General features: G+C 71.6%; 53 protein-coding genes (2 of these 53 only partly in view). 28 read left to right on the top strand and 25 right to left on the bottom strand.

Going from position 1 to position 55,207, the window contains the following annotated elements; translation table 11 throughout:
- The 5 genes from atpA to ACH4D3_RS20440 all read left to right on the top strand — a co-directional run.
- Positions 1-382 carry the 3' portion of a F0F1 ATP synthase subunit alpha gene (gene atpA, locus ACH4D3_RS20460; protein WP_398323851.1) on the top strand. The gene continues 1,208 nt to the left of window position 1, outside the view, so only the last 382 of its 1,590 coding nucleotides appear in the window; the start codon falls outside the window, past its left edge; its stop codon occupies positions 380-382.
- A gap of 21 nt (positions 383-403) precedes the next feature.
- On the top strand, positions 404-1,321 hold the full coding sequence (locus ACH4D3_RS20455; protein ID WP_398323849.1) for a F0F1 ATP synthase subunit gamma: 918 nt from the start codon (positions 404-406) through the stop codon (positions 1,319-1,321).
- Positions 1,321-2,757 (top strand): F0F1 ATP synthase subunit beta, encoded by a 1,437-nt coding sequence (atpD, locus tag ACH4D3_RS20450; protein ID WP_109033448.1) that lies wholly within the window; start codon positions 1,321-1,323, stop codon positions 2,755-2,757. The genes ACH4D3_RS20455 and atpD overlap by 1 nt, the downstream gene beginning before the upstream one ends.
- Positions 2,758-2,888: 131 nt before the next feature.
- The gene (locus tag ACH4D3_RS20445) at positions 2,889-3,263 is read left to right on the top strand and encodes a F0F1 ATP synthase subunit epsilon (RefSeq protein ID WP_115744235.1); all 375 of its coding nucleotides are present in this window, start codon (positions 2,889-2,891) and stop codon (positions 3,261-3,263) included.
- A 142-nt stretch (positions 3,264-3,405) separates the two neighbouring features.
- Complete coding sequence (locus ACH4D3_RS20440; protein ID WP_109033450.1) at positions 3,406-3,852, top strand: DUF2550 domain-containing protein; 447 nt, start codon at positions 3,406-3,408, stop codon at positions 3,850-3,852.
- 18 nt (positions 3,853-3,870) lie between these two features.
- On the opposite strand, the gene ACH4D3_RS20435 is transcribed toward ACH4D3_RS20440, so the two are convergent.
- The 3 genes from ACH4D3_RS20435 to ACH4D3_RS20425 form a co-directional block, all read right to left on the bottom strand.
- Positions 3,871-5,703: a glycosyl hydrolase family 18 protein gene (locus tag ACH4D3_RS20435; RefSeq protein ID WP_398323847.1), complete on the bottom strand. Its 1,833-nt coding sequence runs from the start codon at positions 5,701-5,703 to the stop codon at positions 3,871-3,873.
- 147 nt (positions 5,704-5,850) lie between these two features.
- Positions 5,851-6,492: a response regulator gene (locus ACH4D3_RS20430; protein ID WP_398323845.1), complete on the bottom strand. Its 642-nt coding sequence runs from the start codon at positions 6,490-6,492 to the stop codon at positions 5,851-5,853.
- The gene (locus tag ACH4D3_RS20425) at positions 6,489-7,685 is read right to left on the bottom strand and encodes a sensor histidine kinase (RefSeq protein ID WP_398323843.1); all 1,197 of its coding nucleotides are present in this window, start codon (positions 7,683-7,685) and stop codon (positions 6,489-6,491) included. The genes ACH4D3_RS20430 and ACH4D3_RS20425 overlap by 4 nt, the downstream gene beginning before the upstream one ends.
- A 152-nt stretch (positions 7,686-7,837) precedes the next feature.
- Between ACH4D3_RS20425 and ACH4D3_RS20420 the strand changes: the two genes are divergently transcribed.
- Positions 7,838-8,425, top strand: coding sequence for a hypothetical protein (locus ACH4D3_RS20420; protein WP_398323841.1), 588 nt, complete (start codon positions 7,838-7,840; stop codon positions 8,423-8,425).
- Positions 8,426-8,518: 93 nt separating this feature from the next.
- Here ACH4D3_RS20420 and ACH4D3_RS20415 read toward each other — a convergent pair whose 3' ends face one another.
- The 3 genes from ACH4D3_RS20415 to ACH4D3_RS20405 are packed head-to-tail and all read right to left on the bottom strand — an operon-like array spanning position 8,519 to position 10,654.
- Positions 8,519-9,091 carry a cob(I)yrinic acid a,c-diamide adenosyltransferase gene (locus ACH4D3_RS20415; protein WP_398323839.1) on the bottom strand — a complete coding sequence of 191 codons (573 nt, stop codon included), beginning with the start codon at positions 9,089-9,091 and terminating at the stop codon, positions 8,519-8,521.
- Positions 9,092-9,104: 13 nt separating this feature from the next.
- Positions 9,105-9,854, bottom strand: a complete 750-nt coding sequence (locus ACH4D3_RS20410) for an ABC transporter permease (protein WP_398323837.1) — start codon at positions 9,852-9,854, stop codon at positions 9,105-9,107.
- A gap of 17 nt (positions 9,855-9,871) precedes the next feature.
- Complete coding sequence (locus ACH4D3_RS20405) at positions 9,872-10,654, bottom strand: ABC transporter ATP-binding protein (protein ID WP_398323835.1); 783 nt, start codon at positions 10,652-10,654, stop codon at positions 9,872-9,874.
- Between the two features lie 93 nt (positions 10,655-10,747).
- Here ACH4D3_RS20405 and ACH4D3_RS20400 point away from each other — a divergent pair, with 93 nt between their 5' ends.
- From ACH4D3_RS20400 to ACH4D3_RS20385, 4 genes are all read left to right on the top strand, one after another.
- Entirely contained in the window at positions 10,748-11,389 is a 642-nt protein-coding gene (locus ACH4D3_RS20400; RefSeq protein WP_398323833.1) for a TetR/AcrR family transcriptional regulator, read from the top strand.
- 136 nt (positions 11,390-11,525) lie between these two features.
- Positions 11,526-12,374 (top strand): 3-hydroxyacyl-CoA dehydrogenase family protein, encoded by an 849-nt coding sequence (locus ACH4D3_RS20395; protein WP_361004530.1) that lies wholly within the window; start codon positions 11,526-11,528, stop codon positions 12,372-12,374.
- A 202-nt stretch (positions 12,375-12,576) separates the two neighbouring features.
- Positions 12,577-12,900 carry an STAS domain-containing protein gene (locus tag ACH4D3_RS20390; protein WP_003973611.1) on the top strand — a complete coding sequence of 108 codons (324 nt, stop codon included), beginning with the start codon at positions 12,577-12,579 and terminating at the stop codon, positions 12,898-12,900.
- A 233-nt stretch (positions 12,901-13,133) separates the two neighbouring features.
- The gene (locus ACH4D3_RS20385) at positions 13,134-15,743 is read left to right on the top strand and encodes an ATP-binding protein (protein ID WP_398323830.1); all 2,610 of its coding nucleotides are present in this window, start codon (positions 13,134-13,136) and stop codon (positions 15,741-15,743) included.
- 100 nt (positions 15,744-15,843) lie between these two features.
- Here ACH4D3_RS20385 and nucS read toward each other — a convergent pair whose 3' ends face one another.
- Positions 15,844-16,515, bottom strand: coding sequence for an endonuclease NucS (nucS, locus tag ACH4D3_RS20380; RefSeq protein WP_356862871.1), 672 nt, complete (start codon positions 16,513-16,515; stop codon positions 15,844-15,846).
- 279 nt (positions 16,516-16,794) lie between these two features.
- Between nucS and ACH4D3_RS20375 the strand changes: the two genes are divergently transcribed.
- The gene (locus tag ACH4D3_RS20375) at positions 16,795-17,187 is read left to right on the top strand and encodes an SCO5389 family protein (protein ID WP_003973607.1); all 393 of its coding nucleotides are present in this window, start codon (positions 16,795-16,797) and stop codon (positions 17,185-17,187) included.
- An 81-nt stretch (positions 17,188-17,268) separates the two neighbouring features.
- On the opposite strand, the gene ACH4D3_RS20370 is transcribed toward ACH4D3_RS20375, so the two are convergent.
- Positions 17,269-18,297, bottom strand: coding sequence for an LLM class flavin-dependent oxidoreductase (locus ACH4D3_RS20370; RefSeq protein ID WP_398323828.1), 1,029 nt, complete (start codon positions 18,295-18,297; stop codon positions 17,269-17,271).
- Positions 18,298-18,553: 256 nt separating this feature from the next.
- Here ACH4D3_RS20370 and ACH4D3_RS20365 point away from each other — a divergent pair, with 256 nt between their 5' ends.
- Positions 18,554-18,886: an ATP/GTP-binding protein gene (locus ACH4D3_RS20365; RefSeq protein WP_398323827.1), complete on the top strand. Its 333-nt coding sequence runs from the start codon at positions 18,554-18,556 to the stop codon at positions 18,884-18,886.
- A gap of 21 nt (positions 18,887-18,907) precedes the next feature.
- On the opposite strand, the gene ACH4D3_RS20360 is transcribed toward ACH4D3_RS20365, so the two are convergent.
- The 7 genes from ACH4D3_RS20360 to mce form a co-directional block, all read right to left on the bottom strand.
- Entirely contained in the window at positions 18,908-19,777 is an 870-nt protein-coding gene (locus ACH4D3_RS20360; RefSeq protein WP_398323825.1) for an ABC transporter permease subunit, read from the bottom strand.
- Complete coding sequence (locus ACH4D3_RS20355; protein WP_398323823.1) at positions 19,774-21,045, bottom strand: ABC transporter ATP-binding protein; 1,272 nt, start codon at positions 21,043-21,045, stop codon at positions 19,774-19,776. Before ACH4D3_RS20355 ends, ACH4D3_RS20360 begins: the two co-directional genes overlap by 4 nt.
- Before the next feature lie 134 nt (positions 21,046-21,179).
- Positions 21,180-21,956, bottom strand: coding sequence for an ABC transporter permease (locus ACH4D3_RS20350; protein WP_398323821.1), 777 nt, complete (start codon positions 21,954-21,956; stop codon positions 21,180-21,182).
- Positions 21,953-22,951: an ABC transporter ATP-binding protein gene (locus ACH4D3_RS20345; RefSeq protein WP_398323819.1), complete on the bottom strand. Its 999-nt coding sequence runs from the start codon at positions 22,949-22,951 to the stop codon at positions 21,953-21,955. The genes ACH4D3_RS20350 and ACH4D3_RS20345 overlap by 4 nt, the downstream gene beginning before the upstream one ends.
- Before the next feature lie 123 nt (positions 22,952-23,074).
- A complete protein-coding gene (locus tag ACH4D3_RS20340; RefSeq protein ID WP_003973600.1) occupies positions 23,075-24,007 on the bottom strand; it encodes a cellulose-binding protein in 933 nt (310 codons plus the stop codon).
- A gap of 207 nt (positions 24,008-24,214) precedes the next feature.
- Entirely contained in the window at positions 24,215-28,129 is a 3,915-nt protein-coding gene (gene scy, locus ACH4D3_RS20335; protein WP_398323817.1) for a polarized growth protein Scy, read from the bottom strand.
- Positions 28,130-28,362: 233 nt separating this feature from the next.
- Positions 28,363-28,803, bottom strand: coding sequence for a methylmalonyl-CoA epimerase (gene mce / locus ACH4D3_RS20330; RefSeq protein WP_121702462.1), 441 nt, complete (start codon positions 28,801-28,803; stop codon positions 28,363-28,365).
- A gap of 149 nt (positions 28,804-28,952) precedes the next feature.
- Here mce and ACH4D3_RS20325 point away from each other — a divergent pair, with 149 nt between their 5' ends.
- From ACH4D3_RS20325 to ACH4D3_RS20315, 3 genes are all read left to right on the top strand, one after another.
- Positions 28,953-30,185 (top strand): acetyl-CoA C-acetyltransferase, encoded by a 1,233-nt coding sequence (locus ACH4D3_RS20325; RefSeq protein ID WP_398323815.1) that lies wholly within the window; start codon positions 28,953-28,955, stop codon positions 30,183-30,185.
- Positions 30,186-30,223: 38 nt separating this feature from the next.
- Positions 30,224-31,180, top strand: coding sequence for a methylmalonyl Co-A mutase-associated GTPase MeaB (gene meaB / locus ACH4D3_RS20320; protein ID WP_398323813.1), 957 nt, complete (start codon positions 30,224-30,226; stop codon positions 31,178-31,180).
- Between the two features lie 259 nt (positions 31,181-31,439).
- Positions 31,440-32,741 (top strand): MFS transporter, encoded by a 1,302-nt coding sequence (locus ACH4D3_RS20315; protein ID WP_398323811.1) that lies wholly within the window; start codon positions 31,440-31,442, stop codon positions 32,739-32,741.
- Here the strand turns inward: ACH4D3_RS20315 and ACH4D3_RS20310 are convergent.
- Positions 32,675-33,436, bottom strand: coding sequence for a PepSY domain-containing protein (locus ACH4D3_RS20310; RefSeq protein ID WP_398323809.1), 762 nt, complete (start codon positions 33,434-33,436; stop codon positions 32,675-32,677). The genes ACH4D3_RS20315 and ACH4D3_RS20310 overlap by 67 nt on opposite strands.
- 124 nt (positions 33,437-33,560) lie before the next feature.
- On the opposite strand from ACH4D3_RS20310, the gene ACH4D3_RS20305 reads away from it, so the two are divergent.
- Positions 33,561-34,229, top strand: coding sequence for a response regulator transcription factor (locus ACH4D3_RS20305; protein ID WP_102932268.1), 669 nt, complete (start codon positions 33,561-33,563; stop codon positions 34,227-34,229).
- Positions 34,226-35,668, top strand: a complete 1,443-nt coding sequence (locus tag ACH4D3_RS20300; RefSeq protein ID WP_398323807.1) for a sensor histidine kinase — start codon at positions 34,226-34,228, stop codon at positions 35,666-35,668. Before ACH4D3_RS20305 ends, ACH4D3_RS20300 begins: the two co-directional genes overlap by 4 nt.
- A gap of 8 nt (positions 35,669-35,676) precedes the next feature.
- On the opposite strand, the gene ACH4D3_RS20295 is transcribed toward ACH4D3_RS20300, so the two are convergent.
- From ACH4D3_RS20295 to ACH4D3_RS20280, 4 genes are all read right to left on the bottom strand, one after another.
- Positions 35,677-36,153: a MarR family winged helix-turn-helix transcriptional regulator gene (locus ACH4D3_RS20295; RefSeq protein WP_398323805.1), complete on the bottom strand. Its 477-nt coding sequence runs from the start codon at positions 36,151-36,153 to the stop codon at positions 35,677-35,679.
- A gap of 101 nt (positions 36,154-36,254) precedes the next feature.
- Positions 36,255-37,031, bottom strand: a complete 777-nt coding sequence (locus ACH4D3_RS20290) for an AIM24 family protein (protein ID WP_398323803.1) — start codon at positions 37,029-37,031, stop codon at positions 36,255-36,257.
- The gene (locus ACH4D3_RS20285; RefSeq protein WP_016327290.1) at positions 37,028-37,678 is read right to left on the bottom strand and encodes an AIM24 family protein; all 651 of its coding nucleotides are present in this window, start codon (positions 37,676-37,678) and stop codon (positions 37,028-37,030) included. Before ACH4D3_RS20285 ends, ACH4D3_RS20290 begins: the two co-directional genes overlap by 4 nt.
- Position 37,679: 1 nt before the next feature.
- Positions 37,680-38,312, bottom strand: coding sequence for an AIM24 family protein (locus tag ACH4D3_RS20280; protein ID WP_385964183.1), 633 nt, complete (start codon positions 38,310-38,312; stop codon positions 37,680-37,682).
- A gap of 184 nt (positions 38,313-38,496) precedes the next feature.
- Here ACH4D3_RS20280 and ACH4D3_RS20275 point away from each other — a divergent pair, with 184 nt between their 5' ends.
- From ACH4D3_RS20275 to ACH4D3_RS20255, 5 genes are all read left to right on the top strand, one after another.
- The gene (locus tag ACH4D3_RS20275) at positions 38,497-38,841 is read left to right on the top strand and encodes a DUF3817 domain-containing protein (RefSeq protein ID WP_003973588.1); all 345 of its coding nucleotides are present in this window, start codon (positions 38,497-38,499) and stop codon (positions 38,839-38,841) included.
- Positions 38,838-39,131: an MTH1187 family thiamine-binding protein gene (locus ACH4D3_RS20270; RefSeq protein WP_133025253.1), complete on the top strand. Its 294-nt coding sequence runs from the start codon at positions 38,838-38,840 to the stop codon at positions 39,129-39,131. Before ACH4D3_RS20275 ends, ACH4D3_RS20270 begins: the two co-directional genes overlap by 4 nt.
- A 77-nt stretch (positions 39,132-39,208) precedes the next feature.
- Positions 39,209-39,718 (top strand): MarR family winged helix-turn-helix transcriptional regulator, encoded by a 510-nt coding sequence (locus ACH4D3_RS20265; protein ID WP_003973586.1) that lies wholly within the window; start codon positions 39,209-39,211, stop codon positions 39,716-39,718.
- A gap of 78 nt (positions 39,719-39,796) precedes the next feature.
- On the top strand, positions 39,797-40,138 hold the full coding sequence (locus tag ACH4D3_RS20260; RefSeq protein WP_398323800.1) for a DUF3817 domain-containing protein: 342 nt from the start codon (positions 39,797-39,799) through the stop codon (positions 40,136-40,138).
- 93 nt (positions 40,139-40,231) lie between these two features.
- Positions 40,232-41,932 carry a methylmalonyl-CoA mutase gene (locus tag ACH4D3_RS20255; protein WP_398323798.1) on the top strand — a complete coding sequence of 567 codons (1,701 nt, stop codon included), beginning with the start codon at positions 40,232-40,234 and terminating at the stop codon, positions 41,930-41,932.
- Between the two features lie 33 nt (positions 41,933-41,965).
- Here ACH4D3_RS20255 and ACH4D3_RS20250 read toward each other — a convergent pair whose 3' ends face one another.
- The gene (locus ACH4D3_RS20250; protein WP_398323796.1) at positions 41,966-42,979 is read right to left on the bottom strand and encodes a GlxA family transcriptional regulator; all 1,014 of its coding nucleotides are present in this window, start codon (positions 42,977-42,979) and stop codon (positions 41,966-41,968) included.
- 69 nt (positions 42,980-43,048) lie between these two features.
- On the opposite strand from ACH4D3_RS20250, the gene ACH4D3_RS20245 reads away from it, so the two are divergent.
- Positions 43,049-44,032, top strand: coding sequence for an NADP-dependent oxidoreductase (locus ACH4D3_RS20245; RefSeq protein WP_398323794.1), 984 nt, complete (start codon positions 43,049-43,051; stop codon positions 44,030-44,032).
- A gap of 23 nt (positions 44,033-44,055) precedes the next feature.
- Here the strand turns inward: ACH4D3_RS20245 and ACH4D3_RS20240 are convergent, their stop codons facing one another.
- Positions 44,056-44,751 carry a TetR/AcrR family transcriptional regulator gene (locus tag ACH4D3_RS20240; protein WP_398323792.1) on the bottom strand — a complete coding sequence of 232 codons (696 nt, stop codon included), beginning with the start codon at positions 44,749-44,751 and terminating at the stop codon, positions 44,056-44,058.
- A gap of 282 nt (positions 44,752-45,033) precedes the next feature.
- Here ACH4D3_RS20240 and ACH4D3_RS20235 point away from each other — a divergent pair, with 282 nt between their 5' ends.
- The 4 genes from ACH4D3_RS20235 (at position 45,034) to ACH4D3_RS20220 (ending at position 49,435) form a co-directional block, all read left to right on the top strand.
- The gene (locus ACH4D3_RS20235) at positions 45,034-46,011 is read left to right on the top strand and encodes a tetratricopeptide repeat protein (RefSeq protein ID WP_398323790.1); all 978 of its coding nucleotides are present in this window, start codon (positions 45,034-45,036) and stop codon (positions 46,009-46,011) included.
- Between the two features lie 651 nt (positions 46,012-46,662).
- Entirely contained in the window at positions 46,663-47,295 is a 633-nt protein-coding gene (locus tag ACH4D3_RS20230; protein ID WP_398323788.1) for a DUF6230 family protein, read from the top strand.
- Between the two features lie 117 nt (positions 47,296-47,412).
- Positions 47,413-48,060 (top strand): DUF6114 domain-containing protein, encoded by a 648-nt coding sequence (locus ACH4D3_RS20225; RefSeq protein ID WP_398323786.1) that lies wholly within the window; start codon positions 47,413-47,415, stop codon positions 48,058-48,060.
- Positions 48,050-49,435: a hypothetical protein gene (locus tag ACH4D3_RS20220; protein ID WP_398323784.1), complete on the top strand. Its 1,386-nt coding sequence runs from the start codon at positions 48,050-48,052 to the stop codon at positions 49,433-49,435. Before ACH4D3_RS20225 ends, ACH4D3_RS20220 begins: the two co-directional genes overlap by 11 nt.
- Positions 49,436-49,510: 75 nt before the next feature.
- Here the strand turns inward: ACH4D3_RS20220 and pyk are convergent, their stop codons facing one another.
- The 3 genes from pyk to pta all read right to left on the bottom strand — a co-directional run bounded on the left by pyk (position 49,511) and on the right by pta (position 54,329).
- Positions 49,511-50,941 (bottom strand): pyruvate kinase, encoded by a 1,431-nt coding sequence (pyk, locus tag ACH4D3_RS20215; protein ID WP_398323782.1) that lies wholly within the window; start codon positions 50,939-50,941, stop codon positions 49,511-49,513.
- A 74-nt stretch (positions 50,942-51,015) separates the two neighbouring features.
- A complete protein-coding gene (locus tag ACH4D3_RS20210; protein WP_398323780.1) occupies positions 51,016-52,239 on the bottom strand; it encodes an acetate kinase in 1,224 nt (407 codons plus the stop codon).
- Positions 52,236-54,329: a phosphate acetyltransferase gene (gene pta / locus ACH4D3_RS20205; RefSeq protein WP_398323778.1), complete on the bottom strand. Its 2,094-nt coding sequence runs from the start codon at positions 54,327-54,329 to the stop codon at positions 52,236-52,238. The genes ACH4D3_RS20210 and pta overlap by 4 nt, the downstream gene beginning before the upstream one ends.
- A 150-nt stretch (positions 54,330-54,479) precedes the next feature.
- Here pta and ACH4D3_RS20200 point away from each other — a divergent pair, with 150 nt between their 5' ends.
- On the top strand, positions 54,480-55,207 hold the 5' portion of the coding sequence (locus tag ACH4D3_RS20200) for an ATP-dependent 6-phosphofructokinase (protein WP_398323776.1). Its footprint extends 298 nt past the window's final position; 728 of the gene's 1,026 nt are visible here — the first part of the coding sequence; it begins with the start codon at positions 54,480-54,482; its stop codon lies off the right edge, out of view.

The following is a 55,207-nucleotide window of genomic DNA, read 5'->3' as shown; positions in this document are numbered from 1 at the left end:
GCTGGAGGCGTTCGCCGCCTTCGGTTCCGACCTGGACGCCGCGTCGAAGGCGCAGCTGGAGCGCGGTCAGCGCATGGTCGAGCTGCTGAAGCAGAACCAGTACCAGCCGATGGCCACCGAGGACCAGGTCGTCTCCGTCTGGGCCGGTACCAACGGCAAGATGGACGAGGTGCCGGTCGCCGACATCCGCCGCTTCGAGAAGGAGCTGCTCGAGTACCTGCACCGCCAGGAGCAGGGCCTGATGACCTCCATCAAGGAGGGCGCCAAGATGTCGAACGACACCATCCAGGCCATCGACGACGCCGTCGCCGCGTTCAAGAAGCAGTTCGAGACCTCGGACGGCAAGCTGCTCGGCGAGGACGCCCCGTCCGCCGCCAAGTGACGTAAGGAAGGGACCTGACTCATGGGAGCCCAGCTCCGGGTCTACAAGCGTCGCATCCGATCCGTCACCGCGACCAAGAAGATCACCAAGGCGATGGAGATGATCGCCGCCTCGCGCGTCGTCAAGGCGCAGCGCAAGGTGGCGGCCTCCACGCCGTACGCGCGGGAGCTCACCCGCGCGGTCACGGCGGTCGGTACCGGGTCGAACACGAAGCACCCGCTCACCACGGAGGCGGACAGCCCGAGCCGTGCCGCGGTCCTGCTCCTCACGAGCGACCGCGGTCTGGCCGGCGCCTTCAACTCCAACGCCATCAAGGCGGCGGAGCAGCTGACCGAGCGCCTCGAGCGTGAGGGCCGCCAGGTCGACACGTACATCGTCGGCCGGCGCGGTCTGGCTCACTACAACTTCCGCGAGCGCAAGGTCGCGGAGTCGTTCGCGGGCTTCACCGACGAGCCGGCGTACGCGGACGCCAAGCAGGTCGCGGCGCCGCTGATCGAGGCCATCGAGAAGGACACGGCCGAGGGCGGCGTGGACGAGCTCCACATCGTCTACACCGAGTTCGTCTCGATGATGACGCAGACGGCGATCGACTCCCGGCTGCTGCCGCTGAGCCTCGACGAGGTGGCCGCGGAGTCGGGCGCGAAGGACGAGATCCTTCCGCTGTACGACTTCGAGCCGTCGGCGGAGGACGTCCTCGACGCCCTGCTGCCGCGCTACGTCGAAAGCCGCATCTACAACGCGCTGCTGCAGTCGGCTGCCTCCAAGCACGCCGCCACCCGGCGCGCGATGAAGTCGGCCACCGACAACGCGGGCGAGCTGATCAACACGCTCTCCCGTCTTGCCAACGCGGCCCGCCAGGCCGAAATCACCCAGGAAATCAGCGAGATCGTCGGTGGCGCCAGTGCCCTGGCCGACGCGAACGCGGGGAGTGACAACTAATGACCACCACTGTTGAGACCGCGACGGCCACGGGCCGCGTCGCCCGGGTCATCGGCCCGGTCGTCGACGTGGAGTTCCCCGTCGACGCGATGCCGGACATCTACAACGCGCTGCACGTAGAGGTCGCCGACCCGGCCAAGGAGGGCGAGCTCAAGACGCTGACCCTCGAGGTCGCCCAGCACCTCGGTGACGGCCTGGTCCGCACCATCTCCATGCAGCCCACCGACGGTCTGATCCGGCAGGCCCCGGTGACCGACACGGGCGCGGCCATCTCCGTCCCCGTCGGCGACTTCACCAAGGGCAAGGTGTTCAACACCCTCGGTGAGGTGCTGAACGTCGACGAGCAGTACGACGGCGAGCGCTGGCCGATCCACCGCAAGGCCCCGAACTTCGACGAGCTCGAGTCCAAGACCGAGATGTTCGAGACCGGCGTCAAGGTCATCGACCTGCTGACCCCGTACGTCAAGGGCGGCAAGATCGGTCTGTTCGGCGGTGCCGGCGTCGGCAAGACGGTGCTCATCCAGGAGATGATCTACCGCGTCGCCAACAACCACGACGGTGTGTCCGTGTTCGCCGGTGTCGGTGAGCGCACCCGTGAGGGCAACGACCTCATCGACGAGATGAGCGAGTCCGGCGTCATCGACAAGACCGCGCTTGTCTTCGGTCAGATGGACGAGCCGCCGGGCACCCGTCTGCGCGTCGCGCTGGCCGGCCTGACCATGGCCGAGTACTTCCGCGACGTCCAGAAGCAGGACGTGCTGTTCTTCATCGACAACATCTTCCGCTTCACCCAGGCGGGCTCCGAGGTGTCGACCCTGCTCGGCCGCATGCCCTCCGCGGTGGGCTACCAGCCGAACCTGGCCGACGAGATGGGTCTCCTCCAGGAGCGCATCACCTCGACCCGTGGTCACTCGATCACCTCGATGCAGGCGATCTACGTCCCCGCGGACGACCTGACCGACCCGGCCCCGGCCACCACCTTCGCCCACCTCGACGCGACGACGGTGCTCTCCCGTCCGATCTCCGAGAAGGGCATCTACCCGGCCGTGGACCCGCTGGACTCGACGTCCCGCATCCTCGACCCGCGGTACATCGCGGCGGACCACTACCAGGCCGCGATGCGCGTGAAGAACATCCTGCAGAAGTACAAGGACCTGCAGGACATCATCGCGATCCTCGGTATCGACGAGCTGGGCGAAGAGGACAAGCTCGTCGTCCACCGCGCCCGTCGCGTGGAGCGCTTCCTGTCCCAGAACACCCACGTCGCCAAGCAGTTCACCGGCGTCGACGGGTCGGACGTCCCGCTGGACGAGTCGATCGCGGCCTTCAACGCGATCTGCGACGGCGAGTACGACCACTTCCCGGAGCAGGCGTTCTTCATGTGCGGTGGCATCGAGGACCTGAAGAACAACGCCAAGGAGCTGGGCGTCTCCTGAGCCTCGGCTCGCGGTGAGCCGTACGGCTGACCATCCGGAGGGGGCGGGCGCGTCCCGTCCCCTCCGGCACGCCCCTTAGACTTGTAACCAACACCCGGCTCTCCCGCCGGGTGGTGACCCGAGGAGCCACCTTGGCTGCTGAGCTGCACGTCGCGCTGGTCGCGGCCGACCGAGAGGTCTGGTCCGGCGAGGCCACCCTGGTCGTCGCGCGCACCACGTCCGGCGACATCGGCGTCATGCCCGGTCACCAGCCGCTGCTCGGTGTGCTGGAGTCGGGCCCGGTGACCATTCGTACGAGTGACGGCGGGACGGTCGTCGCCGCGGTGCACGGCGGTTTCATCTCGTTCGCCGACAACAAGCTGTCGCTGCTGGCCGAGGTCGCCGAGCTGTCGGACGAGATCGACGTCCACCGCGCCGAGCGCAAGCTCGAGCGCGCGAAGGCGGAGGGCGACGCCCACGCCGAGCGTCGCGCGGACGTCCGACTGCGCGCGGCGGCGGGACGCTGATCCACAGCACAGTGCGATAGCGTCGTGCCATGACGTCACTCAGCCGCGGCTGGGACCGGAGCCATCCGGACCCGGCCGCGGCTGAGGCAGATCCGGGTGTTTTTTCCGTTCCGTTACCTAGGAGACGAGGAGGTCGGTGTCGATGGCCCTCGCTCTGACTGTGTGCGGAATCGTGGTGGCCGTGGTGGTGATCGGCCTCTTCGTCTTCGGTCTGCGCCGCCGGCTGATCCAGCGCTCGGGCGGCACCTTCGACTGCTCCCTGCGCTGGGACGCCCCCAAGGAGGGCGACACCGGCGGCAAGGGCTGGGCGTACGGGGTGGCCCGCTACAACGGCGACCGGGTCGAGTGGTACCGCGTCTTCTCGTACTCCCCGCGCCCGCGCCGCGTGCTCGAACGCTCCGCGATCGAGGTGGCCGGCCGCCGGCTGCCGGACGGCGAGGAGGAGCTGGCGTTGCTGTCCGACGCCGTGATCCTGGCCTGTCTCCACCGGGGCACCCGGCTGGAACTGGCGATGAGCGAAGACGCGCTGACCGGATTCCTCGCGTGGCTTGAGGCAGCCCCGCCCGGTCAGCGCGTCAATGTCGCTTAACTGTCCTTACGGCTGTTCTTACTTCAGGCCGCTGTCGATGGCGCTCACCAGTTCGCCGTTCGTGGTGTCGCCGCTGAACTCCCAGAAGAAGGCGCCGCCGAGGCCCTGCTGCTCGGCCCAGTCCATCTTGGACTTGATGGTGGCCGGGGTGTCGTAGGACCACCAGTTGGTGCCGCAGTGGGCGTACGCGGTGCCGGCGACGGTGCCGGTGGCCGGGCAGCTGTTCTTGAGGACCTTGTAGTCCTCGATGCCCGCCTCGTAGGTGCCGGTCGCCGGGCCGGTGGCGGTGCCGCCGGGCGCGGACTGCGTGACGCCGGTCCAGCCGCGGCCGTAGAAGCCGATGCCGATCAGCAGCTTGTCGGCCGGGACGCCCTGGGCCTTGAACTTCGCCATCGCGTCGGCGGTGTTGAAGCCCTGCTGCGGGATGCCGTCGTACGCGGTCAGCGGCGAGTGCGGGGCGGTCGGACCCTGCTTCGCCCAGGCGCCGAAGAAGTCGTACGTCATCACGTTGTACCAGTCGATGTACTTCGAGGCCTCGCCGTAGTCGGCGGCTTCGATCTTGCCGCCGTCCGAGCCGTCGGCGGTGACGGCCGCGGTGATCAGGTAGTCCTGGCCGAACTCGGCGCGCATGGCCTTCATCATGCTGCTGAAGGCGTTCGGGGCGCTGGTCTCGTCACAGCTGAGACCGCAGGCGTTCGGGTACTCCCAGTCCAGGTCGATGCCGTCGAAGACGTCGGCCCAGCGCGGGTCCTCGACCAGGTCGTGGCAGGACTTCGCGAACGCGGCCGGGTTCTTCACGGCGTCGGGGAAGCCGCCGGACCAGGTCCAGCCGCCGAAGGAGTAGAGGATCTTGATGTTCGGGTACTTCGCCTTCAGCTTGCGCAGCTGGTTGAAGTTGCCGCGCAGCGGCTGGTCCCAGGTGTCGGCGACGCCGTCGACGGACTGGTCGGCGGTGTAGGCCTTGTCGTAGTCGGCGTAGGAGTCGCCGATGGTGCACTTGCCGCCCTGGACGTTGCCGAAGGCGTAGTTGATGTGCGTGATCTTGTCGGCGGAGCCGGAGGTGACCAGGTTCTTCACGTGGTAGTTGCGCCCGTAGACGCCCCAGTTGGTGAAGTAGCCCATCTTGACCTCGGCACCCGGGTTCGGGTTCGGTTCGCCGCCGCCGTCGCCGGTGGTCGTGACCTTCACGGAACCGCTGGCCGGACCGGTCTGGTCGGCGGTGTCACGGGCCTTGACGCTGTACGAGTAGGCGGTGCCCTTGCTGAGGCCGCTGTCCGTGTAGGTGGTGCCGGTGACGGTGGCGACCTTCGCGCCGTCCCGCAGGACGTCGTAGTTCTTGACGCCCTTGTCGTCGGTCGCCGCCGACCAGGACAGCTTCACCGAGGTGTCGGTGATGTTGGAGGCGGTGGGCGTGCCCGGCGCGGAGGGGGCCTCGTCGCCGGGGACCGAGGTGCCGTCGCAGCTGCCGCCGTTGAGCTTGCAGTTGGACGGGGAGCCGGGGCCGCTGCCGTTGAAACCGAAGGAGACCGAGGCGCCGGGGGCGAGCGTCCCGTTCCAGCCGACGTTCTTGGCGGTCCAGTGGTCGGCGGAGTTGGTGACGGTGGCGTCCCAGGCGGAGGTGACCTTGGTGCCGGAGGGGAAGTCCCACTCGACGGTCCAGGAGCTGAGGGAGGTGGTGCCGGTGTTCTTCACCGTCCACTTGCCGCCGAAGCCCGTGCCCCAGTCCGAGGTCTTCTCGAAGGTGGCCGTCGCGCTCGCGGCGGCCTGGGCCGGGCTCGCGAGGCCGACCAGGCCGGCGAGGGGAAGCGCCAGGGTCGCTGCGAGTGCCGCGGCTTTGTGTCTGAAGCGCATGTGCGCCTCCTTTTATGGGGATGTTGTCGAGGGCATGACTGAGCCTCATGCCCGCAGTGCGGCGAGAATAGAAAGGTCTGGACCACAGGTCAATAGGTCTGGACCAATGTGGCGGCCAGTGGTTGAACCTGTGATTGACAGGGAAAACTAGATCCCCAACTCCTGCGCCAGCACCGCCGCTTGCACCCGGCTGCGCAGCCCCAGCTTCCCCAGCAACCGGCTGACGTGCGTCTTCACCGTGGCCTCCGCCATGTCGAGACGCTCGGCGACCGCCGCGTTGGACAGCCCCTCGCCGAGGCAGGAGAGCACCTCGCGCTCACGCCGGGTCAGCTCCCGCAGCACGGCCGGATCCGCGGCCGGCTCGCGCACCGGGTTCGCGGCGAACTCGGCGATCAGCCGCCGGGTGACGGCCGGGGCCACGATGCCCTCGCCGCCCGCCACCGTGCGCACGGCCGCGATCAGGTCCCTGGCGTCGGTGTTCTTCAGCAGGAACCCGGCGGCTCCCGCCCGCAGCGCCCCGAAGACGTACTCGTCCAGGTCGAAGGTGGTCAGCACCAGCACGTCGGCGAGCTGCTCCCCGACCACGATCCGGGTCGCCGACACCCCGTCCAGGCGCGGCATCTGCACGTCCATCAGCACCAGGTCGGGACGCAGCTCCCGGGCCAGCGCCACCGCCCGCTCGCCGTCCGCGGCCTCGCCCACCACCTCGATGTCCGGTGCGCTGCCCAGGATCAGCACCAGCCCCGCGCGGACGGCGGACTGGTCCTCGGCGACGAGGACGCGGATCATGCGAGGTCTCCTTCGGTCAGGGGCAGGGTGGCCCGTACGGCCCAGATCTTGCCGCCCGCCGGGCCGGGGTCCGGCACCGCCCCGGCCTCGAACGTGCCGTGCAGCAGTGCGGCCCGCTCCCGCATCCCGACCAGACCGGCGCCGGAACCGGGGGCGCGCGGGGTGTCCCGGTCGCCGTACGGGCTGGTCACCCGGACCCGCAGGGCGCCCTCGTGCCGGTCCAGCCGGACCAGGACGGTGCCCTTGGCGGCGTGCTTGAGGGCGTTGGTGAGCGACTCCTGCACGATCCGGTACGCGGCCAGCTCGACCGGCGCGGGCAGGTTCTCGCCGGGTGCCGCGTCCAGGGTGACGTCGAGGCCGTTGGCGCGGGCGCCGTCGACCAGCGCGCCGAGCCCGTCGAGGGTGGGGGCGGCGGCCGGCTCGGTGTCCCCGTCCTGGTCCCGCAGGATGCCGATGAGGCGTCGCATCTCGGCCAGTCCCGCCACGCTGTTCTCGCGGATCACGCCGAGCGCCTGCCGGGTGGTCGCCGCGTCGTCCAGGGAGAGCGCGGCCGTGGAGTGGATGGCGATCGCGGACAGGTGGTTGGCGACCATGTCGTGCAGCTCGCGGGCCATCCGGGAGCGCTCCGCCGTCACCGCCTGGACCCGGTCCATCTCGGCGAGCAGCGCGGTCTGCTCGGCCCGCAGCAGGGCGGCGTCGGCGGCCTCGCGGTGGTTGCGGACGATGAGCCCCGTGGAGGCGGGCGCGAAGGACACGACGCCGACGGCGACACCGATGAGCAGCGCCTCGGGCACCCGCCACAGCGCGTACGGCACGACGGTGCCGGCCACGGTGAGCAGCCCGGTGATCCACGGGATGCGGCGGGCCGAGGCGGGCGGGCCGTACAGCACGGCGGCGTACATCAGATCGGTGTACATGATCAGCGTGACCAGGCTGCCCTGCGTGAGCGTGTCCGCGACCAGCGCGGCGGTGCCGATCAGCAGCCCGGTGCGGGGCGCCGCCCGGCGCAGCAGCTCGCAGCCCGCCATGACGGCGAGCGGGACGAGCAGCGGCCAGCGGCCGTCGAACAGCACCACCGGCTCGTCGGCCGGCCGCACGCCCAGGCCGATCCCCCACAGCAGCAGCCCGCCCAGCAGCCCGGCCGACGCGGCGTACACGTCGAAGCGGCGCGGGCGGGGGAGTCGTACGGCCATGCCACCATCCAACACGGCCCGTGCCCCGCGCGCCTGATCCCGGGGAAGGGTCCCGCACTGCATCTTTCGATGTACCGGAGGTTCGTCACCGGCGACGACGAAGGCGGCGGATTCCGACGGGAGCCTGGAAGGGTGAACGAAGGGAGTGCGTCGTGGTCGTCGCGTTGATCATCGCCTGTGAGGTCGGCTTCTGGGTCCTGCTGGCCCTGGGGCTGGGCGCCCGCTACCTGCTGAAGTGGCGCCGCACCAGCGTGGTCCTGCTGCTGTGCGAGCCGGTGCTGGAACTGGTGCTGTTCGCGGTGACGGCGTGGGACCTGAAGAACGGCGCCGAGCCCGGCTGGGAGCACGGCCTGGCCGCGCTGTACATCGGCTACACCGTCGCCTACGGCCACTACACGATCCGCTGGCTCGACGGCCACGCCGCCCACCGCCTGGGCGGGGGACCGCCACCGGTCAAGCCCCCGCGCTACGGCATGCCCCGGGCCGCCCACGAGGGCCGGCTGTGGCTGCGCACCCTGCTGGGCGCGGCCGTGGCCTGCGCGCTGCTCCAGGGCGCGGTCTGGTACGTCGGCGACGAGGGCGACGTCTCGTCGCTGCGTTCCTTCCAGTGGACGGCCCTGCGCGTGGTCGGCATCCACGGCCTGATCGCCCTGACGTACCTGATCTGGCCGAAGAGGGGCCCGGCGGGCACGGCTTCGACCGAGGCGGGCGGGAGCGCCCCCGAAGGGGCGCGGGGCTGAGTCGACGTGCGGCTCTGCCGCGTGGGCGCGACCAGCCACGACGGAGCAGCAGACGAAAGACGGCACCGGTCCCCGGCACCCCCAGCGGAGCGCCTAGCGTTCCCCGCCCGGCACCCACAGCACGTCGCCGACCTCCTTGTTGGCCACCCGGGCCAGGATGAACAGGAGGTCGGAGAGGCGGTTGAGGTAGGTCGCCGTCAGCGGGTTCATCGTCTCGCCGTGGGCCTCAAGCGCCGCCCAGGTGGAGCGCTCGGCCCGGCGGACCACCGTGCACGCCTGGTGCAGCAGGGCCGCGCCGGCGGTGCCGCCGGGGAGGATGAAGGAGCGGAGCTTCTCCACCTCGGCCAGGTAGCGGTCGCAGTCCGCCTCCAGCTTGTCGACGTAGAACTGCTCGACCCGCAGCGGCGGGAACTCCGGGTTCTCCACCACCGGCGTCGACAGGTCCGCGCCCACGTCGAACAGGTCGTTCTGGACACGGACGAGGACCTTGACGACCTCCTCGGACAGACCGCCCAGCGCCATGGCGGTACCGATCACCGCGTTCGCCTCGTTGGCGTCGGCGTACGCGGAGATCCTGAGGTCGGTCTTGGGGACCCGGCTCATGTCGCCGAGGGCGGTGGTGCCCTGGTCGCCGGTCCGGGTGTAGATGCGCGTCAGGTTGACCATGGGGCCAGCGTAGTTACGCTCCGGCGGTCCGGAACACGCGTGTGCCCACCGTCACGGCCAGTGCGGTGAAGGCCAGGGCGACGAGGACGCCGTACAGCATGTGCGCGCTCGCGTAGGAGCCGATGTAGGCGTCCCGCACCGCGTCCACCAGATAGCGGAACGGCATCAGGTGCGACAGCACGTCCAGCCACGCCGGGCCCAGGGTCATCGGGAGCATCAGGCCGGACAGCAGCATCGACGGCATCGTCAGCGCGTTGATGGTGGGCCCGAACTCCTGCGGGGTGCGGACCTTCATCGCCAGCGCGTACGACAGCGAGGCCAGCGAGACCGTGAGCAGGGCGACGAAGGCGAAGCCGATCAGCACGCCGGGCAGCGGTGCGCGCAGGCCCATCACCAGGGCCGCCAGCACCAGCAGCACCGCCTGGAAGGCGAAGACGGTGGCGTCCCGCAGGACCCGGCCCAGCAGCAGCGCCAGGCGGCTGACGGGCGTGACGCGCATCCGCTCGACCACTCCCTGGCTGTTCTCGATGATGATCGAGAACCCGGCGAAGGAGGCGCCGAACAGGCCGAGTTGCAGCAGCAGGCCGGGGACCAGTACCTGCCAGGAGCTGCCCTGACCGCCGAGCGGCAGGTCGGTCAGCAGCGGGCCGAAGAAGAGCAGGTACAGCAGGGGCATCAGCACGCCGAACAGCAGCGCGAAGCGGGAGCGCAGCGACTGGCGCAGATAGCGGCCGTAGATCAGGCCGGTGTCGTGGAGCAGCATCGGGAATCCTCGAAGGGTCAGACGGCGACGGGGGCGGCGTCGGCCGGAGCCGCGCTGCGGCCGGTGACGGCCAGGAAGGTGTCCTGGAGGGAGGCGTCGGGCGAGCCGCCGTACTCCCGCTTCAGGGCGGCGGGAGTGCCCTCGGCGACCACCACGCCGCCGTCCACGACGACCAGGCGGTCGGAGAGGGCGTCGGCCTCGTCCAGGTAGTGGGTGGTCAGGAAGACCGTGGTGCCGTGTTCGGTGCGCAGCCGGCGGACCAGGTCCCACAGGTCGGCGCGGCTGCCCGGGTCCAGGCCGGTCGTCGGCTCGTCCAGGAAGAGCACCTTGGGGCGGTGCGTGAGCGCCATCGCGATGTCCAGCCGGCGCCGCTGCCCGCCGGAGAGCGCGCCGCACTTGCGGTCGAGCAGCTCGCTCAGGTCCAGGTCGCGGGCCAGCTCGTCGGCGCGTTCGACCGCCCGCGCCTTGGTCAGCCGGTACAGGCGGCCCTGGGTGACCAGCTCCTCCCGGACCGTGATCTGCGTGTCCACCCCGCCCGACTGCGCCACGTACCCGCACGCCGCGCGCACTCCGGCCGGGTCGGTCGCCAGGTCGTGCCCGGCGACGGTGGCCGCGCCGCCGGTGGGGGCGAGCAGGGTGGTGAGCATCCGCAGGGTGGTGGTCTTGCCCGCGCCGTTGGGGCCCAAGAAGCCCAGGATCTCGCCCTCGCGGACGGTGAGGTCGATGCCGCGCACCGCCTCGACCGGGCCGCGCTTCGTGGCGAAGGTGCGGGCCAGCTGGGCCGTACTGATGATTGCCATGCGCTCCAGAAAAACAGAGTCACTGAAATTTTGCAACGACACCAAGTTTTCACTCGCCCCAGACTGTGCTGTCGGCGCAGCTAGGATGCGGTCATGGCCGAGGGACTCAGGGAACGGAAGAAGCGGCAGACCCGGCAGTACATCTCGGATGTCGCCACCGGGCTGTTCCTGGAGCGCGGCTTCGAGGCCGTGACGGTGGCGGAGGTCGCGGACGCCGCGAACGTCTCCGTCAACACCGTGTACAACTACTTCCCGGCCAAGGAGGACCTGTTCCTCGACCGCTCCAAGGGGGTCGTCGACCGGCTGTCGCGCTGGGTGCGCGGGCGCCGCGACGGGGAGTCCGCGGCGTACGCGGTCCTGCGCGAGCTGCGCGACGAGGTCGAGTCGGTCTCGCCGCGGGTCGGCCTGATGGACGGATATGCCGGGTTCATGAAGGTCGTCCACGAGTCGCCGGCCCTGCGGTCCCGGATGTGGGCCATCGGCCAGGAGGTCCTCGTCAACCTGGAGAAGACCCTCAGGGAGGAGACGGGCGCCCCGGCCGAGGACCCGCTGCCCTCCCTGATGGCCGGTCAGATCAACTGGCTGCACGGCACGGTGATGGTGGAGATCGGCCACCGCATGGTCGCGGGCGGCAAGCCCTCCGAGGTGTCCCGCGACATGCTCCTGCTGCTGGACGAGATGGAGGAGCTGTTGAGCGAGAAGGTGCTCAACTACGCCGTACGAGGCGCGCTGTGACACCCGAACGGCACCCCTCGGTGTGACGTCCGTCATTTGAGACGTGACGCGCGTTACTAACCGGTCACACAGCGCCTCACGCCCGCTAATCTCCGGCCGAGAGACGACAATCAGCGCGTATCAGGGGAGTCGCACAGTGGCACGGAAGCTCGCCGTCATCGGAGCCGGTCTCATGGGGTCCGGCATCGCCCAGGTCTCCGCCCAGGCGGGCTGGGAGGTCGTCCTGCGCGACGTCACCGACGAGGCGTTGCGGCGCGGCACCGACGGCATCAGGGCCTCCTACGACAAGTTCGTCGCCAAGGGGAAGCTCGACGCCGACGACGCCGAGGCCGCGCTCGGGCGCATCACCGCGACCACCGACCTGGACGCCGCCGCCGACGCGGACGTCGTCGTCGAGGCCGTCTTCGAGAAGCTGGAAGTCAAGCACGAGATCTTCCGTACCCTGGACAAGCTGGTGAAGGACGGGGCGATCCTCGCGTCCAACACCTCCGCCATCCCGATCACCAAGATCGCGGCCGTGACGGAGCGCCCCGAGCGGGTCGTCGGCACCCACTTCTTCTCGCCGGTGCCGATGATGCAGCTGTGCGAGCTGGTGCGGGGCTACAAGACCAGCGACGAAACGCTCGCCACCGCACGCGAGTTCGCCGAGTCCACCGGCAAGACCTGCATCGTCGTCAACCGCGACGTCGCCGGATTCGTGACCACCCGGCTCATCTCCGCCCTCGTCGTCGAGGCCGCGAAGCTGTACGAGTCGGGCGTCGCCACCGCCGAGGACATCGACCTCGCCTGCAAGCTGGGCTTCGGCCACGCCATGGGACCCCTGGCCACCGCCGACCTGACAGGCGTGGACATCCTGCTGCACGCCACCGGCAACATCTACACCGAGTCCCAGGACGAGAAGTTCGCCCCGCCGGAGCTGATGCGCCGGATGGTGGACGCCGGTGACATCGGCCGCAAGAGCGGGCAGGGCTTCTACAAGCACTGAGGTCACGTCAGCCCCGGCAAACGTCACACGCCGGGGTGAATTCGGTATCGGTTCGCTTACAGACGGCAACCTCCGGTCGTTTCGGCCAGTCAGAGGGTGCAGTGCCTGATATCGCCGAGAGACCACAACGCGCGCAACGCACCGCCAAGACGAAGAACAAGACGAAGAAGACGACGAAGAAGACGCACGCCGGGGAGCGCATATGCACATCAGGGGCGACCACGTCGAGCTGGTCGTCGGGGGCCGCCTCGACGTCCGCAGCGCGGCGGACGCCCGTACGGTCCTGCACTCGGCCGTCGACGACGGAGTCGGCGACCTGGTGCTCGACCTGTCAGAGCTGGACTCCTGGGACGCCACCGGACTCGGCGTGATCATGGGAGCCCACCGGCGGGCCGGCCGCTGCGGCCGACGGCTGGTGCTGCGCGGCGTGCCGCCGCAGATGCAGCGCCTGCTGGTGGCCACCCGGCTGCACCGGATCCTCGCCATCGAGGGCGGCATCGGTGTGGAGACCCTGCCCCGCGTGTAAGTGAAGGTTCACACCTCCGACACACGCAATCCTCACGAGACCGTGACCTCTCGGGCCGCCCGGCACCCCGGACTGTCGGAGATACTGGGCGAAGGTTTAGGGTCTGGCTGCCCGCTGCCTTTGCAAACCCGCCGGCGGGCCCGGACCAGAAGCGACAGCGCGGTGTGCGGCAAGGCCGGGAGGGTGGTCCCTGCCGGGGCCCTGCACACGACGCTTTTGGGGGGCTTGAACCAATGGACCCGAACAACCGGGGCCCTGAGGAGTACGGCCAGGACGGCGACCACCAGGCGCCGCGCCCGCGCCCGCACAGGGACCCCATCACCTCCGACTTCGGACAGCACGCGCCCGCGCTCGCCCGCACGGTGCAGCTGGTGTCCGGCGACTTCCTGCTCACCGTCAACCCCGTCGACGGCAGCGAGATCGAGGTGTGCCCGCCCTCGGAGCGGCCCACCCGGCCGGAGAAGCTCAGCGCGGCCGAACGCGCCGAGGCGGAGCGTGCCGCGCGGCCGCCCGTCCCACCGGGACCGGTCCGCACGGTCCTCGGCCTGCTGGCCCGCGAGGACGAACGCGAACGCCTGGTGCGGCTGCTCGCCCGCGGCCGTTCCGTCCGCCTCACCGGCCCCGCCGGCTCCGGCCGCACCAGCCTCCTCGACGTCGTCGCCGAGGACTGCGCGGGCCTCGCGCCCGACGGCGTCGTCCGGCTCAGCGGCCACCACCGCACCGCCGACGACCTGCTCCACGACCTCTTCTACGCCGTCCACGGCGCACCCCTGCACCGTCCCGACCGGACGGAACTCCTCGGACACCTGCGCGAGGTGGGCGCCGTCGTCGTCCTGGACGACGTCGAGTTCGGCGGCACCGCCCTCGACGAACTCCTCGACGCCACCCCCGAGTGCGCCTTCGTCCTCGGCGCCACCCCGGAAGTGGCCGCACCCTCCGCCGACTCGGCCGTCGAGGAGGTCTTCCTCACCGGCCTGGACCGCGCGGACGGCGTGGAGCTCCTTGAGCGCGCCGCCGGACGGACCCTCACCGAGGAGGAGGCCAACTGGGCCGGAGACCTCTGGTTCGAGTCCGAGGGCCTGCCGCTGCGCTTCGTCCAGGCCGGTGCCCTGCTGCGCCGCCGGGACCGGGAGCGGGCCGGCGCCGACGCCGTCGACGAGTTCGGCGTCTTCGCCGACGCCCGCCCCGCCGAGGACACCCCCTACGACGCCGCCGAGGCCGACGACGTACCCCTGCCGTCCCTCGGTGAGGCCGCCGCGCCCGCACCGCTGCTCGCCTCCCGGCTCAGCGCCTCCGCCCGCGCCACCCTGGAGTTCGCCGTCGCGCTCGGCGGCGAGGTGCCGCACCAGGCGCATCTGCCCGCCCTGGTCGGCGACACCCACGCGGACGCCGCCCTCGGCGAGCTGACCGACTGCGGACTGGTCTCCCCGGTCGCCTCCCGCTACCGGCTGGCCGCCGGTGTGCTCACCCAGCTGGAGAGCGCCGGATACGCCGACACCGTACGGGAGCGGGCGACGGCCGCCGCCCAGCACTACGCCTGGTGGGCCGGGCACCCCTCGGTCACCCCGGAGCGGGTCTGCGCGGAGGCCGACGCCGTACTGGCGGCCCTCGCCGTGCTGGTGCCCGCGACCACCCCCACCGCCGAGGACGAGGAGAGCCCGGCCGTCCAGCTGGCCCGCACCGCGGCGCCCGCGTTCGCCGCCGGGCTGCACTGGAGCGCCTGGGAACGGGCGCTGCGTTCGGGCACCGAGGCCTCCCGGCTCGCCGGTGACGTCGCCGAACAGGCCTACTTCCACCACGAACTGGGCGTCCTCGCGCTGTGCGAGGGCCAGCTGGACCGGGCCCGCGCCGAGCTGGAGGCCTCCATCGGGCTGCGCGGCGCGCTCTCCGACAAGCGCGGTGCCGTGGCCGGCCGCCGCGCCCTCGCGCTGGTCGCCGACCGCACCGGCGACACACCGGGCCTGGGCAGCGGTGCGGGCGCGTTCGCCGCGGCGGCGCCCGCCGCCGGACTCGGCGTGGTCGGGGCCGGACTCGGCCCGACGGTGGGGGAGGAGGTGCCCGACGCCCGCAACGAGGAGTCGGCGTCGCCGTCCGCGGGCGTCCCCGCGCCCTTCCCGCCGCTCCAGCCGCGTCCGCAGTCCCCCACCCTCGTCACCCGCCGCGAGCCCGACGAGGAGCCGTCCCGCACGGTCGCCGGCGGCATCAAGGGCTTCGCGCGGCGCAACCTGGTGGCCGCCGGAGCGGGCGCGCTGCTCGTCGCCGTGCTCGGCACGGTGGTGACCCTGGGGGCCACGTCCGAGAACAACGGCGGCGATCCCTCCAACGAGGTCGGCGTCAACCCGTCGGCCAGCCAGGGCGTCGACGACGGCAGCCTGGGCGCCGACCGGCCCTCGGACGACGGCCAGGGCCAGGAGACGCCCGGCGACCCCACCGGATCCGCCACCCCGGGCACGTCCGAGGCGCCGACGGCGTCGGAGTCGGGGGAGCCTTCGCAGGGGCCGAGCAGTACGGACAGCACCGACCCCGGTGACGACGAGAGCCCCGACGACCCCGGCTCGCCGGACGAGCCGAGCAAGTCGCCGAGTTCGCCGACGACGAAGCCCACGTCGCCGAAGCCGTCGGACACCGAGCCGACGGACCCCGGGACGCCTACCGAGTCCGACGACACGTCACCGACGCCCACGGAGACCGAGACGACCTCGCCGTCCACCCCGGAGACGTCCGACACCGTCAGCGGCGCCGACAGCCCGCCGGCCACCGTCTCGCAGAGCAGCACCGAGAGCACCGACCCGGGAACGGGAACCCCGGCCGGCTCGGACCCGGCGACCGGGCAGATCATCTGACCCCACCGGGGAAGGCCGCAGCACAGGAGGGCCGGGTCCGTCACACGGACCCGGCCCTGTCCACGTCGTACGCGGCGCGCCCCCAGGACGCGCCGCGCCCTCAGAACAGCCGCAGCTTGTCGTCCTCGATGCCCCGCAGCGCGTCGTAGTCCAGCACCTGGCAGCCGATGCCGCGGTCCGTGGCCAGCACGCGGGCCTGCGGCTTGATCTCCTGGGCGGCGAAGACCCCGCGCACCGGGGCGAGATGCGGGTCGCGGTTCAGCAGCTCCAGGTAGCGCGTGAGCTGTTCCACGCCGTCGATCTCGCCGCGCCGCTTGATCTCGACCGCGACGGTCCCGCCCTGGCCGTCCCGGCACAGGATGTCGACCGGGCCGATGGCGGTCATGTACTCGCGGCGGATGAGGGTGTAGCCCTCGCCCAGGGTGTCGATGCGGTCGGCGAGCAGCTCCTGGAGGTGTGCTTCCACGCCGTCCTTGATCAGGCCCGGATCCACGCCCAGTTCGTGCGAGGAGTCGTGGAGGATCTCCTCCATCGTGATGATGAGCTTCTCGCCCGCCTTGTTGACGACGGTCCAGACGCCCTCCTCCTCGCCCGTTCCCTCCTTCAGGGCGCAGGGCGGCGACATCCAGTTGAGGGGCTTGTAGGCCCGGTCGTCGGCGTGGATCGAGACGCTGCCGTCCGCCTTGACCAGGATCAGCCGGGGGGCCGAGGGCAGGTGGGCGGTGAGCCGTCCGGCGTAGTCGACGGAGCAGCGGGCAATGACGAGACGCATGGTCGGCAACGCTACTCGACCGGCCCGGCCCGACGCGATTCGCCCGGACCCGGGCACCGCGCGCACTGTCCCACTTCTCCCATTGGCCCCGTCTTGCCCACTGGCCGATTGTGGGCCTACCGGATGGTGTCCATCTCGGCATTCTCCTGGTGCCGTCACGATCGGTTGCTTACGGTATTGAACGGGAGGTCGCGAACTGTGTACGCAGCGTGTTCGGAATCGCGCACTCCCTTAACTGTCCGGCAACCCCTGCTGGTCGGGGGTGCGAGAGGAGAACCCATGTCGCTCGACGTCTCACCGGCCCTACTCGAACAGGCCGAGCGAGGCGAGGTCGACGAAGCAGACTTCGTCGACTGCGTCCGGACCTCCCTGCCCTACGCATGGGAGATGGTCAGCTCCCTGGTGGCACAGCTGAAGGTCGACGGCGGAGCGTTCGCCGACAACCAGACGCCCCCGCCGGACGAGCAGGCGCGCGGTCAGCTCCTGCGTGCGCTCGCGAGTGACGCGATACGCGGTGCACTGCAGCGGCACTTCGGGGTGCGGCTGGCCTTCCAGAACTGCCACCGGGTGGCGGTGTTCCCGTTGGACTCCTCTGTCGACGAGACGCTGACCAAGTTCACCTCGGTGCGCAGCCAGTTGCTGAACCAGTCGCCGGAACTGCGCGACTGCTGAGGCCCGCGGTCCTCGCTTGCCGCTCCGTACGCGGGAGGTGCAGTTCTGTACCGGAGCGGCAAGCTCCCCGCCCGGGGGAGGTCAGCGGAGCTGGGGGAGTACCTCGGCCCCGAGCCGCCGTACGTTCTCCTCGGTCGCCGCCAGGTCTCCCGAGCCCTCGACGAGCAGGGCGAAGCGGGAGATGCCGGTCCGCTCGCCGGTCGCCGCGAGCCGGTCCGCGCACAGCCGGGGCGTGCCCACCGGGTGCAGCCCGCAGAGCAGTTCGGTGTAGGCGTGCGGGTCGCGCATCTGCCGGGCCCGGCCGTCCACCGTGACGTGGGCGCCGAGTCCCTGACGCAGCCAGCCCGGCATCGCCTTGAGCAGGGTCTCGGCCGCGTCCGTGCGCCGGTCCGCGATCTGGCAGACACCGGCCGAGACGTGTCCGGCGCCGTGGATCTCCGCCGCCGGACGCCCGGCCGCCCGCGCGTGGCGCCGCCACAGGGCGACCATCTCCGCCTTCTCCTCGTCGCCGACGTGCATCCCGAGGAGCATCGGCAGCCCCCGCTCGGCCGCCATCCGCACGCTCGACGGCGAGGTGCAGGCGACGACGACCTCCGGGCCCGGCTCTTCCGACAGGGACTCCGACGGGCGCGGCACGACGGGCACCTCGCGGAAGCGGTAGCGGTCGCCCGCGGCGCCGACAGCCGGCTCGCGCAGCCAGCGCAGCAGCAGGTCGAGCGAGTCCGGAAACCCCGTCTCGTACGCCTGAAGACCCGCGCCGAACACCTCCAGGTCCACCCACGGGCCGCCGCGGCCCACACCCAGCGAGAAGCGGCCGCCGCTGGTGACGTGCAGCAGCGCGGCCTGCTCGCCGAGCGCCACGGGGTGCACGGTGGGCAGCACACTCACCGCGGTGCCGACCCGCAGCCGCCGGGTGCGGCCCAGCAGCAGCGCGGCCAGGGTCACGGCCGACGGACACGTGCCGTACGGCACGAAGTGGTGTTCGGCCAGCCAGACCGTGTCCAGCCCGGCCTCCTCGGCGACCTCGGCCGAGCGGACCGCGCGGTGCAGCGCCTCCCCCTGACCCTGGCCCGGGAACTGGGCACCCAACACGAAACTTCCTACGCGCATTGCCTTTTCCTGCTTCCTCGGCCCCGACGTGGAGCTCCCCCACACGGCATAACCGCCTGACACGTGCCGAGGACACGGCCGGACGAAGGAATTTGCGGATTGTCTGCAGAATCGGCCGTTGTGGGACGGTGCGTGGGCCCGGACGGACAACACCGGTCGGGGGGAGTCGCGGTGTTCGGCGCCGTACGCGTACCCGTGTCCGTGCCGCGTAGGCTGGATGCCGCCCTGCTTCCTGTATAGCTCCGTGAGGTGTCCTGTGTCCCCGCGTCGCAACCGACCCAAGGGAGCCGGTTCCTCCGGCCGGAGCGCCGAGGAGGACGGCTCCGGCCGCTACGGCGGCTGGCAGTCCTCGGAGGACTGGCAGGGCGAGGAGTGGAGCGTACGGCACGTGGCGGGCGCGAGCGCGCAGGGCAAGTCGTACCGCTGCCCGGGCTGCGACCAGCTCATTCCGGACGGTGTCCCGCACGTCGTGGCGTGGCCGGCCCACTCGGGCGTCGACGACCGCCGGCACTGGCACAAGGCGTGCTGGAACGCGAAGGACCGCCGCACCTCACGGGTGCAGCGGTCCCGTAACGCGCCGAGGTTCTGAAGACCCCGCCACACCTTTCGGCTACACGTCCCGCCTCTCCAGCAGGACGAAGGCGGCGGCGAACGCGGCCGCGGTGACGCCGAGCAGGATCCACAGCGGGTCCCAGCCCGAGGGCCCCGACTCGGAGAGCGAATTGGCGTAGAAGATGCTCATCTGGTTCGGGATCGAGTACTCGAACAGCGCCTGCTGCACGTCCTTGAGCGACGCCGAGAACATGAACAGCGCGATCACCAGCGGGGCGAGCAGGACACCGATCATGATGGTGATGGCGCCCGCCGAGTGCCGGATGATCGAGCCCATGGCCAGCGAGAGCAGCCCGAGCAGCGCGACGTAGAGCGAGACGCCGACGGTGCCCTTCAGCCACTCCGCGCCGGTCGGGTTCTCGGCGCCGTGGCCCTCCAGCATGGACACGTGGGCCAGCCCGACCAGCGTCGCGCAGACCAGGGTCACCACGAGCGCCAGCAGGAAGAACACGATGCCCTTGGCGGCCAGCACCCGGCCTCGGCTGGGGCAGGCGGTCAGCGTCGTGCGGATCATCCCCGTGCCGTACTCCGAGGCGGTGGTCAGTACGCCCAGCGTGATCACGCACATGCTGCCGAGCAGCAGGCCGAAGAAGCCGAGGCTCAGCGCGCTCTCGCCGGCCAGGTCGGCGTCCGAGCTCGCCACCACCGCGCCGGTCAGCAGCCCGATGCCGAGGACCAGCAGGACGAACACGCCCAGCGTCCACATCGTCGAGCGCACCGACTTGATCTTCGTCCACTCGGAGGTCAGCGCGTGCACCAGGGTCGTGCGCACCACCGGGATCGGCGACGTGTAGGTCGGGAACGGCGCACCGGGCGCCGCGTGCCAGTCGGGCGCGGCCTGCTGCGTCGGGGGCTGGGGCGTGCTCATCGGACGTCCTCGGGCTTGGTCGGGTCGGTGACGGGCGCGGAGACGGGCGCGGGGCCCGCCGCGGGCGGCGTCGGCGCGCCGGCGGGAGCCTGGGGCATCGGCGGCGGCTGGGGCGCCTGCTGGGCCGCGTAGGGGTTGGCCGGCTGACCGCCCGGGACCGCTCCGGGCGCCACCGGGGCGCCGTACGGGCTCGCGGGGGCCTGGCCGGGCGCGCCCTGCGGCGCGGCGAAGGGCTGACCGCCCTGCTGGGGCGGCGGCGGCGCGTACCACCCGGGCTGGCCCTGGCCGGGCACCGGCATCGGCGGCTGCGCGCCGGGCGGCAGGGGCTGCTGGAGCCCCGCCTTCTGGTCGGTGGTCGACCGGTAGTCCACGGCGCCCTGCGTCATCCGCATGTACGCCTCCTCCAGCGAGGCCTGGTGCGGAGACAGCTCCCACAGCCGTACGTCACTGGCGTGCGCGACGTCGCTGATGCGGGCGAGGGCGAGCCCGGTCACCCGCAGCGCGCCGTCCTGCTCGGGCAGCACGTGGCCGCCGGCCTCGGTCAGCGCCGAGGTCAGCTTCTCGCGCAGCTGCGGATCGGTGTCCGGCGTCCGCACGCGCGCGAAGTCGGCGGAGTTGGCCGAGATGAAGTCCGTCACGCTCATGTCGGCCATCAGCTGGCCGCGCCCGATGACGATCAGGTGGTCGGCGGTCAGTGCCATCTCGCTCATCAGGTGCGAGGAGACGAAGACGGTGCGGCCCTCCGCGGCGAGCGCCTTCATCAGGTTGCGCACCCAGTGGATGCCCTCCGGGTCGAGGCCGTTGACCGGCTCGTCGAAGAGCAGCACCTGGGGGTCGCCGAGCAGCGCGGCGGCGATGCCGAGCCGCTGGCCCATGCCGAGCGAGAAGCCCTTGGAACGCCGCTTGGCCACGTCCTGGAGGCCCACCACGCCGAGCACCTCGTCCACCCGCCGGGCCGGGATGCCGGACAGCTGGGCGAGGCTCAGCAGGTGGTTGTGGGCGGCCCGCCCGCCGTGCACCGCCTTGGCGTCCAGCAGTGCCCCGACGTGGCGCGCGGCGTTCGGCAGCTTGCGGTACGGGTGGCCGCCGATGGTCACGTGCCCCGCCGTGGGGTTGTCCAGGCCCAGGATCATCCGCATCGTCGTCGACTTGCCCGAGCCGTTGGGCCCGAGGAAGCCGGTGACGGCACCGGGCCGCACCTGGAAGGAGAGGTTGTACACAGCGGTCTTGTCGCCGTATCGCTTGGTCAGGCCGACAGCCTCGATCATGCTCCGCACCCATCGGAAGGTTCAGGGACAGCAGGGCACACGCCCCCGTAAGGGTTAGGAGGATATCCACGCGCTGACGGTTCCGTTCAAGCGCGGGCAAAATCCGACACCGTACGGAGGCCGGACGGAGGGGGTCAGGCGTCCCGCCGCTTCAGCACCGCGTACCCGCCGACGAGCGCCGCGATCACCCACAGTGCCATGATCCCCAGGCCGCCCCACGGTCCGTACGGTACGTCGTCGTCGATCGGCGTGACCACCTGCATGATCTTGCTGCCGGCCTGGTCGGGCAGGAACCGGCCGACCTTCTCCGTCGCCGGGACGTTGCCCAGGATGTTGGAGATCAGGAAGAAGAACGGCATCAGGATGCCCAGCGACAGCATCGGGGAGCGCAGCATCGCGGCGACGCCCATCGAGAACATCGCGATCAGCGTCATGTAGAGGCCGCCGCCGAACACCGCGCGCAGCACTCCCGGGTCGCCGATCGACGCCTTCAGGTCGCCGAGCATCGCCTGCCCGAGGAAGAACGTGGCGAAACTGGTGATCATGGCCACGACCAGGGCGAGGAGGGTGGCCACCGCGATCTTGCTGAAGAGGAAGGTGCCGCGCTTGGGCACGGCGGCCAGCGAGGTGCGGATCATGCCGGAGCTGTACTCGTTGCCGACGACCAGCACCCCGAACACGATCATCGCCAGCTGGCCCAGGCTCGTGCCGGCGAAGCTGATGAAGGTCGGGTCGAAGGAGAGCTGGTCGCGCCGGCTCATGTCGCCGAACTCGCTCTTCGACAGGGCCGAGATCAGCATGCCCAGGGCGATGGTGACGACCACGGCGAGGCCCAGCGTCCACACCGTGGACGCGACCGACCGGATCTTGGTCCACTCGGACCGGACGACCTGTGTCGCCGCCATGCTCATCCCCTCTTCCAGTCGCTGCCCCACGGCTGCTGCGGAGGCTGCCCCGGTGGCTGTTGCTGTTGCTGCTGCGGCACCGCGCCGGCCGGCTGCCCGTCGTGCGCGTGGTACTCCACGGACTCCGCGGTCAGCTGCATGAACGCCTCCTCCAGCGAGGCGCGCTGCGGGCTCAGCTCGTACAGCACGACCTGGTGGCGCGCCGCCAGCTCGCCGACCGTCTCCGACTTGTCGCCGTCCACCTCCAGGACCCCGTCGCCCGACTCGACGACCGTGACCCCGGCCGCGTGCAGCGCGTCGAGCAGCCGCTCGCGCTGCGGGGTGCGGATCCGGACGTAGCTGCGCGAGTTCTCCGCGATGAACTCGGCCATCGAGGTGTCCGCCAGCAGCCTGCCCTGGCCGATGACCACCAGGTGGTCGGCGGTCAGCGCCATCTCGCTCATCAGGTGGGAGGAGACGAAGACCGTACGGCCCTGGGAGGCCAGGGTCTTCATCAGATTGCGGATCCAGTGGATGCCCTCGGGGTCGAGCCCGTTGACCGGCTCGTCGAACATCAGGATCCGCGGGTCGCCCAGCAGGGCCCCCGCGATGCCGAGCCGCTGCCCCATGCCCAGGGAGAAGCCCTTGGTCTTCTTCCGCGCGACCGCCGACAGCCCGACCGTGTCCAGGACCTCGCGCACCCGGCTCGCGGGAATGCCGTTGCTCTGCGCGAGGCACAGCAGGTGGTTGTAGGCGCTGCGCCCGCCGTGCCACGCCTTGGCCTCCAGCAGCGCGCCGATGTACGTCAGCGGGTCCTTCAGCTGGTCGTAGTGCTTCCCGTCGATCCGCACGTCCCCGGCGGTCGGCCGGTCCAGGCCCAGCACCATCCGCATGGTCGTCGACTTGCCCGCGCCGTTGGGGCCGAGGAAGCCCGTGATGATGCCGGGTCTGACGGTGAAGGAGAGATTGTTGACCGCCACCTTCTCGCCGTACCGCTTGGTCAGCCCCTCGAGCTCGATCATGGCGACCACGCTAGAACGGGACGAGGCCCGCTGCCACCCCAGTGACAGCGGGCCTCGCCCAGGTTCGTACGGATTCAGCAGGCGTACCCCCCGCGCAGCCGAAACCGCTCGGGCGACAGGGCGTCAGCGGGACTGCTGGGCCGGGACCCCGCGGGAGACCGACTCGTCCTCGACCGACGGAGCGGCCGCCACCGCGGCGCCCGTGAGCGACGCCAGCATCTCGCGCACGTTGGTCAGCTGCGCGTTGATGGAGTCGCGGCGGTTGGTGAGGGCGGCCAGCTCGCGCTCCGACTCCGAACGGATCCGGTCGGCCTTGGCGTTGGCGTCGGCCACGATGTCCTCGGACTGGCGCTGCGCCGTCTCCACGGTCTGCCGGGCCCGGCGCTCGGCGTCCGTGCGCAGCTTCTCCGCCTCCAGGCGCAGCTGCTCCGCGCGGTGCTCGATCTCCGCGAGCCGCTTCTCGGCCTTGGCCTGACGGGAGGCCAGGTCCCGCTCCGACTGCTCGCGGCGCTTGGCGAGGTTCGTCTCGAAGTCGGCGGCGGCCTGCGCGGCCTTCGCACGGGTCTCCTCGAAGAGCGCGTCGGCCTCGTCGCGCTTCGACTGCGCGTCCTTCTGCGCCTCGGAACGCAGCTGCGAGGCGTCGCCCTTGGCCTTCTCGACGATCCGGACGCCCTCGTCCTCGGCCTTGGCCTTGCGCTCGGCGGCGTACGACTCCGCGTCGTTGCGCACCTGCTGGGCCGAGGACTCGGCCAGCTCGCGGTGCTGCTCGGCCGCGCGCCGGGCCTCCTCGCGCAGGTCCTTCGCCTCTTCCTCGGCGAGCCGCAGGATCTTCTCGACCCGCGCGCCGAGACCGGCGTACGACGGCTCGGCGTCGTTGACCTGGGCCTGGGCGTTCTGGGTTTCGAGGTGGAGCTCCTCGATGCGCTTTTCCAGAGCGGTGATGCGGGCGAGAGCGCTGTCACGGTCGGAGACGAGCTTGGAGATACGTTCGTCCACCTGAGCGCGGTCGTACCCACGCCGCACAAGCTCGAAGCCGTAGGGGGAAGTGTCGCTCATGGGGTTCCTGTCGAAAGAGACCGGGTGAGGTGATAGAGGGAATCCTAGGCGCCAATGCGGTGTGTCATCGAGCGGATGCACGTTTGATACGGAGAATGACACCTCTTTTGAGTGGCTGACCCTCGGATGGCTTGCCAAAGCCTCCGGCAGGGGTCCCGTCGGGACTCGGCCAAAGATCTCCAGCAGACACCCAAATCACCCCGAATGCTAGCCGTCTGACGACTTGCCACCCGAACGTGGGGCGCCCACCGTCGCTCCGGCCTTCACCCCGTTGTCCTTCGCGCCCCCGGGCGCCTCGAACGACTCCAGCGCCTCCAGCACGTCCTGGACCCGGGAGATCTCCGCGTTGATGTCCTCGCGGCGCCGGACCAGCACCTCCAGCTCGCGCTTGCCCTCGTCGACCGTGCGCCGGGCCTCGCGGACCGCCTCGGCCTTCAGCTCCTCGGCCTCGCGGACCAGGGTGGCCTTCTTCTGCTCGGCCTCCTTGAGCAGCCCCTCGGCCTTCTTGACCGCGGCGATGCGCACCTTGCCCGCCTCGGAGTTGGCCTCCGACACCAGCTCCTTGGCCTTCGCCTCCGCCTTGGCGAGCTGCTCCTCGGCGGCCTTGATGAGCGCGTCGCAGCGGTCGCCGGCCGACTTCATCGTCTCGGCGGCCTCGCGGCGGGCCCGCTCGTGCAGCTCCTCGATCTCGGAGGTGAGCCGCACGCGCAGCTCCTCCGCGCGCTCCCTTATGGCGGTCGCGTCCCGGCGGGCGCCGACCAGCAGCTCGTCCGCGTCCGTACGGGACTTCTCCACCCGGGAGTTGCCCTCGACCGTCGCCTCCTGGACGATCCGGTCGGCCTCCGAACGGGCCGCGCCGACCATCGTGTCGGCCTGCGACTCGGCGTCCGCGGTGGTCTTCTGGGCCTGCTGCTGCGCCTCGGTGAGCAGCTTGTCGGCCTCGGCGGTGGTCTCCGTGATGAGCGTGTCGACCTGCTCGGCGGCCTCCGAGCGCCGCTTGTTGGCGGCCTTGCGGGCCTCGTCGAGGGTGCGCTCGGCCTCCTCGCGGGCGGCCGTGGTGACCCGCTCGGCCTCCGCGGCCGCCTCGCGGCGGACCCGCTCCGCCTCGGTGCGGAGCCGCTCGGCGTGCTGCTGCGCGGAGCCGACGGTGTCGGCGGCCTCGGCCCGCAGCCGCTCCGCCTCCCCGGTGGCGTCCGAGACCAGCTGCTCGGCCCGGGCACCCGCCTCGGTCCTGACCCGCTCGGACTCGCTCGCCGCCTCGGCGGTGACGCGCTCCGCCTCCGCGAGCGTCTTTGTGCGGATCCGGTCGGTCTCGGCCGCCGTCTCGGTGGTGAGCCGCTCCGCCTCGGAACGCGCCTCGGTGATCAGGGTGTCCGCCTGCGTCGCCGCGTCGGACCGGATGCGGTTGGCGTCCTCGCGGGCGTCCGCCCGGGTGCGCGACGCGGACTGCTCGGCCTCGGCGATGGCGTCGGAGGCCTCCGTGCGCACCCGCTGGGCGTGCTCGGAGACGTCCGTGCGGATCCGGTCGGCCTCGGTGATGGCCTCGGACACGGTCCGCTCGGCCAGCGTCTTGGCGGCCTCGGTCTCCTCCTGCGCCTCGCGCCTGAGGCGTCCGGCGTCCTCGCTCGCCCGCTCCCGCTCCGCGTAGGCGTCGGCGCGGACCCGGTCCGCCTCCTCCTCGGCCTCGTGCCGGGTGCGCTCCGCGGCGTGCTCGGCGGCGCTGCGCAGCCCGGTGATCTCCTCCTGGGCCTGCTCGTGCAGCCCGGCGACCGACTCCCGTACCTGCGCGGCGTGCTGCTCGGCGGCCGACACCATCTCGGTGGCGCGCCGGTCGGCCTCCTCGACCAGCCGGACCGCCTCGGCCTGGGCCTCCTCCACGCGGTTGCGTGCCGAGGCCAGCAGCTCCTCGCTCTGCTCGCGGGCCTGCGTGCGCTCCTGGTCGGCCTCCTGCCGGGCGGAGCCGAGCAGTTCCTCCGCCTCGCGACGGCGCCGGGCGGCCTCCTCCTGGGCGGCGGCCAGCGCCTCGGACGCCTCGGCCGCGATGCGCTCGGCGGCACTCTGCGCCTCCGCCCGCACCCGGTCGGCGCTCTCCTGCGCCTCGGACTTCAGCCGCTCCGCCTCGCCGACCGCCTCCGAGCGCAGCCGTACGGCGACGGCCTCGCCCTCCGCGCGGGAGGCGGACGCGTCCGCGGCGGCCTCGGTGCGCAGCCGCTCGGCCTCCGTCTCGGCCTGCTGCTGGAGCGTACGGACCCGCTCCGCGGCCTCCGCGCGCAGCCGCTCGCTCTCCTCGGCGGCCTCGCGGCGGATCCGCTCGCCCTCCTCGCGGGCCCCGCTCAGCGCCTCCTCGGCGGCGGTGCGGCGCTCCTCCGCCTCGGTGTGCAGCCGCGTCAGCTCCTCGGCGGCCTCCGCCTGGCGGGCCTCGACGGCGCGCTCGGTCTCCTCGCGCAGCTCGCGGGCGGCCCGCTCGGCCTCCGCCTGGAGCTCCTCCACCCGCTCGGCGGCCTCCGTGCGGTGCCGTTCGGCCTCCGCGCGGGTGCGCTCCAGGGTCTCCTCGGCCTGCCGGCGCAGGGTCGTCGCCCGCTCGATGGCCTCGGCGCGGACCTTCTCGCCGTCCGCCGTCGCGGTCTGCCGCAGCTCGTCCGCGTCCGCCTTGGCCTTGGCGAGCAGCTCCTCGGCGCTCTTCGCCGCCTCCTCGATCTGCGCCACGGCCTCCTTGCGGGCCTCGGCGCGGATCTTCTCGCCCTCGGCGACCGCGTCCGCCCGCAGCTGCTCGGCCTCGCCGCGCAGCCGGCGCGCCTCCTCCTGAAGCTCGACCGTCTTGGCGCGGTACTCCTTGGTGTCGTCCTTCGCCGCGCCCTTGAGCTGCGTGGCGATGTCGTGCGCCTCGGCGCGCAGCCGGTCCGCCTCGGTCTCGGCCTCGGAGCGGATCCGCTCGGCCTCCTCGGTGGCCGCCTTCGTGGTCCGCTTGGCGTCCTCCGACGCCTTGTTCAGCACGTCCTCGGCCGTCTTGGCCGCCTTGGACAGCTGGGTGGCCGACTCCTCGGCGGTGATCGTGCGGGCCTTCTCGGCGGCCTCGGCGACGATCCGCTCGGCCTCGGCACGGGCGTCCGCGACCACCTGCTCGGCCTCGGACCGGGTGCTCTCCGCGTCCTTGGTGGCCTCGCCGACCAGCCGGGCGACCTGCTCCTTGGCGGTACGGGTGCGCTGCTCGTTGGTCGCCTCGGCGCTCGACAGCGCCTTGGCCGCGGCCTCCTCGGCCTCGGCGACCACCTTCTCGGCCTCGGCCTGCGCCTTGCGCAGCGCCTCCTCGGCCTCCGACATGCGCTGCTCGGCGGCCCGGCTCAGCTCCTGGACCTCACGCCGGGTGGACTCCGACTCGCTGGCGGTGGAGCTGCGCAGCTGCTCGGCGTGGTCGGTGGCCTCCTGCGCCTGCGTGGAGGCCGCGTTCAGCAGCCGCTCCGCGTCGGTGCGCGCCCGGCGCAGGATCTGATCGGCCTCGGTGCGGGCGCTCTCCGCGTCGCTCCGCAGCCGCTGACGGGCCTCGGCGGTCAGCCGCTCCGCCTCCGCGCGGGCCGCGCTCATGGCCTGCTCGGCCTCGGCACGGGACTCGTCGAGCAGGCGCCGGGCCTGCTGCTCGGTGCGGGCGCGCAACTGCTCCGCCCAGGCCACGTTCTCGTTGACGTGCGACTCGACGGTCTGCCGGCGCTCGGCCAGCTCCTGGTCGAGCTGCTGGCGTCGGGTGACCGCCTCCTGGTGCAGCTCCGCCTGGAGCCGGGCCGCCTGCTCGGCGTGCTCCTGGAGGATCCGCTGGGTCTGCGCCCGCGCCTGGCTCAGCTCCCGCTCCGCGTCGGCGCGCAACTGGTCGGCCTGCGTCTGCGCGTTGCGCAGCAACTGCTCGGCCTGGTACCCGATGTCGCCGCCGTCGAAGGCGGGCCGGGACATGATGGTGCGCCGCGCCTCGTGCAGCTTGGCGCGCAGCACCTCGACCTGGTAGCCGAGGTCCTCGGCGTGCTGGATCGCCTTTTCCCGCTCGGTCTTCAGCCGCTTCATCTCGGCCTCGAACCGAGAGAGGTGGTCGACGTCAGCCGCCGGCTCTCGCTCCTGGCTCTCGTAGCCCCGCACTGCGCGGTCCCATCCGTCCCCTGGTCGCAAATCTTCCCGAACGAGCTCCGTCCGTCCGCCGAACGGGGCCCCCGGGGAATGGTGTCAGATCAACGGCGGAGCATGTGCTGCTGCCCCGTCGCCCGCCCCCCGAAACACGACCCCGGCGGTCCCGGCGCCCAAGGCGACAGGACCGGGTCACCCTGGACTGAGCGGCGACCGCACCCAACCCTACCGGCCCATATGTACGAGGGTCAGTGCTCAGGTGACTCAACGGCCGCCGAAGTGACCAGTTCTGTCAGTACGCCATGGCAGTCCTTGGGGTGCAGGAAGGTGATCCGCGACCCCATGGAACCGCGCCGGGGCTCGTCGTACAGAACGCGTACGCCCTTGCCCCGGACGTCCGCGGCGTCCGCGTCGACGTCCGCCGTGCCGAAGGCGATGTGGTGGACGCCCTCGCCGTTCTTGGCGAGCCACTTGCCGACCGCGGAGTCCTCGCGGGTCGGCTCCAGGAGTTGGAGGTACGAGGCGCCCCCGTCCGACGTATCGTTGATCTTGAGCATGGCCTCGCGCACGCCCTGCTCCTCGTTGACCTCGGTGTGGAACACCTCGAAGCCGTAGGTGGCACGGTAGAACTCGACGGTCGCGTCGAGGTCGTGGCAGGCGATTCCGATGTGGTCGATTCGCGTCAGCATGGTTTCAGTGCAGCGCTCCGGAGGTGGTTACGCAACGTGCGCGCGATCACACCGACAGCCCGGTGACGGGCGGGATACCGCTCAGTACATTCGAGTAAACCCTCGTTCACTCCTCGGCCTGTGCGGGCCGGAAAAGGGGACCGCAGCTCATGTCTTCTGGAACCACTGAAACCTCTGGAACCTCTGGAACGAACGGCACGACCTCCGTCGTCGTCGCGGGTGCCCGCACCCCGATGGGGCGGCTGCTCGGCTCCCTGAAGTCCTTCAGCGGCGCCGACCTCGGCGGATTCGCGATCAAGGCGGCCCTCGACCGCGCCGGGATCGGCGGCGACCAGGTCCAGTACGTGATCATGGGGCAGGTGCTCCAGGCCGGCGCCGGGCAGATCCCCGCCCGCCAGGCCGCCGTGAAGGCCGGCATCCCCATGAGCGTCCCGGCGCTCACGATCAACAAGGTCTGCCTCTCCGGCCTCGACGCCATCGCGCTCGCCGACCAGCTCATTCGCGCGGGTGAATTCGACGTGATCGTCGCGGGCGGCCAGGAGTCCATGACCAACGCCCCGCACCTGCTGCCCAAGTCCCGCGAGGGCTACAAGTACGGCGCCGTCCAGATGATCGACGCCATGGCGTACGACGGCCTGACGGACTCCTTCGAGGACATCGCCATGGGCGAGTCCACGGAGAAGCACAACACCCGCCTCGGCATCGAGCGCGCCGCCCAGGACGAGATCGCCGCCCTGTCCCACCAGCGCGCCGCCGCCGCCCAGAAGAACGGCGTCTTCGAGGCCGAGATCACCCCGGTCGAGATCCCGCAGCGCAAGGGCGACCCGGTGCTGTTCAGCAAGGACGAGGGCATCCGCGGCGACACCACCGCCGAGTCGCTCGGCAAGCTCCGCCCGGCCTTCGCCAAGGACGGCACCATCACCGCGGGCTCCTCCTCGCAGATCTCCGACGGCGCCGCGGCCGTGGTCGTCATGAGCCGGGCCAAGGCCGAGGAACTGGGCCTTCAGTGGATCGCGGAGATCGGCGCCCACGGCAATGTCGCGGGCCCCGACAACTCTTTGCAGTCGCAGCCGTCGAACGCCATCCGGCACGCCCTGAAGAAGGAGGGCCTGGAGGTCGCGGACCTCGACCTCATCGAGATCAACGAGGCCTTCGCGGCCGTCGCCGTGCAGTCAATGAAGGACCTCGGCGTGTCCACCGAAAAGGTGAACGTCAACGGTGGTGCCATCGCCCTCGGACACCCGATCGGCATGTCCGGCGCCCGGCTGGTGCTGCACCTCGCCCTGGAACTGAAGCGGCGCGGCGGCGGCGTCGGCGCGGCCGCGCTGTGCGGCGGGGGCGGTCAGGGCGACGCGCTGATCGTGCGGGTGCCCGGGGCCTGACCCCCCCGAGTTACGACTTCTCACTGAACGGAGCTGTGATGCAGGACGTCTCCTCACTGGTGGCCCAGGCCCGAGAAGGCCGGCCGCGGGCCGTGGCCCGGCTGATCTCCCTGGTGGAGGGGGCGTCCCCGCAGCTCAGGGAGGTCATGGAGGCACTCGCGCCGCTCACGGGCAACGCCTACGTGGTCGGCCTGACCGGCTCCCCGGGGGTCGGCAAGTCGACCTCCACCTCGGCGCTGGTGACGGCGTACCGCAAGCAGGGCAAGCGGGTCGGCGTGCTCGCCGTCGACCCGTCCTCCCCCTTCTCCGGCGGCGCCCTGCTCGGCGACCGCGTGCGGATGTCGGAGCACGCCTCCGACCCGGGCGTCTACATCCGGTCGATGGCGACCCGCGGCCACCTCGGCGGGCTCGCCTGGGCCGCGCCGCAGGCGATCCGCGTACTGGACGCGGCCGGCTGCGACGTGGTCCTGGTGGAGACGGTGGGCGTCGGCCAGTCGGAGGTCGAGATCGCCTCCCAGGCCGACACCTCCGTCGTGCTGCTCGCCCCCGGCATGGGCGACGGCATCCAGGCGGCCAAGGCCGGAATCCTGGAGATCGGCGACGTCTACGTCGTCAACAAGGCCGACCGGGACGGCGCGGACGCCACCGCCCGCGAGCTGAACCACATGCTGGGCCTCGGCGAGGCCCGCGCCGCCGGTGACTGGCGCCCGCCCATCGTCAAGACGGTCGCCGCGCGCGGCGAGGGCGTCGACGAGGTGGTCGAGGCGCTGGAGAAGCACCGCGCGTGGATGGAGGAACGGGACGTCCTCACCGAGCGCCGCCGCGCCCGGGCCGCCCGCGAGGTCGAGACCATCGCCGTCACCACGCTGCGGGAACGCATCGGCGACCTGCACGGGGACCGGCGCCTGGGCACCCTGGCCGAGCGGATCGTCGCCGGGGAGCTGGACCCGTACCGGGCGGCGGACGAGCTGGTGGCGGGGCTGACGCGGGGCTGACGGGGGCTGAGCGGTGCGGGGTGGCTTTTTGGCGTACAGCTTCTCTCGCCCCCGCCGCCCCTTCCCATTCCCGTCCCTGGGGGCTGCGCCCCCAGACCCCGCTCTCGGCCTGAACGGCCTCGTCCTCAAGCGGCGGACGGGCTAGAATTCCCGCGTGTTCCTCCTCTTGGCCTAGGGCCCGCCCCGTACGCGACCGCCGCATCCGGCCGTCGCGTGCATCGGCGTCCCCTTGTTGCCTTCCTGCTGAGGAACCCTTCGCGTGTCCACGCCACTCTCGCGGCCCTCGTACGCCGCCGTACTCCGCGTCCCCCATGCCCGCCGCACCTTCGCGGCCGCCCTCGTCGGCCGGCTGTCGTACGGCACGGTCTCCCTCTCGCTGATGCTCTCCCTGACCCGGTCCACCGGGTCGTACGCCGTGGCCGGGCTGGTCATGGCGCTGTTCGGCGCCACGAGCGTCTTCCTGTCCCCCTACCGCGCCTCCCTCGTCGACCGGCACGGACCGCGCCGGGCCCTGCTGCCCATGGCCCTGCTCTACGCCGCCCTGCTCTGCGTGCTGGCGGCGGCCTGCCGTCCGGGTACCTCCGAGGCCGTCCTCGCGGCGACCGCCGGGCTCGCGGGCGCCTGTACGCCCCCGCTCGGCCCCACGATGCGCGCGGTGTGGGCCGAACTGCTCCCGGACCGGCTGTTGTTGCAGCGGGCCTACAGCGTGGACGGTGTCGCCGAGGAACTGCTCTTCGTCTCCGGCCCGCTCCTGGTCGGCGGCATCGTCGCCGTCGCCTCGCCGGTGGTCGGCGTGGTGCTCAGCGCGGTGCTGGTGGCGGTCGGCACCCTCGCCTTCGTCACCTCACCGGCGACCTCGGCGCTGCGCCCGGCGGGGCGGGAGAAGAGCGACGGCCCGGCACCCGGCCGAGGTGGTCCGGGGCAGGGCCGGGCGCTGCTGCAGCCCGTCGTCGTCGCGGCGGCCGTCGGCGTCTCGGTGAGCGCCGTCGACCTCCTCGTCGTGGCCTTCGCGGGGGAGCGCGGCCTCGGGGACGGCACGGTCGCCTGGGTGCTCGCGGCGCTGTCGGTGGGCTCCGCGGTCGGCGGTCTCGTCAACGGCGCCGTCGCCTGGAGTTCGCCCACCCGGGCGCGGCTCCCGTTCTTCGCGGCCGGTGTCGGCCTCTGCCTCGCCGCCGCGGGCCTCGCGCCCGGACTCGGCACGCTGGTCCTGGCCGTCATGTGCGCGGGCCTGTTCGTGGCCCCGGCGCTGACCACGGCGTACCTGATCGCCGACGAGAGCGTGGCGCCCGGTTTCCGGGTCCGGGCGGGCGCCTGGTGCAACACCGCGGTGAACGCCGGGATGTCGGCCGGTGCCGCCGTGGTGGGCCTGCTGGTGGAACGGCTGCCGCTGCCGGTGTGCTTCGCGGTCGCCGGCGCGGTGGCCGCGGCGGCGGCACTGGTGCCGGGGTACCGCCGCGGGGCGGCCCGGCCCGCCGGAGGGGCCGGAGGGGCCGCTCAGTCGTCGTCGGTGTCGTCGGTGTCGTCGGAGCTGCCGGAGTCGTCGGCGTCGTCCGAGTCGTGAGAGCCGTGCGCGTCGTCCGAGCGGTCGGCCGTGACCTTGGCGGTCTTCGGGTCGACCCGCCAGTCCTGCTCGCCCGTGCCGGAGGCGTGCGTCTCGACCTCCCAGGCGGGCTTGCCGTCGCCGTGGTCGCCGTCGTCGTCCAGCTCGACGGAGGTGACGGTGCCGTGTCCGGCCGCCGCCTTCGCCGCCTCGGCCGCGTCCACCGACGCGCCCTTCAGGGCCGCGCGCACCTCGGCGGTGTCGTCCTCGTCGTCGTCCCGCTCCGAGCCGAGGACCTTGCCGGTGGCCGGGTCGACCCGGACGCTGTGCCAGGTGCCGTCGCCGGAGAGGACGTCGACCTCCCAGGCCGCGCGCTCCCGGCGGTCGTCGCCGTCGTCGTCCCCGTCGTCGTCCTCGTCGTCCAGCTCGGCGGAGACCGCGGTGCCCGGGGTGTCCGCGAGGGCGGCGGCGATGGCGTCCGCCACCGTCACCTTCGCGGCGGCGGCGCGGGAGCCGTCGCGCCGGTCGTCGTCACGGTCGTCGGCCTCGTCCCGTACGCCGCCGTCGTCCGACACCGTGACGGCCGACGTGTCCGCGACGTCCGCGCGGGACGCCGTACCCCGGTCGTCGTCCCCCGTCGTCGCCAGCGCCGTCGCCGTACCGCCGCCGATCAGTGCGGCCGCGGTGACGGCGGCGATCACGATGTTGCGCTTCATGCTGTTTCCTCCGAGTCGTCCAGAGTCCCGTCGTTTTCGACGTGTTCACTGTCGCGGACCGACGCTGAGGCCAAGCTGAAGCCGCCTGAAGAGATCTTCAGCTTGCCTTTGGGACTCTTGGCGCATGCGCCTGTTGATCGTGGAGGACGAGAAGCGCCTCGCCGTGTCGCTCGCCAAGGGCCTCACCGCGGAGGGATACGCCGTGGACGTCGTCCACGACGGCCTGGAGGGACTGCACCGGGCGGGCGAGGGCGTGTACGACCTCGTCATCCTCGACATCATGCTGCCCGGCCTCAACGGCTACCGGGTCTGCGCCGCCCTGCGCGCCGCCGGGCACGACGTGCCCATCCTGATGCTCACCGCCAAGGACGGCGAGTACGACGAGGCCGAGGGCCTGGACACGGGCGCGGACGACTACCTCACCAAGCCCTTCTCCTACGTCGTCCTCGTCGCCCGGGTGAAGGCCCTGCTGCGGCGCCGGGGGCAGGGCGCCGGTGCCTCGCCCGTGCACGTCCACGGTGACCTCAGGGTCGACACCGCGGCCCGCCGGGTCTTCCTCGGCGAGGACGAGGTCACCCTCACCGCCAAGGAGTTCGCCGTGCTGGAGCAGCTCGTGGTGCGGGCCGGGCAGGTGGTCTCCAAGGCGGAGATCCTGGAGCACGTCTGGGACTTCGCCTACGACGGCGACCCCAACATCGTCGAGGTGTACGTCAGCGCGCTGAGGCGCAAGCTGCGCGCCGGGCTCATCCGGACCGTGCGCGGCGCCGGCTACCGGCTGGAGACCGGGCGGTGAGCCGCCCCTTCGCCTCGGTGCGGGCCCGTGCCACGCTCGCCGCGACCCTCGTGGTCGCCGTCGCCCTCGTCGCGGCCGGCACCGCCGTCCTGCTCTCCCTGCGCTCCAACCTGCTCGGCGAGGCGGGCACCCAGGCCGAGCGCTCGGCGCGGGAGGTGGCGACGGAGCTGGCCGTCGGGACCCCGTACGCGGACCTGTCGCTGGACGTGGACGACCGGCCGGTGCAGGTCGTCGACGACGACGGCGTGCTGGTCGCCGCCAGCGAGGACCTGGAGCGGATCAGCGGCACCGGCGTCGGCACGGTGAAGCCGCAGCCCGCGGCCTCCCCGAGCGGGGAGGACGACGACGCCGACGACGATGACGACTCCGGCGAGTCCCTCGAACCCGGCGAGATCGGCGGACGGATCACCGTCAGCGACGGCTCGGCGACCATCGACGGGGACACGGAGGACTACCGTTTCGCCGCCGTCCCGGTGAAGACCGACGACCGGGGCAGGCTCACCGTCTACGCCGGAGCCCCGCTGTCCGCCGAACACGGCGCCGTGAACACCGCGCTGACGGTGATGCTGATCGGCTTCCCGCTGCTGCTCGCGGTCGTGGCGTGGGTGACCTGGCTGGTCACCCGGCGCGCGCTGCGCCCGGTGGAGGGCATCCGGCGCGAGATGGCCGCGATCACCGCCAGCGAGGACCTGGCCCGGCGCGTCCCGGTGCCGGGCACCCACGACGAGGTGGCCAGGCTCGCCACCACCACCAACGAGACGCTGGCCGCCCTGGAGTCCTCGGTGGAGCGGCAGCGCGGCTTCGTCGCCGACGCCTCGCACGAGCTGCGCAGCCCGATCGCGTCGCTGCGCACCCAGCTGGAGGTGGCCGCCGCGCATCCCGAGCTGCTGGACCTGGACGGCGCCGTGGCGGACACCGTACGGCTCCAGCGGCTCGCCGCCGATCTGCTGCTGCTGGCCAGGCTGGACGCGGGGGAGCGGCCCGCCGACACCCGGGTCGACCTGGCGGCGCTCGCGCGGGAGGCGGCCGAGGGGCGGACCGGGGTGCGGGTGCGGGGGGACGAGGGCGTGGTGAGCGTGGCCGGATCGCGCGGGCAACTGGGGCGGGTGCTGGCCAATCTGCTGGACAACGCCGAGCGGCACGCCCGCTCGGCGGTGGAGGTGTCCGTGCGGTGGGACGCGGACACGGCGGTGGTCGCCGTGGCCGACGACGGCGAAGGCGTGCCGGCGGCCGACCGGGAGCGGATCTTCGAGCGGTTCGTACGGCTCGACGACGCCCGCAGCCGCGACGACGGCGGGGCCGGACTCGGACTGGCCATCGCCCGCGACGTCGCCGTGCGGCACGGCGGCACGCTCACCGTGCACGACGCGCCGGCAGGCGGCGCCCTGTTCGAGCTCCGCCTGCCGGGTGTCCGGGCCCGCACGGCCCGGGAGGGGTGATCAGGGACTCAGGGTCGTCCCCGCTGCCCGCGCAGGTGCTCCGCGATGGGCTTGAGCGCCTTGTCCAGCTCCGTCAGGTCCTCCGGGGCCAGCAGATCGATGAAGTGCCTGCGCACGGAGGCCACGTGGTGCGGCGCGACCTTCCGCATCGTCTCCATGCCGTGCTCGGTGAGAACGGCGAAGAGCCCGCGCCGGTCGGACTCGCAGTTCTCCCGCCGGACCAGGTCGGCGTTCTCCATGCGGGTGATCTGGTGGGAGAGGCGGCTCTTGGACTGCATCGTGGCGGTGGCCAGGTCGCTCATCCGCATTCTGTCGCCCTCCGACTCGGAGAGGTTCACCAGGATCTCGTAGTCGTTCATTGTCAGGCCGAACGGCTGCAGGTCCTTCTCGAGCTGGTGCGTCAACAGCCTGTTGACCTCCAGGTGGGTGCGCCAGGCACACTGCTCCGTATCGGTCAGCCAGCGAGTGGCCGTCTCGGTCTCCATGAATGAAGTCTACCTAAAAGGTTGAAAGGCGAACTAGTGAGGGGTTTTCCGTGACGGTGACGGTGCGCACGCGTTCGATGTCACACTCCGCAGATTACCGCTCACAGCCCGAAGCGGCGCTGGAGGTCCCCCAGCTGTCCGGGAAGTCCCGGTACCCCCGACCGGCCTCCCGGCGCTCCGGGAGCCCCGCCGCCGGGCACCCCCGCCTGCTGCGGAGGAGTCCCCACGGCCTGCTCCGCCATCAGCGCCTCGCTCGACTGCAGCAGCACCGTCCCCGCGCCCACGAACTCGAACTGGTGCTCCTCCCCGGAGGCCCCGCCGAGCCCCGTCATCGCACGTAGACCGCCCAGTAGGCCGGTCATGTACCCGTGGTCGTAGTGGTGGCACGGAGACGGGCAGTCGGCCCAGCCGACCAGGGCCTGCGGGTCGACCCGGATCGGCGGTTCCATGAACACCACCGGACCGTTGGACGCGGCCACGAACTTCCCGGTTCCGATCAGCGTCAGGAAGCCCGGCACGATCGACTGCTTGAGCGCGAGGCTTGGCTGAAAAGCGAGCAGATTGCCCGAGCGAATGGTCAGATTGCCGTCCTCCAGGTCGTACGAATTCACGTCGAAGGCCCGGTCGGCGAGGAGCATCTTGCCCGAGCCCTCCGCCACGACCCAGTCGCTCGCGTGCAGAGGCGAATGGAACGACGTGCGCACCAGGCGGTCCAGCCGGCCGTGCCCGATCCCGTTGAAGTCGATCGTCCCGTAGTAGGCGATCATCTTCCCCTTCTGCAGGAACCACTGGCTCCCCTTCAGCTCCACACAGAAGGTGTACGCGTTGACGTTGTCGTCGGCCGGCAGCGTCGCCGGGTCGTGGTGGACCGTGCTCACAGCTTCTCCTCCGACGCCTGGACGAACACCGTGCCGCTGCCGCTCAGCTCCAGCTGGAACGCCTCGCCGGAGCCGCGTCCCACCATGTCCCGCCAGCCCAGCGCCGTGGACAGCTTGTTGCGCACGTCGCCGTGGTGGGCGACGTAGGCCTGCGGATCGACGCGCACCGGGCGCTGCGGGGTGATGGGCACCTCGAAGACGCCGCCGTGGGCCATCACCGCCACCGAGCCGTGGCCCTTGAGGGACGTGGTGAACAGCCCCTGCCCGCTCACCTGGCCCCGCACCATGCCCATGACCCCGCCCTGGGAGCCCAGGAACACGGTGCTCTGCTCCAGGGTGCCCTCGAAGGCCAGGAGGCGGTCCGCCTCCACGTACAGGGTGTCGCCCGACAGGTTGATCACCTGGACGTGGTGGCCGCCGTGCCCGAAGAGCACGGTGCCGCTGCCCTCGACGGTCATCAGCGGCGTGTCCTCGTTCGCCACCCGGCGGCCGATCATCGACATGACGCCGCCCTGCCCGCCGCGCAGATTGGGAGTGAAGGACACCTCGCCCTGGTAGGCGAGCATCGCCCCGCGCTGACTGAACAGCCGCTGCCCCGGCGCGACGGTCGCCCGGACCATCTTCGAATTGATCTCCTCGAAGGCCATCTCACACATCCCCCGCGATCGTGTTCCGCTCGCTCGGCTGCACGTACACCAGTCCGTCGCCCTCGAAGCGGATCTGGAAGGCCTCCCCGCCGCCCTCCCCGAACAGCGTGCGGAAGGTCACACCCGACTGGAAGGACTGCCGCAGGTTCCCCTGGTGCGCGACGTACGCCCCCGGGTCGACGGTCAGCGGGTACTGGGCACTGACCCGCAGCACCACCGCGGGACCGTCGGACATGATCGCCGCCTGCCCGTGCCCCTCGATCGTCGTGGTGAACAGCCCGTTGCCCTGGGAGGCGCCGCGGGTGCCCGTGAAACTGGTGCCGGTGCGCAGCCCGGCGTCGGCCGCCAGGAAGTTGCTCGACTCGACGTACAGCTTGTCGCCCTGGAGCCCCACCAGGGTGATCTCCGAGGCCCGGTCCGCGAACCAGCAGGTCCCCTGCCCTCTCACCTCCATCACCGTCATCTGCTCGCCGGTGATCCGCCGGGTCACCATCCCCCGGATGCCCTCACCGCCGCCGCTCAGCTTCTTGAAGGCCATCTCCCCGTCGTACGCGACCATCGAGCCGTTCTTCGCCTTCACGGCGTCCGAGGTCAGGTCGACGGCGAGGACCTTGCTGCCTTGAAGTCGGAACATCGCCACGCTGTGAAAGTAGCCCCGCCACGGGTGGACAGAACAGGGCCCACGGGTGGAGAACGACCCTGAGTCCATCCCTTGGGGCATTGTTTGCCACAATGGGCGAACGATTGTGCTTCCGTTCACAAGGCGGACCGCACACCGCCCGCGCCGTCGGCGCATCCCTCCCTTCCGAAGGTGACCCGTGGACCTCAAGACCGCCACCGCCCTCCGCCGCCTCCGCCTGGTCTCGGCCCCCGAGGCGATCTCGTTCCTCCTCCTGCTCGTCTGCTCCGTCCTGAAGCGGACCACCGACTTCAACGCGGTGCCGGCGATGGGCATGATCCACGGTGTCCTCTTCGTGCTGTACGTGATCTTCTGGGCCGACGCCTGGAACCGCGCCAAGTGGCCGCTGAAGACCGCCGCCCTCTACTTCGTCCTCTCGGTCCTGCCGACCGGCGGCTTCTTCGCCGAGCGCAAGCTCAAGCGCGAGGCCGAGAGCGCGGTCATCGCCTCCCGCGCCCGCCAGGAAGGGATCGTCAACGCATGATCGTCGCCTTCTCCGTGACGCCGCTCGGTGTCGGCGAGGACGTGGGGGAGTACGTCGCCGACGCCGTCCGCGTGGTCCGCGAGTCCGGGCTGCCGAACCGCACCGACGCGATGTTCACGTCCGTCGAGGGCGAGTGGGACGAGGTCATGGACGTCGTCCGGCGGGCCGTGGCCGCCGTCGAGGCACGCGCGCCGCGGGTCTCCCTGGTGCTCAAGGCCGACATCCGCCCCGGCGTGACGGACGGTCTCACGTCGAAGGTCGAGACGGTCGAGCGGCACCTCGCCCGGTGACCGGGCCGGCGAGGTGGTGGTATCGAAAGGCGAGACGGGGCTGACCGGCATGTGACCGGCCGGTAAGGTCTGTTGGCGTGCCGAAGCCCCTCAGTCTCTCCTTCGATCCCATCGCCCGAGCCGACGAACTCTGGGCACAGCGCTGGGGCGGTGTGCCCTCCATGGCGGCGATCACCTCGATCATGCGCGCCCAGCAGATCCTGCTGGGCGAGGTCGACGCCGTGGTCAAGCCGTACGGGCTGACCTTCGCGCGCTACGAGGCGCTGGTGCTGCTCACCTTCTCCAAGTCGGGCGAACTGCCGATGTCCAAGATCGGCGAGCGCCTGATGGTGCACCCCACCTCCGTGACGAACACCGTCGACCGGCTGGTGCGCTCCGGCCTGGTGGCCAAGCGCCCCAACCCCAACGACGGCCGCGGCACGCTCGCCACCATCACCGACAAGGGCCGCGAGGTCGTCGAGGCGGCCACCCGCGACCTGATGGCGATGGACTTCGGCCTGGGCGCGTACGACGCCGAGGAGTGCGGGGAGATCTTCGCGATGCTCAGGCCGCTGCGGGTCGCCGCGGGGGACTTCGACGAGGACTGAGCGCGCGGGCCGGGCGGGCCCGGCGAGTCGCCCGACCCGGTCGAAGATCGCGCGAAACGGACGGTTACGCTCGTAGCCATGAAAAAGAGCGTGCTGACCCGCTACCGGGTCATGGCGTACGTCACCGGTGTGCTGCTGATCGCGCTGTGCCTTGGCATGATCGCGAAGTACGCCCTGGACCTGGGCGGCGCCGCCGACTTCACCCAGGTCGTCAGCATCGCCCACGGCTGGCTGTACGTGATCTACCTGGTCTTCGCCTTCGACCTGGGCTCCAAGGCGAAGTGGCCGGTGAAGAAGCAGCTCTGGGTGCTGCTCGCCGGGACCGTTCCGACCGCGGCGTTCTTCGTGGAGCGCAGGGTCAGCCAGGAGCTGGACGCGAAGGTCGCCGCCGCCGAGGCACCGGCCCCCGTCAAGGCGTAACCGGCCCCTCACCGGCCGTCCCACCGCCGTACGGACACCCGTACGGCGGTACCCCATCGACATTTACTTGGACGTCCTAGTAAATTCGAGGGTATGGACGCTCACGCCATAGAAGAGGGCCGCCTCCGCTGGCAGGCCCGGTACGACGCGGCACGCAAGCGCGACGCGGACTTCACCACGCTCTCCGGAGACCCCGTGGAGCCGGTGTACGGGCCCCGCCCCGGGGACGAGTACGAGGGCTTCGAGCGGATCGGCTGGCCGGGCGAGTACCCCTTCACCCGCGGCCTGTATCCGACCGGATACCGGGGGCGTACGTGGACCATCCGGCAGTTCGCCGGGTTCGGCAACGCCGAGCAGACCAACGAGCGCTACAAGATGATCCTCCGCAACGGCGGCGGCGGGCTCTCGGTCGCCTTCGACATGCCGACCCTGATGGGCCGCGACTCCGACGACCCGCGCTCCCTCGGCGAGGTCGGGCACTGCGGGGTGGCCATCGACTCGGCCGCCGACATGGAGGTGCTGTTCAAGGACATCCCGCTCGGGGACGTGACGACCTCCATGACGATCAGCGGGCCCGCCGTGCCCGTGTTCTGCATGTACCTGGTCGCCGCCGAGCGCCAGGGCGTCGACGCGTCCGTGCTCAACGGCACGCTGCAGACCGACATCTTCAAGGAGTACATCGCCCAGAAGGAGTGGCTCTTCCAGCCCGAGCCCCACCTCCGGCTCATCGGCGACCTCATGGAGTACTGCGCGGCCGGCATCCCCGCCTACAAGCCGCTCTCCGTCTCCGGCTACCACATCCGCGAGGCGGGCGCGACGGCCGCGCAGGAGCTGGCGTACACGCTCGCCGACGGCTTCGGATACGTGGAGCTGGGGCTCAGCCGCGGGCTCGACGTGGACGTCTTCGCGCCCGGTCTCTCCTTCTTCTTCGACGCGCACCTCGACTTCTTCGAGGAGATCGCCAAGTTCCGCGCGGCCCGCAGGATCTGGGCCCGCTGGATGCGCGACGTGTACGGGGCGCGGACCGACAAGGCCCAGTGGCTGCGGTTCCACACCCAGACCGCCGGTGTCTCGCTCACCGCGCAGCAGCCGTACAACAACGTCGTACGCACCGCCGTGGAGGCGCTGGCGGCCGTGCTCGGCGGCACCAACTCCCTGCACACCAACGCGCTCGACGAGACCCTCGCCCTGCCCAGCGAGCAGGCCGCCGAGATCGCCCTGCGCACCCAGCAGGTGCTGATGGAGGAGACCGGCGTCGCCAACGTCGCCGACCCGCTGGGCGGTTCCTGGTTCATCGAGCAGCTGACCGACCGCATCGAGGCCGACGCCGAGAAGATCTTCGAGCAGATCAAGGAGCGGGGGCTGCGCGCCCACCCCGACGGGCAACACCCCGTCGGGCCGATCACCTCCGGTCTGCTGCGCGGTATAGAGGACGGCTGGTTCACCGGCGAGATCGCCGAGTCCGCCTTCCGCTACCAGCAGTCCTTGGAGAAGGACGACAAGAAGGTGGTCGGCGTCAACGTCCACACCGGCTCCGTCACCGGCGACCTGGAGATCCTCCGGGTCAGCCACGAGGTCGAGCGCGAGCAGGTGCGGGTCCTGGGCGAGCGCAAGGACGCCCGCGACGACGCGGCCGTGCGCGGCGCCCTGGACGCCATGCTGGCCGCGGCCCGCTCCGGCGGCAACATGATCGAGCCGATGCTGGACGCGGTGCGCGCGGAGGCGACTCTGGGCGAGATCTGCGGCGTACTGCGCGACGAGTGGGGGGTGTACACGGAACCGGCGGGGTTCTGAGCCAGCCGGCACCCACTCACCCGGGGCCGCCTCCTACGGCACCGAGGCGCGGAACGTGCGCCGGTACGCCGAGGGGGCGACTCCCGCCTCGGCGGCCAGGTGGCGGCGCAGCGAGGTCGCGGTGGCGAAGCCGACCTCGTGGGCGACCCGTTCCACCGACAGGTCGCTGGACTCCAGCAGGTGCCGGGCCCGCCGCAGCCGCTGCTGGGTCAGCCAGCGGCCGGGACTCAGACCGGTCTCCTCCCTGAAGCGCCGGGCGAAGGTACGGGTGCTCATCGCCGCGTGCCCGGCCAGCTCGTCCAGGGACAGGGGCCGGTCCAGCCGGCGCAGCGCCCAGTCGCGGGTCGGACCGGTGCCCGTCCCGCTCGCCGGTGGCACCGGCCGCTCGATGTACTGCGCCTGGCCGCCGTCCCGGTACGGCGGTACGACGCAGCGGCGGGCCACCTGGTTGGCCACCTCGCTGCCGTGGTCCTGGCGCACCAGGTGCAGGCAGACGTCGACGCCGCTCGCCGCGCCCGCGGAGGTCAGCACGTCGCCGTGGTCGACGAAGAGCACGTCGGCGTCCAGCTCGACCCGGGGGAACAGCTCCCGGAAGTGGTCGGTGAGCGCCCAGTGGGTGGTGGCCCGGCGTCCGTCCAGGAGGCCGGCGGCGGCCAGCAGGAAGGCGCCGGTGCAGATCGACACCAGGCGGGTGCCGGGGCGGACCCGGGCCAGGGCGGCGAGCGCCCGCGGATCCCCCTCTGCGGCGGACGCGGCCGTGACGGCGTACGGCGGCACGATCACGGTGTCCGCGTCGGCCAGCACCTCGGGGCCGTGCGCCGGGGTGACGGTCAGGTCCGAGTCGGTGCGCACGGGCCGCCCGTCGACGCTCGCGGACAGCACCTCGTAGCGGCCGTCGGCGGAACCCAGGACCCGGTGCGGGATGCCGAGCTCGAAGGGGTAGACGCCGTCCAGGGCGAGGACGGCGACCCTGTGGGCGCCGGGGCGGGGCGCCGGGCGCATCAGGCGGTCCAGTTCGGCCGCGCGGGCGGCGGCGTCGGTGAGCATGGCAGAAATGTATCGGAGGCTGACCTTCTTGCCATGGTCCGGGCCCGGGGCGGCGGCCAGCATGGGGGCATGACCTCGACGGACACTTCTGCGAACGGCGCTTCCCCGCACGGCGCCCCGACGATGCTCGCCCTGCACCAGACGGCCCTCGGCGGCCCCGAGGTGCTGCGGCCCACCGAACTGCCGCGGCCCGAACCGGGACCGGGCGAGATCCTCGTCGCCGTGCACGCGGCCGGGCTGAACCCCACGGACTTCAAGCACCGCGCCCTGAAGATCTTCCTGCCGCCCCCGCCGCTGACCCTCGGCTGGGACGTCTCCGGCACCGTGGTGGAGGCCGGTTTCGGCGTCACCCTCTTCCGGCCCGGCGACCAGGTGTTCGGCATGCTGCCCTACCCGCACGGGCACGGCTCCCACGCCGAGTACGTGACCGGACCGGCCCGCGCCTTCGCCGCCAAGCCCGCCGGGATCGACCACACAGAGGCCGCCGCCCTCCCGCTGGCCGCGCTCACCGCCTGGCAGGCCCTCGTCGACACCGCCGGTCTCCGGGCCGGGCAGCGGGTGCTGATCCACGCGGCGGCCGGTGGCGTCGGTCATCTCGCCGTACAGATCGCCAAGGAGCGGGGCGCGCACGTCACCGGCACCGCCAGCGCACCCAAGCACGCGTTCCTGCGCGAACTCGGTGCGGACGCCTGCGTCGACTACCGCTCCGTGGACTTCACCGACACCGAGGAGCGCTACGACGTCGTCCTCGACACGCTCGGCGGGGAGACCGCCACCCGTTCCGTGGACGTGCTCCGCCCCGGCGGCATCGTCGTCTCCCTGCTGCCGGGCGACGCGCACACCGGCGCCGCGGCCGAGCGGGCCGGGGTCCGCGCCGTGGTCCTGCTCGTCGAGCACGACCACGCCGGGATGCGCGCCATCGCCGAACTCGTCGAACGGGGGAGCCTGCGCGCCCACGTGTCCGGCACCTTCCCGCTCGCCGAGGGCGCCCGGGCGCACGCGCAGGGGGAGACCGGCCGCACCACGGGCAAGCTGGTCCTCACCGTGCGCTGAGCGGGCCCGGAACCGGCCGCGTCCTACCGGGGCGCGGCCGGTTCCGCGTCGGTCCCGCCGCCCGGGTCGCCGTCCCCGCCGTCCCCGCCGTCCGCGGGGCCGCCGTCGGCGCCGACCAGGCCCCGCAGCAGTACCTGGGTCAGGCCGCGCACCCACTCCTCGTCCGCGGACCGGGCGCTGACCAGCGTGCGGTGCACCACCGCACCCGCCACCACGTCGAAGATGAGGTCCGCCGTGCGGGCGGCCTCGGCCGCACCGGTCTCCGGCGGCAGCTCGCCGCGGGCCTGGGCGCGGGCCCTGCCCTCCAGTACCAGGCGCTTCTGCCGTTCGACGATCGACGTGCGGATGCGCTCGCGCAGCGCATCGTCGCGCGTGGACTCCGCGACCACCGCCATCAGGCCGCTCCTGGCCTCCGGCCGGGCCAGGATCGCCGCGAACTGGAGCACCACGCCCTCGATGTCGGCGGCGAGCGAGCCCCGGTCGGGCAGTTCGAGCTCGTCGAAGAGCTCCGCCACCGCGTCCACGACCAGCTCGTTCTTGCCCGCCCAGCGGCGGTAGAGCGTCGTCTTGGCAACCCCGGCCCGGGTGGCGACGTCTCCCAGGGTGAGCTTCGACCAGCCGAGGTCGACCAGGGCGGCCCGCGTCGCGGCCAGGATCGCGGTGTCCGCCGCGGCACTGCGCGGGCGCCCGGCACGGCCGGCTGGGGTGCTGCTCTGCATCCCCCGACCTTAACCGGCGGGTAACACGCGGCCGGTCGTGAGACAGATCACCGCGACGAGGTCTGGCGGTGGGGTGTTCCGAAGGGCAGTCCTGGCATTACGCTACGACTCGTAGCGAAAGCGCGGGTCCGCCCGCGCCCCAGCGACGACCACGGGCGTGGGGTGGGGACCCGGCGCCGAGCAGCACACACATCGGGCAGTACACACGCCGAACAGCACACATCCGGGCGGGCTTTCGACCCGGTTTTCACACGCGCGCGCCGTACGGGGGAGGATAGACCCATGCAGCCACGGAACATGTCCATGAGCGGGGTCGTCGACCTCGCCGCGGTGAAGCAGGCCCAGGAGGCCAAGGCGAAGGCGGAGCAGGCGCGCGCCGAGGCGGCCCGGACCGGCGGCGCGGGCGCCGTCTCCCCGGCCGACCTCGTCATCGACGTCGACGAGGCCGGCTTCGAGAGTGATGTCCTGCAACGGTCCACCGAGGTCCCGGTCGTCATCGACTTCTGGGCCGAGTGGTGCGAGCCCTGCAAGCAGTTGAGCCCGGTCCTGGAGCGGCTCGCCGTCGAGTACAACGGGCGCTTCCTCCTCGCCAAGATCGACGTCGACGCCAACCAGATGCTGATGCAGCAGTTCGGTGTCCAGGGCATCCCGGCCGTGTTCGCGGTCGTCGCCGGACAGGCGCTGCCGCTCTTCCAGGGGGCCGCGGGCGAACAGCAGATCCGGCAGACCCTGGACCAGCTGGTGCAGGTCGGCGAGGAGCGCTTCGGCCTGACCGGTCTCGTCGTCGACCCCGAGGCGGAGCCGGGCGCCGAGCGGCCCGCCGCCCCCGAGCGCCCCGCCGGTCCGCACGACGCGGCCCTCGACGCCGCCGTGCAGGCGATGGACGCGGGCGACCTGGGCGGTGCCGTCCAGGCCTACAAGAACGTACTGGCCGAAGAGCCGGGCAACACGGAGGCCAAACTGGGCCTGGCCCAGGCCGAGTTGCTCCAGCGGGTGCAGAACGCCGATCCGCAGAAGGTCCGTCAGGAAGCGGCCGACAGGCCGGGCGACGCCCAGGCGCAGATCGCCGCCGCCGACCTGGACCTGGTGGGCGGTCACGTGGAGGACGCCTTCGGGCGCCTCATCGACACGGTGCGCGTCACGGCGGGCGACGACCGGGACGCCGTACGGCTGCGGTTGCTGGAGCTGTTCGAGGTGGTCGGCGCCGAGGATCCGCGGGTGGCCGCGGCGCGCCGGTCGCTCGCGCGGGCCCTGTTCTAGGCGGCTTCCGGCCGGCGCTCCCGATCGGCGTTCTAAACGCCGCCGGGGTGTTGCGTATGTGAAGGAGCTGTCGAAGAGGCGTCACTGCGGCCGCGCTTTACCAAAACTTGGTAATCGCGGCCGCTGTTACTGCCAGTAAGTCGACGGCGTCGATCTGTCGGACTCTGTCCATCGATCAATAGTTTTGTTCTGCCCTCATGACACACCCAGCGTCGCCGTTCGGGCCCGGTGCGTCGTTCCGCGGTCACACGGCCGCTACTAGCCAGTAACGAACCCCCTTGTGCCGACGGCGAGAATGCACCACGATCGGCGACGCTCGGTCCATTCCCGTACCCCGACAGCCGGTCGGGTCGCGGGGGTTCCTGGGTCCCCACCGAGCAGGGTCGGCGGCAGTGATGCCGGCCCTTGGGCAGGGGGGTCTTCGCTCATCCGGCGAAGCCTGTCCAGCAGGGTTGTGCGTGATGCGTGTCAGGCGCGACCAGTGGTTGTCGCTCGGGGGTGATCGCCGGTTGTTCGGGCGCGTTGTACGTGCCGCCGAGGACAGGCGCTCTCCTTCCCGAGGACGTAGCACTTCTCCCATCCCTGCCGGGCCGAGTCGCCGACTGGCGACGGGGCCGAGGCCAGGAGATGTACGTCCGAGAAGGAGGAAATATGGAGTCCCAGGTGCGTGGCGGGACCAGATGGAAGCGGTTCGCCGTGGTGATGGTGCCCAGCGTGGCCGCCACGGCTGCGATAGGTGTCGCCCTCGCGCAGGGCGCTCTCGCCGCGTCGTTCAGCGTGTCGGGCCAGTCGTTCAAGGTGACGGCGGACCGGCTCGACGGCACGGGCTTTATGCAGTACGGCGCGATCGACTCGGGCTACACGCTGAAGGGCGAGAAGACGGCTCACCCCGTCGCGGTCTCGGCGTTCAAGTCCGCGCAGATCAAGAACATGTGCCAGTCCGTGGTCACCCCGGACATCCCGTTGATCGGCTCGGTCAGCCTCATGCTGAAGGCCGGCGGTGGAGACACCCCGGTCAAGGCGGAGAACCTGTACATCGACGTCGAGGACCTGCAGGCCGATGCCACGTTCCGCGGCATCGACATCGGTGTGGCCGCCAAGGACGCCAACAAGGGTCCCGGCATCAAGAAGGGCGACACCACGAACCCGTACGGGTTCTCGCAGCAGGCCGACTCGGCCACGCTGACCGACGTGAAGCAGACGGCGTGGGCGACCACCGCCGGAACCTTCAAGCTCAGCGGTCTGAAGATGTCGCTGTCCAAGGGTGTCAAGGAGTGCTACTAAGCACTCGCTGACGGGCGGGGGAGCTTGACGGCGCCCCCGCCCGTCCACTCTCCGGCCGCGCCTTCACGCGCGGCCCACATCTCCACCACAGCAAAGCCGTACCAGGGAGCTATTTCCATGAGCGCCGAGACTCCTGCCGCCGCCGGCCAGTTCACCCGCCGCAGGCTGCAGTTCCGTGCCTGGCGAGGCGCGCGGCCGTTCTGGGCCGGCCTGTTCGTCGCGCTCGGCGGACTCCCCATCGCCTACTTCCCGTACGCGAACCTCCAGATCGGTCACCTGACGCTGGCGATGTCCACCACGGCGGGCGCCGGGTCCCTGATCATCGGCGTGCTGCTGGTCGTCCTGGGCGTCAGCCTGTGGTTCCAGAAGCACGTCCGGGTCTTCGCGGGCGTCGCGGCGATCCTGCTGGCGCTGGTGTCCATCCCCGTCTCCAATCTCGGCGGCTTCCTCATCGGCTTCCTGTTCGCGCTGGTCGGCGGGGCCATGGCCGTGTCGTGGGTGCCGGGCGAGCCGCCGCAGGCCGAGCCGCCGCTGGAGGGCAAGGGCACGGACGACGCGCCCCGGGGCGCGGTCCCCGCGGCCGACGACACCGAGTTCCCCCGCTTCCCGGAGCCCGGGACCCAGGCGTCCGGCCCCGCGGTACCGGGGCCGCGGAGCGGCATGGACGACGGGGAGCCCTCCCAGGCCTTCGCGGCACCGGGGGCGCACGATCTGTCAGGAACGAGCCCGGCCAACGGGGCGAACGGGAGGCACAGTGCCGGCTGACGAGGTGACCCGCGGGACTGACGTGGAGTCGTCCCGTGTGAGAACCGGGCCGCGCCACGCGGCACCCAAGAAGCCGTTGTTCACCAGGTTCCACATGCCGGCCGGCAAGGCGATAGCCATCGCGGCGATGCCCACGGCCGTGCTCATGGGGATGGGGTTCACGCCGACGCTCGCCCTCGCCGACGGCAACGACGCGGCGCCGCCCTCCAACAGCCTGACGGCCGACGAGTACAAGGACTGCGTGGCGGCCCTGGAGGACGCCGAGAAGGACCCGTCCGAGTCGCCCACCCCCTCGCCCTCGGCGAGTGACGGGGCCGAGGACGGCAAGGACGACGCGAAGGAGCCCAACCCCTCGGCCTCCACCGGGGACAAGGACTCCGGTACGGACAAGGACGACTCCTCTTCGCCGGATTCAGGTTCCGACGACGAGGACGACAAGGGCGCCGGGGACGACAAGGCCGACCCCGCCCCGAGCCCGTCCGCGTCGCAGAGCCAGGAGGCGTCCGGTCAGAGCGCCACGGAGCCCTCCCCGTCCGAGTCGGAGGACAAGGGCGGTCTGCTGGACGGCCTCGGCGACGCCATCGAGGGCATCTTCACCGGCGGAAAGCAGGCCGAGGAGAGCCCGAGCCCCACGCCGACCCCGTCGGCGTCCGAGAGCGCGTCCGGCGCGCTGAAGGACACCACCGACGCGGTCACCGACACCGCGAAGGACACCGTCGAGGGCGTGACCGACACGGCGTCGAAGGCGGCCGAGGACACCAAGGACACGGTGGACGAGGCGGCCGAAGCGGCCAAGGAGGCGGCGGAGAAGGCGAAGGAGGACGCGGCGAAGGCCGAGGAGGACGCCACCGCCACGCCGAGCCCCTCCGCGAGCGCCGACGAGGCCGGCAAGGACGCCGACGACTGCCCGGTCGCCACCGACGCGGAGGGCGGCGTCGACAACAAGGTGCCGCTGCCCGACGACCCGTGGTACCTCAACGCCAGCTCGCTGCTCCTCAAGGGCGCCTCCTACAAGGGCGTCGTCGAGGTCAAGACGGCCAACGGCACCACCAAGAAGGTGCTGAAGTACGTCATCTCCGACGGCACCGACATCGGCGACCTGCACCAGACGGTGAACGACAAGCAGGCCGGCAAGACCTACCACGTGCAGGCGGCCGAGGGCTCCACGTCCACGATCCGCGACGGCGAGACGGTGATGTACACGGAGAGCATCTCGGGCAACCTGCTCGGGCTGATCCCGATCACCTTCGACCCGGAGCACCCGCCGCCGCTGGACATCCCGCTGATCTACTTCACCAAGGTGACGGTCGTCCAGGCCGGCCAGTTCGGCGGCACGCTGCACATCCCGGGACTGCACCAGTACACGACCGACTGAGCAAGCCCGCACCACGCCCGAGGGCGCCCCCTGCGACAGGGGGCGCCCTCGGTGCGTACGACGGGGAGGGGGCGGTCAGCCGCGCCGGGTCTCGCCCAGGTGGAGGACCCGCACCATGTTGGTGGTGCCGGGCACGCCGGGGGGCGAACCGGCGGTGATCACGACGACGTCGCCGTCGCTGAACCGGCCGAGGCGGGCCGTCTCCTGGTCCACCAGGTCCACCATCTCGTCCGTGGTGTTCACGAGCGGCACCACGTGCGGCTCCACTCCCCAGCTGAGCGTCAGCTGGTTGCGGGTGGACTCGTCGGTGGTGAAGGCGAGGATCGGCTGGCACGCGCGGTAGCGGGAGAGCCGGCGGGCGGTGTCGCCGGACTGGGTGAAGGCCACCAGACCCTTGCCGCCCAGGAAGTCGGCGATCTCGGCGGCCGCACGGGCCACCGAACCGCCCTGCGTGCGCGGCTTCTTGCCCGGCACCAGCGGCTGGAGGCCCTTGGAGAGCAGCTCCTGCTCGGCGGCGGTGACGATCTTCGACATCGTCTTGACGGTCTCGATCGGGTACGCGCCCACGCTCGACTCGGCGGACAGCATGACCGCGTCGGCGCCGTCCAGGATCGCGTTGGCCACGTCGGAGGCCTCGGCGCGGGTCGGACGGGAGTTGGTGATCATCGACTCCATCATCTGGGTCGCCACGATCACCGGCTTGGCGTTGCGCCGGCACAGCTCGATCAGGCGCTTCTGCACCATGGGGACCTTCTCGAGCGGGTACTCGACGGCCAGGTCGCCGCGGGCGACCATCACGCCGTCGAACGCCATCACGACGTCCTCCATGTTGTCGACCGCCTGGGGCTTCTCCACCTTGGCGATCACCGGGACCCGGCGGCCCTCCTCGTCCATGACGCGGTGCACGTCGGCGACGTCCTTGGCGTCCCGGACGAAGGAGAGGGCGACCAGGTCGCAGCCCATGCGCAGCGCGAACCGGAGGTCCTCGACGTCCTTCTCGCTCAGCGCGGGGACGTTGACCGCCGCGCCGGGCAGGTTGATGCCCTTGTGGTCGGAGATGACGCCGCCCTCGATGACGATCGTCTTCACCCGGGGGCCCTCGACCTCGGTGACCTTCAGCTCGACGTTGCCGTCGTTGATGAGCACCTGGTCGCCCTTGGTGACGTCACCGGGCAGGCCCTTGTAGGTCGTGCCGCAGATCGTCCTGTCGCCCGGGACGTCCTCGGCGGTGATGGTGAACTCGTCACCGCGCACCAGCTCGACGGGACCCTCCGCGAAGGTCTCCAGGCGGATCTTCGGGCCCTGCAGGTCGGCGAGGACGCCGATGGCCCTGCCGGTCTCCTTGGCGGCGGCCCGGACCCGGTCGTAACGGCCCTGGTGCTCGGCGTGGGAGCCGTGGCTGAAGTTGAAGCGGGCCACGTTCATGCCGGCTTCGATCAGCGTGACGAGCTGCTCGTGGGAGTCGACCGCGGGGCCGAGAGTACAGACGATTTTCGAACGGCGCATGGGTGCCATCCTATCGGTTTGTTTCGGCGCGGAATATTCCGTCTGGCGGAAAATACAAAAGGGCGGGATGCCGCTCAGGTGAGACGGGGATTCCCCGATTCAATTACCAGCGCGTAGGTCTGTGCCGCGATCTCCATTTCCTCGTCCGTCGGTACCACCGCCACCGCCACCCGCGCCCCCGCGGGCGAGATCAGCCGGGCTCCGTCGCCGCGTACGGCGTTCAGCCCGCCGTCGACCGCCAGGCCGAGCCCCTCCAGTCCGGCCACGGCCGCCTCGCGCACCGGCGCCGAGTTCTCCCCGACCCCCGCCGTGAACGCCACGGCGTCCACGCGTCCGAGAACGGCGCAATAGGCGCCGATGTACTTCTTGAGCCGGTGAATGTAGATGTCGAAGGCCAGCCCCGCCTGCTCGTCACCCTCGTCCACCCGGCGGCGGATCTCCCGCATGTCGTTGTCACCGCACAGACCGAACAGACCGCTCCTCTTGTTGAGAAGAGTGTCGATCTCGTCGGCGGACATTCCGCCAACGCGCATCAAATGGAAGATGACGGCCGGGTCCATGTCTCCGGAGCGCGTACCCATCACGAGCCCCTCCAAAGGCGTCAGCCCCATGGAGGTGTCCACGCACCGGCCGCCCCGCACGGCCGAGGCGGACGCCCCGTTGCCCAGGTGCAGCACGATCACGTTCACGTCCTCGGGCGCCCTGCCCAGCAGCCGCGCGGTCTCGCGGGAGACGTAGGCGTGCGAGGTGCCGTGGAAGCCGTAGCGGCGGATGCGGTACCGGTCGGCGATCTTCGGGTCGATCGCGTAGCGCGCCGCGGACTCCGGCATCGTCGTGTGGAACGCGGTGTCGAAGACCGCCACCTGGGGCAGGTCGGGACGCAGCGCCCGCGCGGTGCGGATGCCGGTGAGGTTGGCCGGGTTGTGCAGCGGCGCGACCGGGATCAGCCGCTCGATCTCCGTGAGCACGTTCTCGTCGATGAGCGTCGGCTCGCTGAAGAACTCACCGCCGTGCACCACCCGGTGCCCGATCGCGGCCAGCTCCGGCGAGTCCAGGCCCAGACCGTCCCGGCCCAGCTCGGCGGCGACCGCCTTCAGGGCGGCCTCGTGGTCGGCGATCGGGCCCTCCTGCTCCCGGGTGTCGCCGGCGGCCACCAGGGTGTGCTTCAGCCGCGACGTCCGCTCGCCGATGCGCTCGACCAGCCCGACCGCCAGCCGCTCCCCGTCGCGCATGTCGATCAGCTGGTACTTCACCGACGAGGAGCCGGAGTTGAGGACGAGGACACGCGTGGAGCTCACTGGGCGGACGCCTTCTCGGTCGGGGACTGCTGGGCCTGGATCGCCGTGATGGCGACGGTGTTGACGATGTCCTGCACGAGCGCGCCCCGGGACAGGTCGTTGACCGGCTTGCGCAGACCCTGGAGCACCGGGCCGACCGCGATGGCACCGGCCGAGCGCTGCACCGCCTTGTAGGTGTTGTTGCCGGTGTTCAGGTCGGGGAAGATCAGCACGCTGGCCTGCCCGGCGACCGCCGAACCGGGCAGCTTGGTCGCCGCGACCGACGGCTCGACCGCCGCGTCGTACTGGATCGGCCCCTCGATGCTGAGGTCCGGGCGGCGCGAGCGGACCAGCTCGGTGGCCTCGCGCACCTTGTCGACGTCCGCGCCGGAACCGGACGTGCCGGTCGAGTACGACAGCATCGCGATCCGCGGCTCCACCCCGAACCGCGCCGCCGTCGACGCCGACTGGGCGGCGATGTCGGCGAGCTGCTCCGCGTCCGGGTCCGGGTTGACCGCGCAGTCGCCGTAGACGAGCACCTTGTCGGCCAGGCACATGAAGAAGACGGAGGAGACGATGGCCGCGTCCGGCTTGGTCTTGATGATCTCGAAGGCGGGCCGGATGGTCGCCGCCGTCGAGTGCACCGACCCCGACACCATGCCGTCGGCGAACCCTTCCTGCACCATCAGCGTGCCGAAGTAGTTCACGTCCGAGACCACGTCGTACGCCAGCTCCACGGTCACGCCCTTGTGGGCGCGCAGGGCCGCGTACTTCTCGGCGAAGGAGTCGCGCAGCTCGCTGGCGGCCGGGTCGATCAGCTCGGCACCGGCCAGGTCGATGCCCAGGTCGGCAGCCTTCTTGCGGATCTGCTCGACGGGCCCGAGGAGGGTCAGCTCGCACACCCCGCGCCGCAGCAGCACCTCCGCCGCGTGCAGCACCCGCTCCTCGGTGCCCTCCGGCAGGACCACCCGGCGCAGGTCGGAACGGGCCTGTTCGAGCAGCTTGTGCTCGAACATCATCGGCGTGACGCGGTCGCTGCTGGGCGCGGAGACCCGCTTGTTCAGCTCGGCGGTGTCGACGTACCGCTCGAAGAGGCCGAGGGCGGTCTCCGCCTTGCGCGGGGTGGCCGCGTTGAGCTTGCCCTCCAGGGAGAAGAGCTGCTCGGCGGTGGGAAAGCTGGTGCCCGTCACCGACAGCACCGGCGTGCCCGGGGCGAGCCGGGCGGCGAGGGTGAGGATGCCCTCGCCGGGCACCTCGTTCAGCGTCAGCAGCACCCCGGCTATCGGCGGGGTGCCGGCGCTGTGCGCGGCCAGCGTGCCGATCACCAGGTCGGCGCGGTCGCCGGGCGTGATGACCAGGCAGCCCGGGGTCAGCGCGGCCAGCAGGTTGGGCAGCATGGCCCCGCCGAAGACGAAGTCCAGCGCGTCGCGGGCGAGCCCGGAGTCGTCGCCGAGGACGATCTCGGCGCCCAGGGCGTGCGCGATCTGGGAGACCGTCGGCGCGGACAGCGCGGGCTCGTCCGGCACCACCCAGCACGGCACCGGCAGCCGGTGCGCGAGCCGCTCGGCGATCTCGTCCCGGTCCTCGCGCGCGACCCGGTTGGTCACCATGGCCAGCACGTCGCAGCCGAGCCCGTCGTAGGCCCGGAAGGCGTTGTGGGTCTCCGCCAGCACCGACTCCGCGGTCTGCTTGCGGCCCCCCACGACGGGAAGGACCGAGGCGCCGAACTCGTTCGCGAGCCGCGCGTTCAGCGACAGCTCGTCCGGGAACTGGGTGTCGGCGTAGTCGGTGCCGAGGACGAGGACGACGTCGTAGTCCCGCGCCACCAGGTGGAAGCGGTCGACCAGTGCGGACACCAGCTCGTCCACGCCCTGTTCGGCCTGGAGGAGGGAGGCCTCCTGGTAGTCCATGCCGTAGACCGTCGCGGGGTCCTGCGAGAGCCGGTAGCGGGCGCGCAGCAGTTCGAAGAGCCGGTCCGGCCCGTCGTGCACCAGGGGACGGAAGACGCCGACCCGGTCGACCTGCCGGGTCAGGAGTTCCATGACCCCCAGCTCGACGACCTGGCGGCCGTCGCCGCGGTCGATACCGGTCACGTACACGCTGCGCGTCACGCGTGCTCTCCGTTTCGTAGGGGTGAGCGGAATCCTCTTGACAGTACCTCCGGCGATGGTTAGGGCGCCCGTCAGCGTCCACCGCCGCCCGGGCCGTGAAACAATTGGATCGGCTCACCGGCGTCAACAGCGAGCAGGAGACACAGCACGATGCGTATCGGAGTTCTCACCGCAGGCGGCGACTGCCCCGGCCTGAACGCAGTGATCCGGTCGGTCGTGCACCGAGCGGTGGACAACTACGGCGACGAGGTCATCGGCTTCGAGGACGGCTACGCGGGGCTGCTGGACAGCCGTTACCGCACCCTCGACCTCAACGCGGTCAGCGGCATCCTCGCCCGCGGCGGCACCATCCTCGGCTCCTCCCGCCTGGAGCGCGACCGGCTCCGCGAGGCCTGCGAGGACGCCTCGGACATGATCCAGAACTTCGGCATCGACGCCCTGATCCCGATCGGCGGCGAGGGCACCCTCACGGCCGCCCGGATGCTGTCCGACGCCGGGCTCCCGGTGGTCGGCGTGCCGAAGACCATCGACAACGACATCTCCTCCACCGACCGCACCTTCGGCTTCGACACCGCCGTCGGCGTCGCGACCGAGGCCATGGACCGCCTCAAGACCACCGCCGAGTCCCACCAGCGCGTGATGGTCGTCGAGGTCATGGGCCGGCACGCCGGCTGGATCGCCCTGGAGTCCGGCATGGCCGCCGGCGCCCACGGCATCTGCCTGCCCGAGCGCCCCTTCGACCCCGCCGACCTGGTCAAGATGGTCGAGGAGCGCTTCGCCCGCGGCAAGAAGTTCGCCGTCGTCTGCGTCGCCGAGGGCGCCCACCCCGCCGAGGGCTCCATGGACTACGGCAAGGGCGCCATCGACAAGTTCGGCCA

Origin of the sequence: Streptomyces sp. NPDC018026 (assembly GCF_044327745.1) — a bacterium.
Classification (GTDB): Bacteria; Actinomycetota; Actinomycetes; order Streptomycetales; family Streptomycetaceae; genus Streptomyces; species Streptomyces rubrogriseus.
This window is presented reverse-complemented; position numbering and strand designations above follow the sequence as displayed.

What these genes read in the sequence shown, in the direction of transcription:
- pyk (WP_398323782.1), bottom strand. Translation starts at nt 50,941, where the DNA reads ATGCGCCGTTCGAAAATCGTCTGTACTCTCGGCCCCGCGGTCGACTCC.
- ACH4D3_RS20390 (WP_003973611.1), top strand. Translation starts at nt 12,577, where the DNA reads ATGCACATCAGGGGCGACCACGTCGAGCTGGTCGTCGGGGGCCGCCTC.
- ACH4D3_RS20250 (WP_398323796.1), bottom strand. Translation starts at nt 42,979, where the DNA reads ATGCTCACCGACGCCGCCGCCCGCGCGGCCGAACTGGACCGCCTGATG.
- ACH4D3_RS20430 (WP_398323845.1), bottom strand. Translation starts at nt 6,492, where the DNA reads ATGATCCGCGTCCTCGTCGCCGAGGACCAGTCCGCCGTCCGCGCGGGG.
- ACH4D3_RS20295 (WP_398323805.1), bottom strand. Translation starts at nt 36,153, where the DNA reads ATGGAGACCGAGACGGCCACTCGCTGGCTGACCGATACGGAGCAGTGT.
- ACH4D3_RS20415 (WP_398323839.1), bottom strand. Translation starts at nt 9,091, where the DNA reads ATGGTCAACCTGACGCGCATCTACACCCGGACCGGCGACCAGGGCACC.
- ACH4D3_RS20240 (WP_398323792.1), bottom strand. Translation starts at nt 44,751, where the DNA reads ATGCAGAGCAGCACCCCAGCCGGCCGTGCCGGGCGCCCGCGCAGTGCC.
- ACH4D3_RS20225 (WP_398323786.1), top strand. Translation starts at nt 47,413, where the DNA reads ATGAGCGCCGAGACTCCTGCCGCCGCCGGCCAGTTCACCCGCCGCAGG.
- ACH4D3_RS20235 (WP_398323790.1), top strand. Translation starts at nt 45,034, where the DNA reads ATGCAGCCACGGAACATGTCCATGAGCGGGGTCGTCGACCTCGCCGCG.
- ACH4D3_RS20230 (WP_398323788.1), top strand. Translation starts at nt 46,663, where the DNA reads ATGGAGTCCCAGGTGCGTGGCGGGACCAGATGGAAGCGGTTCGCCGTG.
- ACH4D3_RS20410 (WP_398323837.1), bottom strand. Translation starts at nt 9,854, where the DNA reads ATGCTGCTCCACGACACCGGCCTGATCTACGGCCGCTATCTGCGCCAG.
- ACH4D3_RS20285 (WP_016327290.1), bottom strand. Translation starts at nt 37,678, where the DNA reads ATGGCCTTCGAGGAGATCAATTCGAAGATGGTCCGGGCGACCGTCGCG.
- ACH4D3_RS20425 (WP_398323843.1), bottom strand. Translation starts at nt 7,685, where the DNA reads ATGGCCGTACGACTCCCCCGCCCGCGCCGCTTCGACGTGTACGCCGCG.
- ACH4D3_RS20260 (WP_398323800.1), top strand. Translation starts at nt 39,797, where the DNA reads ATGAAAAAGAGCGTGCTGACCCGCTACCGGGTCATGGCGTACGTCACC.
- ACH4D3_RS20255 (WP_398323798.1), top strand. Translation starts at nt 40,232, where the DNA reads ATGGACGCTCACGCCATAGAAGAGGGCCGCCTCCGCTGGCAGGCCCGG.
- ACH4D3_RS20310 (WP_398323809.1), bottom strand. Translation starts at nt 33,436, where the DNA reads ATGAAGCGCAACATCGTGATCGCCGCCGTCACCGCGGCCGCACTGATC.
- ACH4D3_RS20270 (WP_133025253.1), top strand. Translation starts at nt 38,838, where the DNA reads ATGATCGTCGCCTTCTCCGTGACGCCGCTCGGTGTCGGCGAGGACGTG.
- ACH4D3_RS20435 (WP_398323847.1), bottom strand. Translation starts at nt 5,703, where the DNA reads ATGCGCTTCAGACACAAAGCCGCGGCACTCGCAGCGACCCTGGCGCTT.
- ACH4D3_RS20305 (WP_102932268.1), top strand. Translation starts at nt 33,561, where the DNA reads ATGCGCCTGTTGATCGTGGAGGACGAGAAGCGCCTCGCCGTGTCGCTC.
- ACH4D3_RS20340 (WP_003973600.1), bottom strand. Translation starts at nt 24,007, where the DNA reads ATGAGCGACACTTCCCCCTACGGCTTCGAGCTTGTGCGGCGTGGGTAC.
- ACH4D3_RS20345 (WP_398323819.1), bottom strand. Translation starts at nt 22,951, where the DNA reads ATGATCGAGCTCGAGGGGCTGACCAAGCGGTACGGCGAGAAGGTGGCG.
- ACH4D3_RS20360 (WP_398323825.1), bottom strand. Translation starts at nt 19,777, where the DNA reads ATGAGCACGCCCCAGCCCCCGACGCAGCAGGCCGCGCCCGACTGGCAC.
- ACH4D3_RS20350 (WP_398323821.1), bottom strand. Translation starts at nt 21,956, where the DNA reads ATGAGCATGGCGGCGACACAGGTCGTCCGGTCCGAGTGGACCAAGATC.
- meaB (WP_398323813.1), top strand. Translation starts at nt 30,224, where the DNA reads ATGCAGGACGTCTCCTCACTGGTGGCCCAGGCCCGAGAAGGCCGGCCG.
- atpD (WP_109033448.1), top strand. Translation starts at nt 1,321, where the DNA reads ATGACCACCACTGTTGAGACCGCGACGGCCACGGGCCGCGTCGCCCGG.
- ACH4D3_RS20385 (WP_398323830.1), top strand. Translation starts at nt 13,134, where the DNA reads ATGGACCCGAACAACCGGGGCCCTGAGGAGTACGGCCAGGACGGCGAC.
- ACH4D3_RS20245 (WP_398323794.1), top strand. Translation starts at nt 43,049, where the DNA reads ATGACCTCGACGGACACTTCTGCGAACGGCGCTTCCCCGCACGGCGCC.
- ACH4D3_RS20370 (WP_398323828.1), bottom strand. Translation starts at nt 18,297, where the DNA reads ATGCGCGTAGGAAGTTTCGTGTTGGGTGCCCAGTTCCCGGGCCAGGGT.
- ACH4D3_RS20440 (WP_109033450.1), top strand. Translation starts at nt 3,406, where the DNA reads ATGGCCCTCGCTCTGACTGTGTGCGGAATCGTGGTGGCCGTGGTGGTG.
- nucS (WP_356862871.1), bottom strand. Translation starts at nt 16,515, where the DNA reads ATGCGTCTCGTCATTGCCCGCTGCTCCGTCGACTACGCCGGACGGCTC.
- ACH4D3_RS20405 (WP_398323835.1), bottom strand. Translation starts at nt 10,654, where the DNA reads ATGGCAATCATCAGTACGGCCCAGCTGGCCCGCACCTTCGCCACGAAG.
- ACH4D3_RS20280 (WP_385964183.1), bottom strand. Translation starts at nt 38,312, where the DNA reads ATGTTCCGACTTCAAGGCAGCAAGGTCCTCGCCGTCGACCTGACCTCG.
- ACH4D3_RS20400 (WP_398323833.1), top strand. Translation starts at nt 10,748, where the DNA reads ATGGCCGAGGGACTCAGGGAACGGAAGAAGCGGCAGACCCGGCAGTAC.
- ACH4D3_RS20355 (WP_398323823.1), bottom strand. Translation starts at nt 21,045, where the DNA reads ATGATCGAGGCTGTCGGCCTGACCAAGCGATACGGCGACAAGACCGCT.
- mce (WP_121702462.1), bottom strand. Translation starts at nt 28,803, where the DNA reads ATGCTGACGCGAATCGACCACATCGGAATCGCCTGCCACGACCTCGAC.
- ACH4D3_RS20325 (WP_398323815.1), top strand. Translation starts at nt 28,953, where the DNA reads ATGTCTTCTGGAACCACTGAAACCTCTGGAACCTCTGGAACGAACGGC.
- ACH4D3_RS20455 (WP_398323849.1), top strand. Translation starts at nt 404, where the DNA reads ATGGGAGCCCAGCTCCGGGTCTACAAGCGTCGCATCCGATCCGTCACC.
- ACH4D3_RS20375 (WP_003973607.1), top strand. Translation starts at nt 16,795, where the DNA reads ATGTCGCTCGACGTCTCACCGGCCCTACTCGAACAGGCCGAGCGAGGC.